The organism is Granulosicoccus sp. 3-233, assembly GCF_052681095.1.
The window spans coordinates 346,028-403,698 of record NZ_JBQYLE010000005.1 but is presented as its reverse complement, the minus strand read 5'-3'; the positions used below and the strand labels follow the sequence as shown (position 1 = coordinate 403,698).

The following is a 57,671-nucleotide window of genomic DNA, read 5'->3' as shown; positions in this document are numbered from 1 at the left end:
AGGTGCTGCGGCAGTTTCGGCATCGCCAGCTGTTTCGCATCCTGTGGAACGATCTCACCGGCGTGGCGGAGCTGTTCCGGACACTGGAAGATCTGTCCATACTGGCCGATGCCTGCGTCATCACCGCTGAGCAGTGGTCGCATGAGGAACTGGTCGAGCGCTTCGGCGAGCCACTTGGTGCCGATGGTCGGCCGCAGCGCCTGATCGTTCTCGGCATGGGCAAGCTGGGCGGTTACGAACTCAATGTCTCGTCCGACATCGATCTGATCTACCTGTTTGCCGATTCCGGTGAAACCACAGGGCGTGAAGGCGGCAAGGGTGTGATCGACAACTCGGAATTCTTCCGCCGACTCGGGCAGAGACTGACCCGTCTGCTCAACAATACGACCGTCGATGGCTTCGTGTACCGCGTCGATACCCGACTCCGGCCGTTTGGCGAGAGCGGGCCGCTGGTGATGAATCTCGATGGGCTGGAGAATTACTACCTGACGCAGGCGCGTGACTGGGAGCGCTACGCCATGATCAAGGCGCGTGCAATCACCGGTCTGCCGAAAGACATCGAGGATTACCAGGCACTGGTCACACCATTCGTGTACCGCCGTTATCTGGACTACAACGCTTTCGACGCCCTGCGAGATCTGAAGCGCAAGATTGCCCTGTCGGTACGGCAGAAAGGACTGAAGGACAATATCAAGCTGGGAGCCGGCGGTATTCGTGAGGTCGAGTTCATCGGTCAGGCCTTCCAGCTGGTACGCGGTGGTCGAGATACGCGACTGCGCAGCCGCTCCATCGTGGCAGTGCTCCAACAACTGGCTCATCAGAAACTGCTGGAACAGGAGGAAGTGGATGGCCTGCTGGCCGCCTATGCCTACCTGCGGCGCGTGGAAAATGCGGTACAGATGATGCGCGACGAACAGGTGCACAGCCTGCCGGACGACGATGAAGACCGACAGCGTCTGATCGCCATCATGGATGCGCCGGACTGGCAGACCTTCCAGCAGACGCTGGCAGTGCATCAGCAATGTGTCTCGGAGAGTTTCACCGGTCTGTTCGAAGTGGAAGAGGCTGTCGGCAGCAGCACGCCAGAACCCGGTGACAGCTCATCGGACGCGGCGGCCTCGGAACAGAACTCGGGACAGGCGTCCTTCGAGGTGCGCCAGGCACGTGTGGAAGAGACCTGGAGATTCATCAGTACGGCGGATGTCGACGATGAGGAACGCGGCACCGCCTTGCGCCAGTGCGGCTTCGAGCCCGATGAGGAAATGCTGAGTGCGGTGTCGGGCATCAGCCGTGGCGGTTTCTATCAGCGTCTGACAGCGGAAAGCAAGGAGCGGGTGGAGCGCGTGGTGCCGATGATCATGCTGCATTCGCTGGATACGGCGGCCCCGTCAGCGACTCTGGTGCGTTGTCTGGCTCTGGTCAGAACCGTCGCCGGTCGAAGTGGTTATCTGCAGGTGCTGGGTGACCAGCCAGCGGCCTTGGCACGACTCGTCAAGCTGTTCTCGGAGAGCCGCTGGCTGGCGAATTTCGTGCTGCGCCAGCCCATGGTCATCGACGAGCTGCTGATCGGCCCCGGCGCCGTGCTGTACCCGGACAGCGAGGCGGTGCGCACGAATGTACTGGAACAGCTGGAACGCCTGCGGGATGCCGATCTGGAGGTGCAGATGGACAGCCTGCGCCACTACAGGCAGAGCCGCGAGATGCGACTTGCCTGTGCCAGGCTCGATGGCACGCTGACCCTCATGCAGGTCAGTGACCAGCTCAGCTGGCTGGCCGAGGCGCTGATAGAGGTGGTGCTGGAGCTGGTCAAGGCACCATTGCTTGCCCGGCACGGCGCACCGCAGTGCTGTCCACACGAAGATGACGGGGCTGGTCGGCGCGATACCAGCCTGGGCATCATCGCCTATGGCAAGCTGGGTGGCCTGGAGCTGGGCTTCGGGTCCGATCTGGATCTGGTGTTCCTGCATGACAGCTGTGGCGGTTCGCAGCAGACGGCGGGTGAGAAGAGCATCGACAACTCGGTGTTCTATGCGCGTCTGGCGCAGAAATTCGTGCACTTCATGAGCACCACAACGCCCGCCGGCGTGTTGTACGACATTGATCTGCGCTTGCGCCCCAATGGCAGTTCAGGGGTGCTGGTCACTGGCGTGGAGGCTTTCGGCAACTACCAGCGCGGCGATGCCTGGACCTGGGAGCATCAGGCCCTGATGCGCGCGCGCGTGGTGCTGGGCAGCCAGTCCCTGCGCCAGCAGTTCGAGCAGATACGTCTGGGAGTCCTGGCGCAGCCCCGCTCCGAATCGGAACTGCGCGAAGCGGTGGCCAGCATGCGCGAACGCATGCGGGTTTCTCTGGGCACCAACCAGAGCGACGTCATGCATCTGAAGCAGGATGCTGGTGGGGTGGCCGATATCGAATTCATCGTGCAGTATCTGGTACTGGCGTATTCCGCCAAGTTCCCGGAACTGCTCAGCTACACTGACAACATTCGCGTACTGGACGTTGTGGAAGGGCTGCAGTTGATGGACGAAGCCGATGTTCGGCTGATGCGAGACAGCTATCTGGAGCTGCGCGATCGCCTGCACCGGCAGGCACTGCAGGAAGCGTCGTCGACAGTGCCACTGGACGATGTGCTGATCCGGCTGCGAGACGATGTCATCGAGTTGAAGACGCGCGTGCTCGGACCGGCGCCAGCGTCTATGCAGTAGACTAGCGCCCTGAATGCTTTTCACAGGTCTACAGGTTCATGCAACAGCCCAACGCCCAGACATTCGTTGAAGTCACCCGAGACGAATTGCCGATTCATTGCCCCACACCTGACAGCTCGCTGTGGAACAGTCATCCGCGCGTGTACATACCCCTGGACGATTCTCCGGAAGCCTCCTGCGCCTACTGTGGCACGGTCTATCGACTGGTTACCGAAAAGTCCGTCACAGCCGCAAGGCTTGCCGGGGATGACGGCAGTGCCGAGCGTGCGGAATCAGCACCTGACGCTTGAGCGATTCCATCGTCACGGAGTACCCTGCACGATTTCCCGGCGTCGTCTGGCGCCATTGTGCGGATTCGCCTCTGCCGTTCGACCCGATCGTCTTCGATGAGGTGCAACTGGCCCAGCGACAGTTGCTGACAGGACAGGCGGGCGCCGGCCGGGGCAATACCTTCTTCTTCACCCTGAATGACGAGCCATTGGTGTTGCGCCACTATCGCCGCGGTGGTCTGGCGCAGAAATTGAGCAGGCAGCACTATCTGTACACCGGGCTGGAGCGGACCCGGGCGATGCGCGAGTTTGCCGTTCTGGTGGAGCTTTGCCAGTTGTCATTAGCGGTGTCTCGACCCCATGCCTGCAGGGTGGTGCGGCGTGGCGCCTTCTATCAGGCGAGTCTCGTGACCCATCGCATAGACGGTCAGACTCTTGCCGAGTCACTGTCCGGCAAGGCTGGACATCGGGAGCCACAAGCACTGACGTGGAAGAATGCGGGCGACGTGATTGCCCGAATGCATGCTGCCGGTGTGCTGCACGCGGACCTCAATGCGCACAACATCCTGTTTGATGATGCGGCTCGGGTATCACTGATCGACTTTGATCGGGCGCGGCATCGCCCGCTGCCTGCCGGTGACCCGGCCAGCGGCTGGTGCCAGGCCAATATCGACCGCCTGCGCCGATCGATCCTGAAGGTGGCGGCTGATGGTGTGGATTCTGCCAGCGGATTTGCCATGCTGGAACAGCAATGGCGAGAGACCCTGCGTCAGTCGATTTCCCCGCGTTCGTAACGCAGCAGATAGTTTTTCATGAAGCGCCGGATTTCACGTGATGCGGATGTGTCCACATCCTTGCAGGCGGCCACGAACTGATCACGCAGTTCCTTGTCCAGTCGAATGACCAGCTGTGCTTCCTTGTTGCTCTTGGCCTTCTTGGTACCGTTTTCTTTGGGCATTCCGGGATCGCCTGGCTGATGTTGGCGTCACGCCAGCGGTGACGTTATCACGACTGTGCCGGTTTATGAAACGAACCTTCCATCCGGCCAGCAGGCCGGATGGCGGAGGATCAGGTCATTGGTCAACCTGATCACGGTTCAAGCAAACCGACGGCTTATTTCGCTTTCTTGGCAACTTTGCGAGCAGCCTTGCGTGCCTTGCCGTTCTTGCCTTTCTTGACGGGCTTCAGAGCAGCCTTGGTGGCTTTCTTGACGACCTTGCTCTTCTTGGACTTCACGCCAACGCTCTTGACTGCCTTGCGAGCCAGCTTCTTGGCGATGGACTTGGCTTTCTTGTTGGATACTTTTGACATGACGATTTCTCTTGTCTGATTGATGGGAGAACGAATCTTAGTGTATATACAAATGATATTCAACGTATATCGTCAGTCGGTACGTTAAATTCAGGTAATACGCCGGAGAAAGTCCGATTCGAGGCCTGCTGCTCAGTTCAGCAGCTGCAGGTAGCGTTGCAGTACCCGCCGGCTGTCTTCGGACAGTGCCAGGGCGCGTTGTCCCATGGCGCGGTAGCTCGATTGTGGATCAGCGGCGTCGAGCAGAAAGCGAATGACCTGATCGGCCGTGTCGACGACGTGAATGGCATCGGACTCACGCATCAATTGCATGACGTCATCGAAATTGCCGGTATGCGGACCGACAACGGTAGGGCAGGCGTGACGCGCAGGTTCGAGCATATTGTGTCCGCCTCGCTCGATCAGCGAGCCGCCGACGAAAGTGGAGTCTGCATGTTGATACCAGGCTTGCATTTCTCCCAGGGTATCTGCCAGATGGATTCTCTCGTCCTGGCGAGGCTGCTCACCGGCAGAACGCAGTGATACCCGAATACCCAGGGTTTGCAGATCGCGCTGAATGGCACGGCCTCTTTCCGGATGGCGTGGCGCGATGACCAGAAGCTGTTCGTCGTCGGCCTGTGCCAGCCAGGCCTCGGCCAGTTGCCGCTCTTCATCATCGTGGGTGGAGGCTGCCAGTACGTAGTCGCGTTGCAGCAGCCGATCGGCACTGTCGGGAATCGGCGAATCGGCGTACTTCAGGTTGCCCGCTACCTGTACCCGAGTGGCCTTCGCGCCCAGAGCCACGAAGCGTTCGGCATCGTTCTGCGAGCGGGCCAGCACCTGCACACCGGACAGAGCCTGTCGATAACTGCTGGCCAGCAGGCCTGTCGATTGTGTACTGGTGCGATCCGACAATCGCCCATTGACAAGGGTGAGCTCGATATTGTCATGCGCACAATGTGCATAGAGCCAGGGCCAGATCTCGGTCTCGACGATCCAGCCACGACGCGCTCGCAACTGGGCCACGAAGCGTCTGCCTGCGCCTGGGAAATCAACGGGTAGGTACTGATGCCGCAGGTCGGGAATGGCCTGTTTCTGCAGCACGGCAGCCCCGGTGGGCGTGCCCGTGGTGACCAGAAAGACCGTGTCGGGACATTGCGTCTTCCAGGCCCTGATCAGAGGCAGCACCGTCATGATCTCGCCCACCGAGGCGGCATGGACCCAGAGAGTCTCTTCAGTGTCGCGGGTGGCAGAAGAGCCGACTTCTTGCCGGTAGACGCCGAGCCGCTGCCACCAGTAACGCCAGCCACCGTCCCTGGCCGCACGCCAGGCGGTATAGGCGAGCAACAGAGGACTCAGTCCGCGTACCAGCAGCCGATAGCGCCACGGCGGTGTCATCGCTTGTAGGGGTTGGGGTGGTCAGGAGTTGGCGGCTTGAATCGCTTGTGGGCCCACAGATACTGTTCCGGTTGCGTGCGAACCTGAGCCTCCAGGTGATCGTTGACCTGCTGGGTGGCTTGGGTCAGGTCGCTGGCGTCGAGCGCCAGTGGCGGCTGGAAGGCGAAGACATAGCCGCTGCCATCCGGCTTGCGTTCGGGGATGAAGGGAATGATGGTGGCATCGGTCATGCGCAGGATGCGCGCAGTGCCACCGGTCGTCAGTACCGGCTGATTGAAGTAGCGGGTCTCGATGCCACCGTGGGAGGCGGCCACACTCTGATCGGGAGAGTACCAGACGATCTCTCCGTGCTTGAGCCGCCTGACCATCTCGCGGATCCCCTTGTTGTCGATCATGCCTTCCAGGTGGCGCGACCGGTGTTTCAGCAGATTGGCGGCGAACAGCGGATTCTTCGGGCTGTCATAGACAGCGCGTATCGGCCAGTGTGAGCCGACAACGGCCGCGCACATTTCCAGCAGGGTGAAGTGCGCCTGCAACAGGATGACTCCCTTGCCTCGGGCCAGTGCGGCATCGACATGATGCTTGCCGGTGATCTCTACCGGACTGATGTGCCGAACGGAGCGATACCAGGTCCAGGCGGTCTCGCCGATAGCCATGCCCAGATGTGCAAAGGCAGCGCGGGCCATGGTCTCACGCTCGCTGTCGGACAATTCCGGGAAGGCCAGCTGCAGATTGATCATGGTGACTCGCCGGCGACTGGCAAAGCCACGGTACATCACTCGGCCGAGACCGCGGCCGATGCGCATCACAGCCGGGTAGGGTAGCCGAGTCAGCAACCAGAAAAGAGCGAATCCCAGCCACGTCGGCCAGTGACGCGGCGCGAGGTAGTCTCGCGCTTTGAATGACAAGCGCCCGGACCCTAGTCGGACTCGGGCTCGGCCAGAAAGCGGTTGACCGACAGTAGATCGCTCTCGGACAGCGTGCCTGATGCCGCCTTCAGGTTGAGAGTGTTGATGATGTAGTCGTAGCGGGCACCGGCATAATCCGACCGAGCGCTGAAGGTGTCACGCAATGCCTGCAGCACCTCCACGGAGGTGCGCGTGCCGGCGCGGAAACCGGCTTCGGTGGCCTCGGCAGACTTGCGGGTCGATTCCAGAGCCTGGCGTAATGCCTTGACACGACTGATCGACGCCTGCACACCGCGGTAGCCATCCCGGGTCTGCTGGGTGGTGGCACGCTCCTGAGCCAGTAGCTGTTCGCCCGCTGACAGCGCCTCGGCGCGCGCCTGGGCAACCTGTGCGTTGATGCGTCCGCCGGTCAGGATGGGAACGCTCAGCTGCAACTTGATTTCTGCCACATCGGAATCGCTGCGCAGTGTCTGATCGGTCGTGTTGGACGCGGCAGTACCAACCAGATCCAGAGTCGGGTAACGACTGGCGCGCTCGATGGCGACCTGAGTGGTGCTGCTCTCCTCGGCGTAACGGGCGATCAGCAGTTCCAGGTTCTGCTCCAGGGCCTGGTCTACCCAGGCATCGATATCGGCAGGTTCCGGTGGCAGCAATGGCAGGTCGTCGGCCAGTTGCGCCAGGGATTCGGTATTCACACCACTGATCAGCACCAGTGCCTCGCGCGCTGTGGACAGCTGGTTGGAGGCAGCGATTTCCTGAGCGACGGCCAGGTCATGCTGTGCCTGGGCCGAGCGAACATCGGTGATCGGCACCAGTCCGACATCGTAGCGTCGTTCAGCCTGCTCCAGCTGACGACTGATGGCTTCCAGTTCGGACTGGCTGAACTCGACGATGGCCTGAGAGCGCAGGACTTCGAAATAGGCCGTGGCCACTCGCAGTATCAACGCCTGCCCCAGTGCAGCGTATTGTGCCTCGGCCTGCAGGACGGTGATCTCCGCCTGGTCCAGCGTCTTGCCGAAAGCGCGGTTGAACAGGGTCTGACTCAGCGACAGTGACAGCGCGGTATCCTCATAAGGGCCTTCTCCGTCATCGGCCAGGGTCGTCAAACCGGCCTCGGCGCCAAAGGCCAGCTGCGGCAGGAAAGAGGATCGGGCCGTCGGTATCAGTTGACGCGCAGCTTCCAGATCGTAACGGGCTGCGGAATACTCGGCGTCGTACTGGCGAGCCTGCTCGTAGACGTCTTCCAGATCAGTCGCACTGGCTGCACTGCTCCACAGCAGGGGCAGTGCCAGCAGGGCGGAACAGGCCAGACAGGCGGCAACTCGGGGGCGTGTCGTGCTCGGATCAATCAGTGTTTTCACAGGAATCATTCAGAAGACAAAGCGGGGAGATTCGGAGGCGAAATTGACCAGCGGGTCTACGCGGGTTTCGAACAGGCTCTCCTGGCTCCATTCCGTGTCGCGCACGCGAGTCAGCAGAATGGCTTCCATGGCCGGACTCGATTGCTCGCCGATGATGGCAAACAGGCGTCCACCGATAGCGAGCTTCCTGCGGTAGAGATCCGGGATGGAAGGGACAGCTCCGCCGAGGACGATGGCGTCATAACTGTCGCGGGCATCCCAGGGCGCCGTGGCATCCTGCTGCAGCACGGCGACATTGCTGATGCCCAGGGCCTGCAGCCGGGCAGTGGCACCCTGTGCCAGTTCCGGGATGATCTCGATGCTGTCTACCTGGCTGGCAAGCCGCGCCAGGCAGGCGGTCAGATAGCCACTACCGGTACCTATCTCCAGAACGGTGTCCGTGACCTGCAGTAGCAAGGATTGCAGCAGACGGCCGTCGACGGTCGGCTTGAACAGGGATTGGCCGTGTCCGATCGGCAGCTGGAAATCGCTGTAGGCAACGCCGGTATGGGACGGGTCGACAAAATTCTCGCGAGGGATCTGTGATAGAACATCGAGAACACGTTGATCGAGTACGTCCCAGGGGCGTACCTGCTGTTCGATCATGTTGCTGCGGGCTTGCTGTAGATCCATTGGAGTGCCAGGTAGTCTGAGATTGAATCCGAAGCGCTCGCGAAATCATCCAGCAAAGCGCCATCCGGGTCGAATTATAGGGCAAGCAGCCGCTCCAGTCGTACCATGCTGTAACAAGCTTGCTCTGTCCGTCATTCGTGAGCGGTATTCATGAATGAGGGGAGGAATACGACCTACTGTGCGATGACGCTCGTCGCCTGGGGGCCCTTGGCGCCGGCTTCGACCTCGAAGGTCACTTTCTGGCCCTCGCTCAGCGTCTTGAAGCCTTCGCCTTCGATGGCTGAAAAATGGACGAAGACATCATCGCCGCCGTCATCCTGTGTCAGAAACCCGAATCCCTTGGACTCGTTGAACCATTTGACTGTACCTGTCGCCATGTCCTTGCCTCTCGTGTTGTCGATGGAGACAGACAGGTACCTGTCTGCACAATTGCCCGTGGCGGTGCAGCTGTGCGGCGGCTGGCAATCCGGATCGATACCGACTGTCCCGGTTCAGTCTACTGCTTTTGGTGACGGGAGCCACCTTTTTTGACGTCTCGCCGATGTTCGTACAGGCGTTCTAATCCTTGTCGCCGGCCTTGCCTGCCGAGTCGGCGGGACTGGTCGTGGAGGATGTTGCGGATTCCGAGGCCGCTGCCGGTTTGCGTCGTCTGCGACGACGGCGAGGCTTGCGATTCTCTGCAGCGCCGGCATCCTGCGCCCCCGCGGCAGAGTCTGTACTCACCGTGGCCGCTGGAGCCTTGTCCTTGCCTGGCGCGGCGGTTTTCTCCGACCGTTCGGAGCGGGTGTCGCTGGAGCCGCTGCGTTTGCGGCTGCTGTTGCTGCGACCGCCCTTGCCACGGCTGTTCTGTCCGGACTTGCCACCCTTGCCGTTTCTGCCGCCCTGCGAACTGCCGACCCGATCCCGCTCGATGCGTTTGGGTGGTCTGGGTTCTATCAGTAGCTCGTCGGTGATCATTTCCAGGGGAATGCTCTGGCCGATGTACTCCTGGATTTCAGGCAGGGAAAAGGAATAGTTCTCACAGGCGAAGCTGACCGCAATTCCCTGGGTGCCTGCTCGCGCCGTGCGACCGATGCGATGCACATAATCTTCCGCCTGTTGTGGCAGGTCGTAGTTGAAGACATGGCTGACATCGTCGATGTGCAGACCGCGTGCGGCAACGTCGGTGGCAATCAGCAGCGGCAGCTGGCCGGAGGTGAAATCGGCCAGGATCTTCTGACGCTTGCTCTGCCGCACGTCGCCGGAGAGCGTGCCACAGGCGATGTCATTGCCCAACAGATAGCTTTCTATCTTCTCGGCAGCACGCTTGGTGTTGACGAACACGATGGCGCGGGCCGGTTTCAGCGTGTCCAGAAGTCCCAGCAGCAGAGGAATCTTTTCATCGGTTGCCGGCTGGTAGAGCGACTGCTTCACACCGTCCGCTGTGACACCGGTGGTCTCTGTCTTGATGGCCTCGGGGTTGTCCATGTGTTCATAGGCCAGCTCCATGACCCGATGCGACAGGGTGGCCGAAAACAACATGCTCAAACGCTCACCGGGAGGCGGCATGCGTCGCAGCAGGAATCGAATGTCGGCGATGAATCCCAGATCGAACATCCTGTCGGCTTCATCGAGCACGATGATTTCCAGTTTCTTCAGATCGAAGATCTTCTGCTTGAAGTAGTCAATCAGGCGACCCGGCGTGCCGATAAGCACATCGACACCGCCAGCCAGTTCCTTTCTCTGCTTGTCGTAATCGATGCCACCATAGACCACTGCGGATTTGAGACCGGTATGTGCGCCGAGCGAATCGGCATCTTTCTTGATCTGCATGGCCAGTTCCCGGGTGGGTGCAATGACCAGCATGCGAGGTTGATCTTTACGTCTCTCGCCTCCATCCTGTGTCAGCAGTCGGGCAAAGCTGCCGAGCAGAAAGGCGGCGGTCTTGCCGGTACCTGTCTGCGCCTGAGCGGCGATGTCCTGACCTGAAGCGATGACCGGTAGTGATAGACCCTGTATTTCGGTACAGGACTCGAAACCGAGCTCGTCGGTTGCCTGCAGCAGTTGCTCGGGCAGGCCGAGTTCGCGGAAGGTGCTGATGCCGGTGTTCTCCGGAGTGTTAGATGGTGAGTCTGCAATTGTGGTTGTCATGCGATGTGTGCGATGCGATCTGATAAAATTGAAACCCGTCGTGGGGCTGATTGTCGACCTTGCACAGACGCGCGGTGGCACGGCTGAGTGTCCTCGTTCAGCAGGGACACCTCGGACAACTCACTATAAACATTCTCGACCCGGGCTTGTAGGTATCCGGAGTCTGTCGAATTTTCCAGGCCAGTCGCGCCACTGTTGCGTGGCTGGCGCCATACATGTTTCAAGCAGAGGTGCAAATGAGCGACCATATTACTCCCATTACTGATGCGACCTTCGAAGAAGAAGTGTTGAAATCCGATACTCCGGTTCTCGTTGATTACTGGGCAGAATGGTGTGGGCCGTGCAAGGCCATTACACCGGTTCTGGAAGACGTGGCTCCTGGCTACGCCGGAAAAGTGAAAATCGTCAAGATGAATATAGACGAGAATCCCAATACACCACCCAAGTATGGCATTCGCAGCATTCCCACGCTGATGCTGTTCAAGAATGGTGCAGTCGAAAACACGAAGATCGGTGGGCTGAACAAGGCTCAGCTGACACAGTTCCTCGACGAAAACGCCTGATATCCCTTGAAGTTTCCCCATTCGAGCCTCTGCAAGGAGTGCTCGAACGGGGTGTCTGGCTTGATTTTCGCTTGTCGATCATTCAACGCCCGGAATAATCGGATCAAGACGGTTCCAGTTATTCCATCGGTTTTATCGGGAAAACGAGAATCCCGCTCCGTATCCTCGGAAAATCCACGCCAGAAGCCGGTTTGCCGGCAATCGCTGGACTCATCGACAGAAATCGTGCTAAGTTACCCACAGGACGTCTTGCTGCCCGCCATCTCCAGGCGCGCGCCACGTAACCAGTATTCTGAAATACGCCTCATCCGAGACTGATCTGCCACCCCCTGTGGCCATCCCCTTATTCGGCCTTTCTAGGCTTTCCCGCGCATTCCGTGTATGAACCTGACCGATCTCAAGAAAAAAAATCCGACCGAGCTCATTGAGCTTGCACAGACCATTGGTGTCGAGAGTGTTGCGCGTCAGCGCAAGCAGGACATGATCTTCTCGATCCTGAAGGCACAGTCGCGCAAGGGTGAGGATATCTTCGCCAACGGTGTTCTGGAAATCCTGCAGGACGGGTTCGGCTTTCTGCGTTCGGCAGACAGCTCCTACCTGGCCGGACCCGATGACATCTACGTCTCACCCAGCCAGATTCGCCGGTTTGCGCTGCGCACAGGGGACACGGTCTTCGGCAAGATCAGACCCCCGAAGGAAGGTGAGCGCTATTTCGCGCTGCTGAAGGTTGATGAAATCAATTTCAGCCCGCCAGAGCAGGCGAAGAACAAGGTCCTGTTCGAGAACCTGACACCGCTGCATGCCAATGAACGTTTCACCATGGAGCGAGGCAATGGCAGCACCGAGGACATCACCGCTCGCATCATCGATTTCGCAGCGCCCATCGGCAAGGGGCAACGTGGTCTGATCGTATCGCCTCCGAAGGCGGGCAAGACCCTCATGTTGCAGAACATCGCGCAGAGTATTGCCGCAAATTCTCCCGACTCCTACCTCATCGTGCTGCTGATCGACGAACGACCGGAAGAGGTCACCGAAATGCAACGCATGGTGCAGGGTGAAGTCATATCCAGTACGTTCGACGAACCGGCAGCACGGCATGTGCAGGTCGCCGAGATGGTCATCGAGAAAGCCAAGCGACTGGTTGAGCACAAGAAGGATGTGGTAATCCTGCTCGATTCCATTACCCGTCTGGCGCGAGCCTACAACACGGTCGTACCGTCATCGGGCAAGGTACTCACCGGTGGTGTCGATGCCAATGCCTTGCACCGTCCCAAGCGATTCTTCGGTGCGGCACGCAACATCGAAGAGGGCGGCAGTCTGACGATCATTGCCACGGCACTGGTCGATACCGGTTCCAAGATGGACGAAGTCATCTACGAGGAATTCAAGGGAACGGGCAACATGGAACTGCACCTCGACAGACGCATTGCCGAAAAGCGTGTTTTCCCGGCCATCAACATCAATCGTTCCGGCACACGTCGTGAAGAACTGATGATGGATCCCGAAGAGCTGCAGAAGACCTGGATTCTGCGCAAGTTCATCCATTCCATGGATGAGATCGAAGCCGTTGAATTCCTGCTCGGTCGCTTGCAACAGACCAAGACCAATAACGAATTCTTCGACTCGATGAAGCGCTGAACCGCGCTGCAGGCTGATCGCCGAGTTGCCGGGCAGGCGACTCGAGGCGATCGGTCAGACTCATCCGACCGGCGTCTGGCCGGATGAGTGCAACCTCACCGGTTCTACAATGCCCGGTGACCAATGTCGCGACGATAGCGACACCCTTCCCAGAAAATACAGGCTGCACCGAGTTCGGCGCGTTGCTTGGCCTGCGCCAGGGAATCACCGGTCGCTGTCACACACAGAACTCGACCACCGGCTGTCACCAGCTGCTGATCTACCAGTCGAGTGCCTGCGTGAAAGACCTTGCATTGTCCGGATTCGGCATCCTCGATGCCACTGATGGGTTTGCCGTGACTGCTGCCGGCAGGGTATTCGCCAGCTGCCATGACGATGCCGATGGCACTGCCTTCACGCCATTCGATGGAGGCTTCGGGCAATGAGCCATCTACCGCGTGGTCCAGCAGTGGCAGGAGATCGCTCTGCAGTCGCATCATCAGCGGTTGTGTTTCCGGATCGCCGAGTCTTACGTTGTATTCGACAACCCTTGCCTGTCCCTGCTTGTCAATCATCAGGCCGACATACAGGAAGCCGGTAAACGGCATGCCTTCATCGGCCAGTGCATTGATGGTCGGTTGAACGATGTCCTTCATGACATGGGTATGCACCGCATCGGTCACGACGGGTGCCGGCGAGTAGGCTCCCATGCCGCCGGTATTGGGGCCCGTGTCACCTTCATCACGTGCCTTGTGGTCCTGGCTGCTGGCCAGTGCCAGGCAGTCGCGACCGGAGACGACGGCAATGAAGCTCGCTTCCTCGCCGGCCAGAAACTCTTCGATGACAAGTTGTGCACTGGCTTCGCCGAACTGGCCGCCCAGCATGGATTCAACCGCTGTCAGGGCTTCCTGCTTGTCCTGCGCCACGACAACACCCTTGCCGGCAGCCAGACCGTCCGCCTTGATGACGATGGGGGCACCGTGCTTTTCGATGAATGCCTGTGCAGCATCGAGCTCCGTGAAGGTGTCGTAGGCTGCCGTCGGGATGTTGTTGCGTGCCATGAAATCCTTGGCGAAGGCCTTGCTGCCTTCCAGCCGGGCCGCTGCCTTGTGCGGGCCGAATATGCGCAGATCGTGAGCGCTGAAATCATCGACAATACCGGCCACCAGCGGGGCCTCCGGGCCGACCACGGTCAGGTGGACATCCTGGGTGAGAGCGAAATTGCGCAGTCCGTCGATGTCCGACACCTCCAGTGGTACCTGGGTGATCTTGGCGTCGTGCAACATGCCGGGGTTGCCTGGCGCCACACTGATACGCGACACCTCATGAGATTGCGCGAGTTTCCATGCCATCGCATGTTCGCGCCCACCACTACCGATCAAAAGAATATGCATGGCCAGTTGAGAACTCAAAAGCGTTATTCTAGCTTGGAAGAAAGATGAAATGCCGAATTGTCATGTCCGGACTGCCGGGCGTGTGCACAGATCAGCTCGTTGCCCCTTGCAGACAGGGCATGGCAGCGCGTCGATCGAGCACTGGCAGTCCAGCGCCTGAACGCAAGAGGCTATCGCAGACGATTCGCCTTTTTCACGATATCCCTGATGACTGAACTCACTTTATCTGCCGGTGGCGAACAACCTGCCGGCAAGCGTCTGGACGATGCGTCCTGGAAAGCCTTTGGCACCGGTGTGCTCGGTTCCATCGTCGGTTATACCTGCTCTTTTGCCATCGTGCTGCAGGGGCTCCGCTCGGCGGGGGCCACGGAAGCGCAGGCCATCTCCGGACTGGTTGCTCTGTCCATCGGTATGGGCATATCCGGCATCGTGCTGGCATTTCGCTTCCGCATGCCGGTAAGTGTGGCCTGGTCGACACCGGGTGCTGCACTGTTGATCGCATCGGGCGATACCCTGGGCAGTGTCAACGAGGCCATAGGCACCTATCTGTTCAGCGCGGTTCTGCTCATGATTGCAGGCTGGGTCAGACCTCTGGGCCGACTGATAGAGGCCATTCCTGCCAGTCTGGCCAATGCCATGCTGGCAGGTGTCCTGTTGCCCATCTGTCTGGCACCGGTTCATGCGCTGGCCTACGATGCCTGGCTGGCCATGCCGCTGTTGCTGACCTGGTGGTTGGTAGGCCGCGTCAATCGATTCTTCGCTGTGCCTGCTGCATTGCTGGTTCTGCTGCCATTGGTGGCCTGGCGTCTGGGCTTGCCGGATGACTTGATCACGCAACTGCGCGCCAGCCTGATACCGCATGTCGAATTCATCAGGCCGGTATTCGACCCTCAGGCACTGATCAGCATCGGTATTCCGTTATTCGTGGTGACCATGGCATCGCAGAACGTTCCGGGTGTGGCGATACTCAGAGCCCATGGCTACAAACCCAAGGCAGGCCCGCTGATTCTCAACACGGGCTTCTTTTCCCTGCTGAGCGCACCTTTCGGTGCTCTGGGTATCAATCTCGCGGCATTGACCGCAGCGATGCTCTGCAGCGAGGATGCGCATGAAAACCCGGAAAGGCGCTACTGGGCCGCCGTGTTTGCAGGCATCTCGTATCTGGGATGGGGAATGATCACCGGTGTCATGGGGCTGTTCATTGTTCTGGTGCCAGCAGTACTGGTAGAGGCCATTGCCGGTCTGGCATTGCTGGGCTCGTTCTCCGCGGCACTGGCAGCGGCTCTGGCGGATACCCGGCAGCGGGAGGCATCGGCCATCACCTTTCTGTTTGCCGGGTCGGGGCTTGCATTCATGGGTGTGGGTGGCGCTTTCTGGGGCTTGTTGGTCGGAGCATTGATGTACCTGTTGGTCGATTATCAGAAGGGGAGAAAAGCATGAGTCAGGTGGATTGCCGATCGGCCTTGTATATGCCGGCATCGGTGGAGAAGGTGCTGGCCAAGGGGCCTGTGTGTGCAGCCGATGCGGTCATACTGGATCTGGAGGATGCGGTCGCGCCGGAATCCAAGGGCAGGGCGCGTGAGCAGGCCGTCACGGCATTGACACAATACGACTATGGATATCGGCTGCGCGGCTTGCGAATCAACGCGGCTGATACCGCCTGGCATCAGGAGGATGTGGCAGCGGTGGCACGCAGTCGACCCGACGCCGTGGTGCTGCCCAAGGTGGAAAGCGTGGACGATATACGTCGTCTGAGTCAGGCACTGGATGCATTGCCTGACACCGCGGATATTGCCGTGTGGGCAATGATGGAGTCGCCACTGGCGATACTCAATGCGCAGACCATAGCGCAGAGTGCCGGGGAGTACCCACGCCTGTCCATGCTGATCGTTGGCAGTAACGATCTGGTGCGTGAGGCCGGCATGCCGATGGGGCAGGACAGGACTCTGCTGGTGCCGTGGTTGATGACTCTGGTGGCCGCAGCCAGGGCATATGGCCTGCAGATACTGGATGGTGTCTTCAATGATTTCTCGGATAATGCAGGCCTGGAGAGAGAGTGTCGGCAGGGTGTGGCCATGGGGATGGATGGCAAGACCCTGATTCATCCATCGCAGATTGTCACCTGCAACAAGCTGTTTGCCCCGTCTGATGAGGCCCTGGACGAGGCGCAAGCCATCGTTGATGCCTTCCGCGATCCACACAATGCCGAGGCGGGTGTCGTGCAGGTTCGAGGAAAGATGGTGGAACGGCTGCACCTGGACATGGCGCTGCAGCTGCTGGCACGGTCCGAACGTCTGGCCGGGCGAGGCTGAGCAAAAAAACCTCATGCAGAAGCTGGGAAAGCCGCTTGTATTCATCCTGATTGCCGTGTCGGCCATCGGTCCCCTGACCCTCAATGGCGTTCTGCCGGCAACCAGTGCCATCATGGCCGATCTGGCGACACGCTATGAAATGGCTCAGCTGGTGCTGACGGTCTTTCTGGCTGCCAATCTGCTGTCTCAACTGGTACTGGGGCCGGCGGCTGATCGTCATGGCAGACGCCCGGTCATGTTGTTCAGTCTGCTGATCTTCATTCTGGGCAGTCTGCTTTGCGCCTCTGCCACGTCCATCGAGATGCTGCTCCTGGGTCGCTTCGTGCAGGGCGTGGGTGGGGCGGTCTGTGTCTTTCTGCCACGTACCATCGTGCGGGACATCTACTCACAGGGCAAGGCGGCCAGCATGATCGGCTACATGACGACTGCCATGATGGTGGCTCCGCTGTTCGGACCTGCCGTGGGTGGCTGGATCACGGACAACACCAGCTGGCGATGGATGTATGCCGGTCTGGCTGGTCTGGCCAGTCTGCTGATACTGGCTTGCTGGCGGTACCAGCCGGAAACGCTGGACAATCATTCGGCCGGTGGTCATGGAACGCCACAGAGCAGCTTCTTATCCTCTTCCCTGACATTGTTGCGGCACAAGGGGTTTGTGGCCTGTACCTGCATGCTGGCAGGTGCCGTGGGTGTCTATTACGGCTTTCTGTCCGGAGCGCCCTATATCGCCATGGAGAGCCGCGGCATGAGTGCCTCTTCCTACGGTGCCTGGTTTGCCATGGTGGCGATCGGTTATCTCAGTGGCAATCTCGTTGCCGGCAGGTTCTCGGAAAGGGTGGGTGTCGAGAAGATGCTGCTGCTGGGCTTCATGCCCTTCATCACCGGGATTGTACTGTTCTGGGCGTTGTTGCCGATTCAGCATCCCGTGGCGCTGTTTCTGCCCATGATGATCATCGCCTTCAGCAATGGCATGTCGCTGCCCAGCATGGTCACGCTGGCCATGAGTTATCGGCCGGAACTGGCGGCATCGGCATCGGGATTGTCGGGTAGCGTGCAGACCGCCTTCGGCGTCATCCTGTCAGTGGCCATCGGCTATCTTCTGCCATCGGCCGACATCTGGTTGTTCGTTCTGCTCAGTCTGTCGTCTGTGGTGTCGGTGACAGGCTTGATCCTGATGCGTCGATATCGCTGATCCGTCATTTCGACGTCGCCGGATGTGACAGGAATCCGACATGGGGCTCGCGGGGTCGACTCGACGAACAGGAATCTGGCGTTGTTTCCGAGCCGGGCGGCAGCAGCTGCCTGAACTTGAGTCTCAAGTAACATGAAGTAACCTGCTGCAAGGGCCATTTACGGGGGCGCGCCGACAAACCGGCCTTGTGACTCGCATAAACTTTGCTTCACTCGGGTTCGGGAAGAACGCACGCTCGTTTACTGCAGGCCAGAATGATTACAACTATCAGAAAAGCTGTCGACGATCTGCACAGCTCAGTGGAATCGGCAACGGCAAACAGTGATGACTTGCATGTCATGCAGGCTCGTTTGCGCGTCCTCGAGAATCAGAACACCGAACTCGAGATGAGAGAGCAGGAACTGCACGATCAGCTTGCCAGTCATCGCGTTGCTCTGGCTGAACTGAAAGGGCGCAGTGCCGAGCTGATGAATCTGATCAACGAGCAGAAAAGCACCGAGAGTCGATACCGTCAGTTGTTCGATCTGGCACCGGTGGCCTATCTGGCCGTTGATGAAAACGGCTATATCGAGCAGGTGAATCTGGCGGCAACCTGTCTGCTGCGACAACCCAGCGTGCAGTTGATCGATACGCCATTTTCCAATTTCCTGGGGGAAGGCGATCACTCGCATCTGAATGAGCATCTGTCGTCGGTTGCCGAAACACATCTTTCCCTGAAATGGCAGGTGAACCTGCGCCTGCGCAACGGTCTGTCGCAACGCGTCATGCTGGTATCCAGCTGTATCCGGGCCAGGCAGGCATCGAGATTGAAGTACCAGATCATGATCGTTGACATCACGCAGCAGTTGAATACCGAAAAGCTGCTGCGTAATGCCAACGACTATCTGGAAAAGCTGGCCCACCACGATCCATTGACCAATCTGCCCAACCGCACCATGTTCACCGATCGTCTGCAGTCTCTGGTGGCGCAGCGTGCCATGGAAAACGGCAAGGTCGGCATCATCTATTTCGACCTGGATGGGTTCAAGCCGATCAATGATACGCTGGGTCACCACATCGGTGATCAGGTACTGTGTCAGGTGGCTGATCGTGTTCGTCAGTACCTTGGCAGCAACGATACGATCGCGAGAATGGGCGGCGATGAGTTCACCATCATTCTGAGTAACCCGGTTAATGAGTCGGCAGCTGTCGCCGTGGCGCAGAGAATTGCTCGTGTCATCAGCATGCCGATGCAACTGGCCGACAGTGAATTGAGTGTGACCAGCAGCATGGGCATCAGTCTGTATCCTGATCATGCCTTGAGAATCGACGATCTGATCAAGGGCGCTGATGCTGCCATGTATCAGGCCAAGCAGGCAGGGCGTGATCAGGTGCGCCTGTTCAGCAGGGAGTCGGTGGACTCGTTCAGCCGTCTGTCGAAACTGGAAACCTGCCTGCCGCGTGCGGTGCTCGATGAGCAACTGGAGTTGCACTATCAACCGATCTACAACACGGTGTCTTTGACCGTCGAATCCATCGAAGCGCTGATACGCTGGGATCATCCGGATCTGGGTATCATTTCACCCAACGAATTCATCCCGCTGGCCGAAAAGTCCGACCGCATTGTCGAGATTGGCAGATGGGTGCTGGAAACGGCCTGCTGGCAGGCGAACGAATGGCGAAAACAGGGATATGCCAAGCCGATTGCCATCAATGTATCGACTCGCCAATTGCTCGAGCCGGATTTCGCATCCCAAGTGCAAAGAGCACTCGATTTCTACCAGCTGCCCAGTCAGGCGCTGGAAATCGAAATCACGGAATCGGCCATCATGATCGATCATCAGCGTTCCCGGGATACGCTCAGGCAATTGCAGAATGCCGGGCATATCGTCACCATCGATGATTTCGGAACGGGTCACTCCTCATTGGCCCGGCTGGTACATCTGCCCGTGTCCAGGCTGAAGATAGACCGCATGTTCATCAAGGATCTGGATCAGTCCGAACAGATGCGCTCGGTGATTTCATCGATCATCACCATGGCTCATCGCCTGGACATGCGTGTCGTGTCAGAAGGTGTCGAGCAGGCCAGTCAGCTGGAATTCCTGTCCGCCAACCAGTGCGATGCGGTGCAGGGTTTCATGATGTCGCGAGCCGAGCTGCCCAGCGACATCTCGCGCCTGCTGAAACTGGACAACGAGAAAATCAGTGAACTTTGTCCAGATCTTCCGAGGCTTGGACTGACTCGGATCTAGTCTTGAGATCCCGGAACATGATCAGCACCCCCTGAGCAAGACCGCTTCCGGCTCGATAGGGGTGGATACCCACCTGCAGCTGATCGACGTTGTTTCTGCTGATCTCCCGGCTGATCGATTTGCCGATGGAAAGCACTCGCCGCATGTCGCTCATCAGCTCCTTGTATTGCAGCTTGTGTGCAAGATCGACAAATGGCCTGCCGATATCGGACGGCAGCAGATTGACCGTCTGTGTTGCCACGTCGGTAAAGCGACGAATGCACAGTTCCGAATCGAGAAAGATCACGCCGAGATTGGTACTGTCGAGCAGATTGTCCAGATCGTGATTGAGATCGGACAGTTCATGAATTTTCGTCTGGTATTCGAAGTTGACGGTGTACAGCTCCTCATTGACCGACTGCAGCTCCTCGTTGGTGCTCTGCAGTTCTTCATTGGCTGCCGAGAGCTGCTCGTTCACCGAGCGCTGTTCGTCATTGGATGATTCGAGATCATTGATGGCTGCCTGCAGTGCCTTCTTGGTCTCTTCCAGTTCGAGCCGCAGCTGATCGACCTCACTGCTGCTGCTTGCCGTACTATCGATGTCCGAGTTGACGATCGTTGGCGAGGCGCTGGTGGCGGGACCGATGACCACCAGCGCATACTGTGCGCTACTTTCACCCAAGGGCATGTGCGGGATGACCTCGATATCGACCATGCGTTCACCCTGACCAACCGGCTTGCACCGCAGTTGCTTGTGGCTTACCGACTTGAACTCCTTGAAGGCGCGGGAAATGGCGAAGGTCATCGACGGGCGCAGGCTCTCCGGAATCATCTTGGTGATGTCCAGTGTGGGTTCGCCGCGATGTACCTGCAGAATGCCGGCGGGGTCCGATATGACCATCATGACGGTTCGGGATCCATCCACCAACAGATTGGTGCTGCCGGTGTACTGGGACAAGGCATCCAGTGACAGTCTCAGCAGGTCGTTGCCTGGTGAATCGTTGTTCTTGACCTGCAGGGCCTGGATTCTGTGGGAAGGTTCACGCGTGACGTCGCGAAAACGTTCCACGGACAGATGCAGGGGCAGTCGCAGATTGCGCAGTTTCTTGTACTGATTCCATTCGCGCTGCACGGGATAGAACTCGCTCTGCAGATTGCCCAGTGTCTCGGACGGACCCAGAAACAGAATGCCGTGTACGTTCAGCGCAAAGTGCAGCATCTTGATGGCAATCTGCTGCAGGTCCGGCTGCATGTAGATCAGTACGTTACGGCACGTGACCAGATGCATGCGGGTGAACGGGGCATTCTTGATGAAGTTGTGCGGCGCGAAGATCACGTTTTCGCGTATCTTGCGCGAAATGAGGTAACCACCAGCCTTGCGGCTGAAGAATCGTGTCCGTCTCTCTTCGCTGACATGCTCCAGCGAGCGCTCGCTGTAGATGCCGGTGCTTGCGTGTTCCAGTGCCCTGCGTTCGATATCGGTTGCGTAGATCTTGAAGTTGATCTGCTTGTCCAGGGTCTCCAGCAGTTCAGTCAGAATGATGCCGATGGTATAGGCCTCTTCGCCGGTGGAGCAGGCAGTCACCCAGACTCGAAAGGTCTCTCCCGGCATGATCTCCGAGTTGATCAGCGGCAGTATGGAATCCTTGAGTTTTTCCCAGGCCTCGGTATCACGGAAAAAGCTCGTCACCGTGATCAGGATGTCTTCACGCAGCTCATCTCGTTCAGCCGGAGAGTTGCGAACGAAATCGATGTATTCTTCGCTGGTGGCCACGCTGGCCAGTACACGTCGGCGTTCGATGCGACGAAACAGCGTCTCGCTCTTGTATTGAGCAAAATCGACGTCGTTGTCTTCCAGCAGGGATACCACTTCGCTGACGTATTCGGCGCGTCTGGCCGGCCAGAGTACCAGCGAGTTGTGTATGTGATCGTTGCTGAGATTGTTGACGAATTCCGCGATATCGGCAGGTGCGAGAATCTGGTGAACCATGCCGGTATCGATGCTCGCAGTCGGCATGCCATTGAACTCGGCCGTGTCGGGACTTTGTGCAAGCACGACCCCACCGGCTTCGTTGAGTACCTTGGCACCTCGCGAGCCATCACTGCCGGTACCGGACAGGATCACGGCTATCGCGCGATCGCCGTATTCTCGAGCAACCGAGCGAAAGCAGATGTCGATCGGGAACTGAGGGCCCCGGCTCAGCCTGTGTTGTCTGCTGAGTACGAAGCAGCCGTTGGCCACTTCCAGGTTTTCACCCGGTGGAATGACATAGATCTTGCGGGCCTCGATACGCATGTTCTCGGCGGCGGTACACACCTTCATCGTGGTGAGTCGCTGCAGGATCATGTCCATCATCGTTTCGGTTTCAGGAGCGAAGTGCTGAATGACGACGAAGGCTGCATTCAGCTCCGGTTTCAGGCTTCGTATGATCGACTGCAGCGGGTGCAGGCCACCTGCCGATGCCCCCATGACCACGACAAAGGGTGGTTTGATGCCGATGTCAGTGTCCTTGGAATCCGGTTGCAGCAGCTCTCTGTTGCCAGTCTTTTGCGACTTGGACATCTGATCGAGCATTTCCAGAATCAGCCGGCGTGATTCCGTTTCGGCAAACGCATTACCAACGGTGGACTTCATCACGTCTTCGATCAGGTCCTGAATCCGTATATCGGGAATTCCCGCGCCAGAGATGTTGAGCATGTCCCAGCGTGAAAAGCGGCGCTGCTCGATAGGTCCGAGTCTCAACGTGCGCAGAATATTCTGTCGCTGATCGTTGTCGATCGATGCGATTGCTTCATCAATGGCATTTTCGGGCCCTTCCAGGTACTGGAAAAAACGATTGTTCTTCCAGCTGAGGTAGCCCGTCAGCCCCAGTTCGCGATTTCTCTTGACGTACTCGTCATAGAGCTCCTTCAGCATGCCCTGATCGAAGGGGGTTTTCGCTTCACTGGCACATAGTATTGCAATCATTGTCGAATGGTCGTATCCCTTTGCCCGGAATTCTTGCAAATCACCTGTACTTTCAGCCACCGCATACTAGGCTATTTTGCAGGTTTAGTTAAGCCGCTTGCTCGAGAAGAACGCTTGGGAATTTCCGCATGAACGACACTGCCAGTGCCGATTTCGGACTCGATCCAGATCTTGCCACCGTGTGCTTCGATGATCTTCTTGCTGGTCGCCAATCCGACGCCGGATCCATCGTGCGTGTCCCTGGAATGCAAGTGATTGAAAGGAATGAAGATATTCGAGAGGTTGGCCTCCGATATGCCCACCCCGTTGTCCGCGATGCGGATATGACATGACCGAGGCCCGGTTTCACAGCTGATGTGGACCTCCGGTTTTTGCTCGTTGTGGATGATGGCGTTACCAATGATGTGCTGAAAAAATGTAACCATCTGCTGTACGTTACAGTCGATTGCAGGCAGCTTTTCGCGAGTCAGTTGCAGTCCGGTCCGAAAGATCTCATCAGCCAGATTGTCCAGTGCGTCATCCAGAACATCATCCAGGCTGATGTTGCTGGCAATGCGCTTGACGCGATCCACGCGGCTGTAATGCAGCAAGTCTTCCAGAAGGCGCTGCATGCGTGTCGTGGTCTGGCGTATCAGCTGGATATCTTCCATGGCATCGGCGTTGAGTTCGGCCGCATGGTCATCCAGCAACCAGCCCGTCAGCAGATACAGATTGCGCAGAGGGGAGCGCACGTCGTGTGAAACGATGGAGGCAAACTGTTCCAGATCACGGGTGGAGCGTTGCAGTTCACCCAGCAGGACACTTCGTTCGGATATATCCCTCAGCGTTGCGAGATAGGCAGGCTGCTCATCCCACTCGATGTCGACGATACGCATCTCGGCAAGGAGGGGCTTCTGATCCGCTTTCAGGATTTCTATTTCCGTCTTTTCACCGATGAGGATGGGGTAACCGAAGGATTCCCCGGTCAGACGCTCGGCGGCATGTCCGAACAGCGACACCGCCGCCGGATTCACATACTGGATGATGCCTTCGTGATCGATGACGACGATGCCATCCGGTGAGCTGCGAACCACGTTGTCGAAACGGGCTTCGGATGCTGCCAGTCTTTTCTGCAGCGCAGTTGTATCGATGTCGTCTTCCATGCGCATGATGCCCTGCGAGTTGTCCAACCGAAGGGTCGGTCTGGTCCGATGATACAGCCTGCGGATGACTTGCCGGATCAGACGTCTTCGAACATTTCCTGCAGGCGTTCCGATTCCGGCGTCTGATGGAACTGCGGATTGCCTGTCAGAATGCCGGTGATATTGCGGAATGGCTTGCCGACGTGCATGCCCGACTCGTCGATACTGAATTCCCGGATTTCCTTTTCATGACGAGAGCCGCGCATCTTCAGGACGGCAATGCCGCGGCTGATCTCGCCGAACAGTTCGACATAGCGTAACAGGATGATGGTGTCGGTTACCGTCGAGATATGCGCTTCGGTGATCGAGGTGCCGCCCATGAGGGTAGGCGTCACGGATGTGAATACCCCGACGATTTCCTGCTGTTTGATGAAGGACGTCAGGCCGATGACGAATTCCCGGAAGCTCTTGGGAGTTGCACCGCGTTCCAGTGCCGAGAGGCTGTCGACGGCAATGCGTGTGGGCTTGAATTCCAGGATCGCTTTCTTCATCTCGATCAGATGTTCTTCAAGTCCGGTCGTCTCGGGATAGGTGCAGATGACCTGGAGTCGCTCTTCATTTTCCATCTGCTGGAAGTCGACTCCCCAGCCTTCGGCATTGCGGAACAATTGATCGCGGCTCTCTTCAAAGGCAAAGAACAGGCTGCGCTCGTCCTTGCCTGCACCTCCGATGAAGCTGGTGGCCATCAGGGTCTTGCCGGTGCCGGTGGCGCCCGAGATAAGTACGATGGAGTCGCGGAAGAATCCGCCACCGCACATGGTATCGAGCTTGTCGGTCCCCGAACTGATACGAACATGCGACGAGCGGTGATTCAGTTTGACGGTGGAAAGCGGGACACCCACGATGCCGCCATCGGCAACGATGCTGAAAGGATGCTCTCCCTTGCGATGGTCGGTGCCACGAAACTTCAGTATTTCCATGGTACGGCGCCGACTCTCGGCCTCGAGAACGTTGCGCAGGATGATGACATTGTCAGCCACGAATTCTTCGATGCCATGACGGGCAATGTTGCCGTATTCCTGATTTCTTTCCACGGTCATCAGCGAGGTGACCTCCATCTTTTTCATCGCAACCGCGATGCGCAGCAATTCGCTGCGTACCACATGGTGGTCGTCGAACTTGCTGAAAATGGCGCCCAGTGAATCGATGGAGATCCGTGACGCGCCGGTTCGGTTCACGGCGTGTTCTATGCGAGCCAGCAGGGCGGCAAGATCATAGTCGCCGCTGAGCAGCACCGGATCTTCAGGCTTCGGTGATGCATCGACAAACGCCCATTTACCGGCAGCTTCCCAGGCAGCGATGTCCCAACCGAAGCTGAGCATGTTCTGCCGAATATCATCGGGCGTTTCCTCGAAGGTCACGAATACACAGCTTTCGTCGTTCAGACGGATTCCACAGGCCAGAAACTGCACCGCAAACACCGTCTTCGAACTGCCGGCCGTGCCGGCCAGCAGGGTCGTTCTGCCTTTGGGGATACCGCCATTGGATATCGCGTCAAAACCGGTAATGCCCGTTTTCAGTTTGAGTATGGGACTCTGGGAATGAACCGTCATGTTGTCTTGGGGTCTCCAGGCAGCGATGACTCTCGAATATCAAGCCCTCGGAGCAGGGACTTTCTGTCCGACAGGTCTCCGATGATTCGACGGCTCGGCGCCGGTGCTACCTTGATCAGTGTGGGGGTGGCCAGAACGAAGTCGTCCTCTGCCAGTTGCGGATCGGCCAGTACATCGATCACCGTCAGCTCGAAATCGACATTATCGGCCAGCATCTGTTGCAGATTTTCGACAGCCGAGTCCGAGCGCGGCGAACGTCCGGCAATGAACAGCTTCATGATCAGTTTGCTCACTGCGCAGTTACTGATCGTGACCGGAAGCGGGCGTGGTCTCGTCCGCTGCAGCCAAGGGCGGGGTTGCCGGTATCTGCTTGCATTGCGACAGATAGAATGAGCACAAATGCCCGAGCATCCCGGTCAGCAGATAACGGGCTTCCTCGTTGTGCAGCCGCTGCTTTTCAGTGTTCATGACCCTGGACCTGATGTCTACCGCCAGGGTGTGGATGTTCACGATATCCCGTGGTGTGGCCTGGTAGCCACCCAGAGTGATGGCCAGTTCCCGGATCTGCTGTGAAGCATTGAATGTCGTCTTGTAGCCGAGTCTTTCCATCGCCTTGTCCAGCATTCTGGAATATTCCTCTACTGCATACCGGTGTACCGCAGGATGTTTGTCAATCAGTGGCTTGTTCGAGTGAGCGTCCGTGGACAAGGCAGAAGGCAGTTGTGCAGCGTCAGATTTCAGGCGTCGGATTTCACGTTCACGCTGAATGACTTCACGAGTCTGCTCGAGTTCTTCCAGCAGCCGATAGCGCTCGACAGCGTAGCGCAGCGTCTTGCAGATCAGGGCAGTGCTGTATTGCCCCTTCACCAGATAGTCCTGCGCGCCATGCTGGACAGCCTTCAGTGCGGTCTCTTCATCGTCCAGGCCCGAGACAACCACCACGGGAAGTCTGGTCTGTTCGGTGAACGCCTCGACAGTGGACAGCCCCTGACTGTCGGGCAGGGTCAGGTCGAGCAGGATGACGTCGAAATCGTGCCGTGCAAGTTCGCTCAGACCCTTGCGCATCGATTGCGCCCACACCAGCTTGAACATGTCCAGGCCACGCAGCTGACGTTCCAGAATGGTGAAGTCGAGCGAGTCATCTTCAATGGCCAGTACCAGCAACTCGTCAGCGAGAGGCGGTTGTTCGACCTGTGCTCGGGCAGAATGCATTGAATTCAGTGACATTACCTCTTTGGTACCTGCTGCGGAAACTCACGTCGACGGCTCAGTTCACGTCAACTCGCCAGTGATAAGGTAGAGATTGTACCTATCGACTACACTGTATGCACCTGTTGCTTGCCACGATCTTGTTGATCACGGTCAAGCGGGGCTGGGGATCAGCGCTGTCCGCCGTTGATCTCCAGCACCTGTCCCGTGATGTAACCTGATAGTTCCTCGGCGGCGAAGAACAGGAAGGCCGGTGCGCAATCCTCACTGGTGCCCAGGCGCTGCAACGGTATCTGTTGACGGGTTGTTTCCAGCTTTTCCTTGCTGGAATAGCGTCCATGGAAGTCGGTGTCGATGACACCGGGCGAAACCGCATTGACCCGAATGCCGAACGGGGCGAGTTCCCGGGCAAGCCCACGCGAGTAGGTGCTGACGAAGGCCTTGCTGGCCGAGTAGATCGACGAACCCGGGCTGCCGCCAGTGGAGGCGGAAATGGATACGGTATTGATGATCGATGCCTTGTCGGCCGCCTTGAGCAGCGGCAACATGGCGCGAGTGATGCGAACCACGGCATTCTGGTTCAGCTCGATGATCATCTGGTATTGCTCATCGGTGAGCGTGTCCGCGGGGAAACGCCCGAACATGGTGCCGGCGTTGTTGATCAGAACATCGACACGCCGGGAATTCTGCTGCACATGATCGATGAAGGCCTGCTGTCCCTCGGGCGTGGTGAAATCGCTGCAGAACCAGTCGATGTCCTCCGGAAGGCCTGCGGCGTGCTCTGCCTGGCGGCCAAGATGGGCGATGATGCTGGCACCGGCGGCGTGAAAGTCCAGTAGCACCGCTCGACCTATGCCGCGACCGGCACCGGTGATCACGACGGTTCGACCGTCGAAGAGAGAACCGAACAAGGGGTGGGTCATGGTGTCTAGTTGGCCGGCAGAGGGTAGAGAAGCTCCTGATCGACATAGATCAGGGAACCGTCGATAGCGTTGATGCTGCGCAGGGTTTCCACACTGGTCCCGTGCAGGTTGGCGATGTAGGTCAGATTGTCACCCGGCTGTACGATGTAGGTACCGTACAGCTCAGCGTTGCGCTCGGCAGCATCTGCGCCTGTTGTGACATCACTGGCCACAGCATCCGGTACCGGTTGCTGCGGTTCCGACGGTGCGCTGACGCTGGTGTCTGCTGTGGGGGCCGTGGTCGCGGTATCGGTCTGACGGCTGACGGAATCGGCGGCCGTGGTGGCGGACGAGCTGCTTGTTGACGGCGAGCTGCTGGTGACCGGTGGATTGCTGTTGCTCTGCCGGACCGGGACCGGGGCCGTGACAGCGACTGGCGATCGTGTTGCCGGTTGCAAGGTGCCTTGCCAGCGATAGATACTGGTGGCCAGCAATGTGCCAGAAATGGCCAGAATGACCAGGTCGGATTTTGCTATCACCGATTCTCGCTCCCAATGTAGTCCTGCAACATCACATGATAACGACTTGAATCCTGTGAAGGTTGTCATGCTTCGCGTTAGACACGCATTTACACAGACTATCCGCTGTTGGCAAGCAGGAAACAGGTACAGGAGAGCGAAAACCCGGTCAGATATGCGTGATAATGCAGTCTGTCGGCAGGTTTCGCATGTTGGTTATGGCGTCGCAAGGCGGACCGGACTCTGGCACGCGTTGTCGATCACAGTCGATCAAGCCAGGAATAGGCGCTCATGGCCAGCGCCAGCAGGGCAGGACGACTGGCGGTACCACCAGGAAAGGCGGCGGCTGGAAGTGCCGACAATTGCCGGAATCGCTCCGCTTCCCCATTGATATGCTCCGCGATGGCTGTGCCATACATGGGGGCCAGGGCCAGGCCATGCCCCGAATACCCGCCAGCGGCATAGGTATTGGGGTCCAGCTGCCGCAGAAACGGCAGACGATTGCGGGTGATGGCCAGGGTTCCTCCCCAGGCATGGTCGATGGCCGCTGTTTCGAGTTGGGGAAAGACCTTCAGCATGGCACGCCGGACGGAACGTGCGATGTCATCGGGAAAGCGATAGGAATAGTTTTCCCCACCGCCAAACAGAAGACGGTCATCGTCGACCCGGCGGTAGTAGTTGACCACGAAGCGCGAGTCCGCCACGGCATGATCGAGTGGCAGCAGCTGTCGACCGGCATCGCCGAGTTTTTCCGTGACCACAATGAAATTGTTGATGGGCATGGACCACTTGTTCAGCGATGGCTGCAGCTCATCCAGATAGCCGTTGGCCGCCAGCACCACTTTCTCGCAAAGCACGCTGCCTGTTGCCGTGACCACGTGTCGGGCCGATCCGGCACGCGCCGGGGTGATCCGCAAAACCTCACTCGATTCGTGAATGACAGCGCCATGTTCTTCCGCGGCGCTGGCCAGTCCGTGCGCCAGTTTCAGAGGGTGGACATGCGCGGCGCCATGATCCAGTACCCCACCGTGATAGTTGTCACTGGCGACAAGCTCGCGCACGCGTTCACGCGACAGCGGCTCCATTCGATCGTATCCGTACTCGCGTGCCAGCAACTTGCAGTAATCGTGGGCAGCACTGACCTGCCGCTGTCGGTGCTGTGCATAGACAATACCGGGCGTGTAATCGATGTCGATGGAATGCTGCCTGCACAGCTGCCGAATATGCTGCTTGGCGTCTTCGGCTATCTGCCACAGTGCCCGGGCGGCCGACTGGCCGACCAGTTGCTGCAGTGCCAGCTGATCCTTGTTGAAGCCGCTGCCCAGCTGCCCGCCGTTGCGACCGGACGCACCCCAGCCGATGCGATGTGCATCGAGCACCACGGTTCGATGTCCGCTGGCCGCCAGTTCCAGCGCGGCCGCCAGGCCGGTATACCCGGCGCCGACAACACAGACATCGGCAATCACATTCTGTTCGAGAGCGGGTCTTCTGCGGGTGCTGCAGCTCGCCTGATACCAGGAGGGCGCATGCTCGCCGCGACGATCGTTCGCATGCAGGAGCTTCATGGCAAGCGATGATCTAGACGTTCAGTAGCAGGTGTTCGCGTTCCCAGGGGCTGATGACCTGCAGAAAGGCCTCCGACTCCTGATGCTTGATGGCCCGGTACAGCATGCAGAAGTCCTTGCCGAGCAGTGCTTCCACCTCCGGATTGGCGCTGAACAGTTCCAGCGCACGCAGCAGATCGCGCGGGATGTCGTGTGGCAGTGAATAGGCATCGCCCTTGACGGCATCGCGTGGCTGCAGGTTGCGGGTCATGCCGATGAGCCCGCAGGCGAGGCTGGCGGCAATGGCCAGGTAGGGGTTGCAGTCCATGCCCACCACCCGATTCTCGACACGTCGACTGCCGGGGCTGGATACCGGTACACGAATACCGGTGGTGCGGTTGTCGGTGCCCCATTCAAGATTGATGGGTGCCGAATCATCACGCCGGAAGCGACGGTAGGAATTCACATAGGGGGCAAACATGCACAGCACATCCGGTATCAGAGCCTGCTGGCCACCCAGAAATCCGTAGAAATGACTCGATGGCTGGTCATGTTCATCGTTGAACAGATTGCTGCCATCGCGCGTGTCGATGACACTTTGATGGATGTGCATGGCGCTGCCCGGTTGCTCTTCCATGGGTTTGGCCATGAAGGTGGCAAAGCAGTTGTTGCGCAGAGCCGCCTCGCGTATCAGGCGCTTGTAGAAGAACACCTGATCGGCCAGTTGCACCGGATCACCGTGTTGCAGATTGATCTCGATCTGTCCGGCACCGCCTTCCTGGATGATGGTGTCGATCTCGAAGCCCTGGGCTTCGGCAAAATCGTAGATATCATCGATGACCGGTCCGTACTCTTCCACCGCACTCATGGAATAGGCCTGGCGGGCTATGCCCTGGCGACCGGTTCTGCCGATGGGAGGTTCGATCGGCAGATCCGGGTCGATGTTCGGTTTGGTCAGGTAGAACTCCAGCTCTGGAGCCACCACCGGCTGCCAGCCTTTTTCCGCATAGGCATTCACCACGCGCTTGAGAACATTGCGTGGGGACATGCCTACCGGCGTGCCATCCTGATAGGAGACGTCGTGTACCACCTGCAGGGTCACGTCGGCCGACCAGGGAACGGCCGTGGCAGCCGAAAAATCAGGTGTCAGAACCAGATCCGATTCCGTCCACTGATCAGGCATGTCCGTCAGGTCGACATACTCCCCGGTGATGGTCTGATAGAAAATGGATGTTGGCAGGTACATGGCATCGGCACGCGCAAACTTCCGGGCGGGCATGGCCTTGCCGCGAGAGGTACCGGCAATATCGGCAATCACGCACTCCACATCGTCGACATTACGCCCATCGAGCCAGCGATGAAAGGCATCGGGCAGTTGATCCATCCACGAATCATTCGTGTTCATAAGGGTGGGGTATGCGGTGTCGAGTAGTCGGAGGGTGTGGTTGTTTCGAAGTGAATGGTCAAGCGTGGTTGCGGGACAGGAAGCGACGCAGGATCAAGGCAACGGGTTCGCGATCGATCGGTTCGTCCAGAGATTGCTCGGCGCGTGTCCTGATCGCCTCGGGCAGGATTGCTCCTCGTGTCTGCAACAGGCCTTCGATGAAGTCACGGTCGAACTCCGGATGAGGTTGCAGAGTCAGAATCCGGTTGTCGTAAATCAGGGCGGCGTGTTTGCAGAAACTGCTGCTGCCCACGTTTCTGGCGTCACTGGGTAGCTCTACCACCTGGTCCTGATGGAAGGCCAGCAGGGCGGGGGAGCTGGCGTCGGCAACGTTGCCAGTGCCGAACACGTCCTCGTCGAGCTTATACTCGACCCGACCGACCGACCAGCCTCCGGAATATTTCTCGACCTTGCCGCCCAGTGCCTGGGCGATGATCTGGTGTCCGAAGCAGATACCGACCATGGGTTTGCCGGACGCGTAGATGCCCCTGATCAGTTCTTCCAACGGCGGGATCCAGGCGTGATCCTCATAGGCACCGAAGCGCGAACCGGTGATCAGCCAGGCATCGGCGTCATCAACGCTGTCCGGGAATCTGCCGTCCAGTACCGGCCAGTGCCGATAGTCGAAAGCATCCTTTCCCAGCAGGTCCTCGAACATGAGGTTGTAGTCCTGATGATGTTCCAGCAGTTCCTCGGGGGAGCGTCCTGCCTGCAGAATGCCCAGTCTGATACCGGGTCCGGTGGGGTGCGAAGGTGTCATGGTGGTTGTTGCGTTCATGAAGCGTCTTATACTCCTGATCAAGGGCTTGCGCCATATGTCTGATGTACACAGGGTCTGGAGGGGATGCACTGATGCAGGGCAGCGTATCGTCCGCCTGCTGGCTGCGCTGTAATTTTTTCCTGCCGGTGTCCACAGGGGCTTTGCAGCCATAATGTTATGGTGCTGAGAGTCCGTCGGGCCCTGCGTTGACAACGATAGTGCACACGCCGGTCAATCACGCGTCGGCGGCAGGCAACAAGAGGGTGTTTCCATCGCACCAATCGCATCGGTTACAGGTACGGAAAAAAAGGGCTGAATGAAAACACATAAAGGATTGCATATCTGCCTGATCAGTGTGCACGGGCTGATTCGGGCGGATGAACTGGAACTGGGGCGCGATGCGGACACCGGCGGTCAGGTGTTGTACGTGGTGGAGCTGGCCCGGGCGCTGGCCGAGGCCGAGGGCGTCGCTCGGGTAGATCTGGTCACGCGCCTCATTCGCGATGACCATCTGGCCGATGACTATGGACAGGAAAGGGAGGCGTTGGCAGAGAATGCCAATATATTGCGCATCGAGGCCGGTGGCCTGAATTATCTCGCCAAGGAGCAACTCTGGGATCATCTGGATTCCTTCGTCGACAATCTGATCGATCATTACCGCGAAGAGGGTGTCACGCCGGATCTGATACACAGCCACTATGCCGATGCCGGCTATATCGGCAGTCGTGTGTCGTACCTCATGGGCTTGCCCCTGATCCACACGGGGCATTCGCTGGGCCGGGTTAAACGGCACCGGCTGCTGGCCAGTGGTCTGGACAGCCAGACCATTGATGAGCGCTACAACATGGCCCGGCGGATCACGGCCGAGGAGACCACCCTGGCATCGGCCGAGCGGGTCATCACCAGTACGCATCAGGAAATTGAAGAACAGTATGAGCTGTATGACTTCTACCGCCCGGAGGCCATGCACGTCATTCCACCGGGCACCAATCTGTCGCGTTTCCAGCCACCACAGGGCAAGGAGCACGAGTCGGAAATCGCACAGGAGGTTCATCGTTTCCTGAAAGAGCCCGACAAGCCGATGATCCTGGCGGTCTCGCGCGCGGATGCCCGCAAGAACATCGCGGCTCTGTTGCATGCCTATGGCAACGATGAGGCCTTGCAGGAACGCGCCAATCTGGTGGTGGTCATGGGCAACCGGGAAGATCTCAATGATCTGGAAGTCGGTGCACGGGATGTGCTGACCGAATTGTTGCAGCTGATCGACCGTTATGACCTCTACGGACGAGTGGCGTATCCCAAGCAGCATCGCTCGGATGATGTGCCGATCCTGTATCGACTCGCTACCTTGTCAGGTGGTGTCTTCGTCAACCCGGCTCTGACCGAGCCCTTCGGTCTGACCCTGATCGAAGCCGCAGCCAGTGGTCTGCCGATTGTCGCTACCGAGGACGGAGGGCCGCGAGACATCGTCGGCAATTGCGAGAATGGACTGCTGATCGACCCTCTGGAGCAGGAAGGCATCGCGCAGGCCATCAAGGATGTCATCGGTGACTGGGAGATGTGGCAGACGCGTTCGGTGTCCGGTCTGCAGGGGGTTCGGCATCACTACAGCTGGCCGGCCCATGCCGAGGAATACCTGAAGATGGTGTCCTCCATAACCGGCAAGGAATCCAGCGTCGAAGCGATCGATAACAGCCAATCCTATAGTGCGAGCTACACCGACAGGGCCCTGTTCACCGATCTCAATCGCAGTCTGCTGGGCGATGAAGAGTCCCTGCAGACACTGATCCGGCTGGTGCGGCAGAATCGCAAGCGCATGAAGTTCGGCATCAATACCGGTCTGCGACTGGATGCGGCCTTGCGTCTGCTGAAGAAGCACGGTATCCCCGAGCCGGATGTGCTGATCACCAGTGCCGGTACGGAAATCACCTTTGCTCCGAAGCTGACCGAGGACACCGGCTGGACACGTCATATCGAAAAGCAGTGGACGCCACAGCAGGTTCGACGGGTACTGAGTGATGTGCCCGGCATCGGCTTGCGCGACGCCGATCAGCAAAGCGATTTCAAGATCAGCTATCTGTACGATGCCGAGAAGGCGCCTTCCGTTGACGACATCAGTGCCCGTCTGTTTCAGGAAGATCAGGCCGTCAACATCATCTTCTCGCACGGTAACTTTCTGAACATCGTGCCCATTCGTGCCTCGAAAGGGCTGGCGCTGCGGCATGTCGTGGCGAAGTTCAACATACCGCTGGAGCGCGTCCTCGCCATCGGCGGATCCGGGGCCGATGAGGACATGATGCGGGGCAATACCCTGGCGGCCATTGTCGGCAATCGCGCGCACGAGGAGTTGTCGCAGCTGACCGAAGGCGCCAGCATTCACTTTACGGACAAGCCCTACGCCGCCGGCATTCTGGAAGCCATCGAGTTCTACGATTTTCTGGGGGAGTGCAAGGCACCTGAGCGCGCTGCGGAGCCTGCCTGATGAAACTGCTGTGTACGGATCTGGATCGCACCCTGGTACCCAATGGCGAGCAGCCCGAGTCGGCGCTGGCGCGGCCGGTGCTGTGGCATCTGTTGCGCAGCCACGACATGATACTGGCCTATGTGTCCGGTCGTGATCTTGATCGTGTGCTGCAGGCCATCGAAGAGCACGATCTGCAGATTCCCGATGTCATCGTTGCCGATGTCGGAACCAGCATTTACGTATCAGGGGAAAGGGGCTGGCAGTTGCATGACGGCTGGCATGACCTGATCGGCCGGGACTGGAATGGCTATGACAGCCCCGGCATTGGCGAATCACTCGGCAGCTTCACGCAGATGGAAGCACAGGAGGCCGATCGGCAGACACGCTACAAGCGCAGCTACTATCTGCCGCGAGACCTGGATGCGTCAGCGCTGGGTCAACAGCTGGAATCGCATCTGCAGGGGCTGGGGGTACGGGCTTCACTGGTGTTCAGCGACGACCCGGAGAAGAACGTGCAACTGCTGGATATCCTGCCTGTGCATGCCACCAAGCGAGAAGCCATCGAACATGTCCGGCAGATGCAGGGCCTTGCCAATGAAGCCTGCCTCTTCAGTGGTGACAGCGGCAATGACGTGACGGCCCTGGCCAGCCAGCTGCCGTCGGTCACGGTAAAGAATGCCGACCAGCCCACGCGCGAAGCCGTGCGCAAGCTGGCTGAGACCAACGGTACCCTGGATAACAGTTATCAGGCCGAGGGCGGTCTGGCTCTGGCTGATGGGCAGGCACTCAATGGCAACTACGCCGCTGGTATTGTCGAAGGGCTGGTGTACTTCAATCCTGCCTGGCGTGAACTGCTGTTGTCCACAGACTGGCTGAATGAGGCGCAGGTTCATGGTTCGCCAAGCGCAGTGAACGCAAGCCGGCGTGCCTGACAAGGTATACTTCGGGCTGCCCTGCCAGATGTCATATACCGAGTCATGTCTGCCCGAAACTATCCTGCTGTTGCCCTGCACGAACTGGACTCCCTGTCCCGCGATGATCGCGACCGACTGCTGAGTCGCGCCGAAGACGATCTGGATCGTTTCATCGAGGGCGTCGGACCCATCATCGAAGCCGTCAGGGTCGAAGGGGATGAAGCCCTGGCACGGTTCGGACGTGAATTCGACGGTGCCGAGTCGCTGGCAGTCGATGCCATTGCTGCCACCACGGCCGATATCGACCGGGCCTTCGACGAGGTCGACCGGGCCATGATCGAGACGCTGGAATACTCGGCAGACAACATTCGGCGTTTCCACGAAGCGCAGCGTCCCCCGGAAATGTGGATGAAGGAGATTCGTCCCGGTGTGCTGGTGGGTGAGCGCGCCACACCCATCGATTCCGTGGCCTGTTACTCCCCGCGTGGCAAGGGCTCCTTTCCGTCAGTAACGCTGATGACGGCGGTGCCGGCGGCGGTGGCCGGTGTACCGAACCCCATCATTCTGACGCCGCCCGGTGCGGATGGCCGTGTGGATCCAGCCACGCTGGTTGCTGCACGTCTGGCAGGGGTGGAACAGGTGTACAAGGCTGGTGGTGCGCAAGCGGTTGCTGCTGCGGCATTCGGCACGGCCACCATTCCGCGTTGCTTCAAGATCGTCGGACCCGGCAGTCCCTGGCTGGTTGCCGCCAAACGTGTGCTGGCCGGCCGTATCGATCCCGGCCTGCCGGCCGGCCCCAGCGAGACCATTCTGCTGGCTGATGAGACGGCCAATCCGCTGATTGCCGCACTGGACATGACCATCGAATCCGAGCACGGACCCGACAGCAGCGCCTTTCTCGTCACCTGGGATGCAGAGCTGGCACAGGCCATTCGCGCTGCCGTGCCCGGCTACTGGGATAGTCAGAATGACACCCTGGCTGCTTATTCGTCCACGGTTCTCAGTGGTGAACGCGGCGGCATCGTGTTGGCCAGCTCCCGGGAGCAAGCCTACGAATTCATCAACGACTACGCCCCCGAGCACTGTCAGGTGCTGTCGAAGAACCCCTACGAGCATCTGGCGCATATCCGCAATGCCAGTGAAATCCTGCTCGGTGAACACGCCGCCGGCTCCATTGCCAACTACATGATGGGGCCCAACTGCGTGCTGCCCACATCGGGTGCTGCGCGGACGCATTCCCCATTGGGCGTCCATGATTTCATCAAGACCTGTTCGGTGGGCCATATGACAGCCGGTGGTTATGCGGAAATGGCACCCCATACGCACCGTTTTGCCAGCTATGAAGGGTTTGATGGTCACGCCAATGCCGTTTCTGCATTGCGTGACGAGGCTCGGCAGAAAGGGTGACGACCGAATGGTGCCCGTTTACGTATCAAGGACGATCCGCACTGTCGAGCTGGTACCGAGCGTTTGCCCGGTAGTTGCGACGGATCGGTTTTCATTCAAGAGATACAAGGGGCGAGAGTCATGAAAGCATTACTTCTGGTGGCCCACGGCAGCCGCCGAGCCGAGTCCAATGAGGAAATCGCACAGCTGGCAATGCGTGTGGCTGCCAGAGCCGGAGACGACTTCGGGCTGGTACAGCATGCCTTTCTGGAACTGGCCGATCCGCTGATTCCGGACGGTATCGAGTTGTGTATTGCCAGTGGCGCCACCAGTGTCCAGGTAGTACCGTATTTTCTGGCCCGAGGCACCCATGTCGTCGATGACATTCCCGAGCAGGTGGCGATCAAGCAGGCGCAGTACCCGGACATGGACATTCGCATCACCAATTATCTGGGAACATCGGACGAGCTGGTGGACGTGCTGCTGAAGCTGGCCAGTTGACCCCGTGGCACGCTTGCGCCTCTTGCGCAACACTTGCCGGGCCCGACTAGCGAATACCCTTGACCATTAGACACATGAGCGCACTGATAGACACTCTGGAGACCGATCACGAAGGTTATCTGCGACGCCGCAGCGACTGGACGCCGGAGCTGGCGAACGAGCTGGCTGCCGCTGATGATATCCAGTTGACCGAGGCTCACTGGGAAGTCCTCCACTTTCTGCAGGAATACTACGAGAACTACGACATTGCGCCGGCTATCCGGATTCTGACCAAGCAGATCGGCAAGCGCTATGGACGTGAAAAGGGGAACAGCAAGTATCTGTACGAGCTGTTTCCACGGGGTCCGGCCAAGCAGGCTTGCCGGTATGCGGGTCTGCCCAAGCCCACCGGTTGTGTCTGACGTCCTGCCATCCTGGTTGTTCAGCGCCGCATTCCTGTGGTTGCTGCTGGCGACAAGCTGGCGCCTGCTGCAGTGGGCCCGGACGCCATCCCCTTTGCCCATTCCTCTGGCTCCTGCGCCACGTACGCGTCTGGCGGTGGCGGGGCGCCTGCTTCTCGAATTCCTGCTGTTCAGATCACTGGCTCGAGCCAACCCGACTACCTGGCTGGCCAGCATGGCCTTTCACTACGGCTTGTTGCTGGTGCTGATGGTGCACCTGCGATTGCTGTTCGAGCAATTGCCACTGTGGCTGCTGCCCTTCATTCGCATCAGTGGCTGGGCGACTCTGGCCATGGTGATCGGATTGAGCGTTCTGCTGCTGCGCCGTTTCCGGGTCGACCGGTTGCGCTACATTTCGGCACCCAGTGACTATCTGCACCTCGTGCTGCTGTTGTGCATCGCCTTGTCGGGCGCTGCACTGAAACGGCTCTGGCCCAGCGATCTGCATGCCGTTGGTGTGTTCCTGCGCGGTGCTCTGACCTTCAACACGGAAGGCTTGCCCGTTCAGGCCGGTCTGTGGCTGCACCTGGGACTGGCACTGCTGTTGATCCTGATCTTTCCGATCAGCAAATTGCTGCATGGCGCTGGTGTGCTGTTCAGCCCCAGCTTCAATCAGCGCGATCCGCGGGCATGAATACGGCAGAGACGCGCAACGCAAGTACGGAACCTCCGGTGGTCGGACGCTATCGGGTCATCCCCCTGATTCAGGAAGGGGCGATGGCGGAGCAGCGTGGCACCGTGGCACGGCCGGACGTGCAGGAGGCGCTTGATCTGCCCGGTACTCTGGTGCCTGACTGGCAGAACCGTGCCATCGAACGGCTCGGAGAGCTGGTGGCGTCGCGCCGTGGCCTGCGGGTGTTTCTGGACAGCTGTACTCGGTGCGGTGCCTGTACGGACAAATGCCAGTATTTTCTGGGTTCCCATGACCCGAAAAACATGCCGGTGGCAAGACAGGATCTGCTGCGTTCGGTGTATCGGCGCTACTTCACGTTCGCCGGCCGCCATTTTCCCTGGTTGGTGGGCGCCCGTGACCTTGACAAGTCCATGCTCGATGACTGGTATACCTACTTTCATCAGTGCTCGGAATGTCGCCGCTGCACGGTGTTCTGCCCCAAGGGCATCGATACCAGTGAAGTGACCATGGCCGGACGCGAGATTCTGGCAAGTATCGGCCTGGGTCAGCAGTATTCGCAGGAGATCATCGGCAAGGTCAAGCGCGTCGGCAACAATCTGGGCATGAAGGCGCCGGCGCTGGCCGATGTGCTGGAAAGTCTGGAAGAGGATATTCTCGATGATACCGGGGTTGCAATACGATTGCCGCTCGATGATGCCAGTGCCGATATGCTGGTCGTCACGCCATCGGCCGACTTCTTTGCCGAGCCTCATGTCGACGGTCTGATCGGTTATGCCAAGGTGCTGCATCAGGCCGGCATTCGCTGGACGTTCAGCTCCGAGGCGTCGGAGGCTGCGAACTTCGGCCTGTTTACCGGACACCACGAGCACATGCGCGATATCGCGATACGTGTTCGGCGGGCAGCCATTGATCTGGGAGTCTCGCGCATCGTCATCGGGGAATGCGGTCACGCCTGGCGAGTTGCCTACAGCTTTCTGGATACCCTGGTGGGACCAATGGACTTTCTCGACCCGCAGCACGCGCGCGTCGAACATGTCTGCGAGCTTACTCATCAGCTCTGGCGCAGTGGTGTCATCCAGCTGGACCCGCAGCGCAATGCGGGCAAGGTCGTGACCTTTCACGATTCGTGCAATGTGGCGCGTGGGGCAGGTATGGGAGATAAGCCGGACGGGCAGTTCACCATTCCCCGGGAGTTGCTGGCGGCCAGTGTGCCGAGCCTGGTGGAAATGAGTCGTGACACCGTTCGCCAGAAGACCTTCTGTTGCGGCGGAGGCGGTGGCCTGCTCACCGATGAAATGATGGACGTACGAATCGCCGGCTCCTTGCCCAGGGCGCAGGCGCTCAGGGCGGTGGTCGACAAGGACAAGGTGACCCATCTGGCGGCCATCTGTGCCATCTGCAAGACGCAATTGACCAGCGTATTGCCCCTGCATGATCTGAGTGAGGTAGAGGTGACCAGTCTTCACCATCTGGTAGGCGATGCCCTGGTGCTGTCTTGAGTCCTCCATTGGCAAGGCCTGTTCCGGTCGAACACGAGCTGCACGGTGTACGCTGGACCGATGACTTCCACTGGCTGCGCGCGCAAGACTGGCAGGCCTGCGTGAATGACCCCGAGCTGCTGCCGGAGGAAATCAGACAGTATCTGCTCAGCGAAAACGCCTGGTGTGAAACGCGCATGGCAGAGACAACTCAGCTGCAGGCCACTCTGCAGGCCGAGATGCGTGGGCGCATTCAGGCCGATGATGACTCACTACCGGATGCCGAAGGGCCATGGTCCTATTTCGAGCGCTATCAGGGCGATGACGAACATGCGAGCTACTGGCGGCAGAAGCGACTGGCGGATGAGCAGCCGCATCTTCTGCTTGACTTCAATGTGGAGGCGCGGGGGCATGCCTACTATTCGCCTGGTGAGGTGGAATACAGTCCGGATCATGCCTGGCTGGCCTGGACGGTGGACACAAGCGGTGCCGAGCGCCACGTCGCAAGGGTTCGCGATCTGAACAACGGTGAGGATCGCGATACCATTGCGGATGTCGACTCCCTCTGCTGGGGTGATGCGCAGCATCTGTTCTATACGAGAATGGATGAGGATCTGCGTGCCAACCGGGTATACAGGCATGTTCTGGGCAGCGACTCATCGGACGATGCACTGGTATACGAAGAACCGGACCCGCGCTTTGCCTGTTCCGTCTGGACCAGCCTGTCGGGAGACTATGTCTTCATCTCTTCCGATACGGATGACCAGAGTGAGGTCTGGTATGTCCCCTGTACCGATATCACTGCAAGCCCGGTACTCATTGAGGCACGCAGTGCATCCCTGGAATACAGTGTCGAACATCAGGCGGATCGTTTTCTGATACTCACCAACGCCGATGGAGCCAGTGATTTCAAGGTCATGCAGGCTCCCTGCGCAACCCCCTCCCGGCAGTATTGGCGGGAGTGGCTGCCAGCCAGGGATGGTTGCATGGTGCTGGATGTCTACGCCTATCGGGACTGGATCATGTGGATCGAGCGCGAAGATGCTCTGCCACGTATCTGCTACACCCGCAGTCCGGGGGCGAGTGCGTCAGGTGAGGATGTCACGCAACTCGACTCGAGTGCCTGCCGGATCGCCAGCATCGCTTTCGAGGAAGAGGCCTATTCGATGAGCCTGGAGCCGCTGCTGGAGTTCGATGAACAGCGTTTTCGCTTCGGCTACGAGTCTCCATCGACACCCGAGCAGACCTGGTTGTTCGATATGGCGTCGGGCGAACGTTGCCTGCTGAAGGAACAGAAAATACCCGGCGGTCATGATGCGTCGGCGTATGTGGTCAGGCGTCTGAATGCACCTTCGCTGGATGGTGAGCTGATTCCCGTGACGGTGCTGTACCACCGTGATACCCGCATTGATGGATCTGCACCGTGCTGGCTGAGCGGCTATGGCGCCTATGGTTCGTCCATACCTGCCTCGTTTGCCGGCAACATGCTGTCGCTGGTGGACCGCGGTTTTGTCCATGCGACGGCGCACGTACGCGGCGGTCAGGAAAAAGGCAGAGCCTGGTATGAGGCAGCGCGCTTCGGCGGCAAGCAGCACAGTATCGACGATCTGATTTGCGTCGGCCGGTATCTGGTGTCGCAGCATTACACCGCAGTCGGGAAAATCGTGTTGTCCGGAGCTTCAGCCGGCGGCTTGCTGGTGGGTGCTGCGCTCAATCAGGAAAGCGAACTGTGGGGCGCGGCGGTGGCGGATGTGCCCTTCGTCGATGTACTGCACACTCTGCTGGACGACACGCTGCCGCTGACTCCCGGTGAATGGTCGCAGTGGGGCAATCCATTGCTCGATGAGAATGCCTTCGAGGACATCCGCCGGTATTGTCCTTATCTCAATGTACAGGCCCGGGCGTATCCACCGATGCTGGTCACTGCGGGTATCAGTGACTCACGCGTGACATACTGGGAGCCGGCCAAATGGGTAGCCAGGCATCGGCAGCTGCGTTCCGATTCGACGGAACTGATGCTGAAGACCCAGATGCAGGGCGGTCATTTCGGGGAAGCGGGGCGGTATGCGTCGCTGGCCGATACGGCTCTGGAGCAGGCCTTCGCACTGAAAGTCATGGGCCTGCTACCGGACTGACACAGAGGGAATCACGGCATGAGCGAACAGAACCCAGGCATCCTGTCTCACGTATCTCTTGGAACCAACGATCCGGACAGGGCACTGCGTTTTTATGACGCGACTCTGGCGACGCTGGGCATCGTCCGTCTGGAAACGCTCGACGGTATTGCGGCCGGCTACGGCAGACAGTTCCCGGAATTCTGGATCGCGTTGCCGGGCGATGAGAAGCCGGCCAGTGCTGGCAATGGCGTGCACATTGCCTTCATTGCCGCGTCTCGAGAAGAGGTGCAGTTGTTTCATGCAGAGGCATTGGCTGCTGGAGGAACCGAAGAGGGTGCACCGGGACCCAGGCCGGAATATGGTGCGGCCTTCTATGGCTGTTTCGTGAGAGATCCCGACGGCAACAAGATCGAGGCGACATTCCGGGATGAGAATCTGCCCGGCAGCTGAGTCCTCCGTTGGCATCATGGCGGTTCGCAGGCAGTGAATTGTCAGAAGTGAGACGAGCGTAAAAGACAGCTCCGGGCCGATGTGGCTACCATGACTGGCCGCCGGGGCCATTCGCTCAGGCGGTGACTCACTCTCGTTCTCGTGAATTCCCGGAGACCGGCAGGGTGGTCGACAGATCTCATCGACACTGCCTGCAAGGCGGAATCTTTACTGGTACACGGAAGGTGACCAGGTTGCACAGTACAGGGATGGTCAATGCCATACGACAGATCTCCAGCCACAACTGGCGACGAGCGGATAGCGACAGGTGCTGTTCGATGTTTGCTGACACGTCTCTGTCTGCGTGTCCTGTTGACGGTGGCCTTGTGCGCACCCGTGCACACGATTGCCGGACCCGGTGACGAGCCGGCAGGTGCCGCACCACCGGCAAGCTGTCTGTTGCCGGATGCTGGTGCGCCTTCCTGCGGCGTCGAATCTGCTCCGGGCAGTTCCCGCCACGAACCGGATGTCCCGCACCAGGTCGGCAACCCCATCGATGTGGTCAGTGGCAACAAGTACCAATACGAGCTTGATTATCAGTCACCGAACTCGGGGCTGGCGCTGGCCCGTCACTACAACAGTTCGCTGAGCGATTACGATCTCGGTATCGGAGCGGGCTGGCGGCACAGTTATCAGGTTGTATTGTCGCGTGTCGGTGCGCAGCGGATGGATATCGTGCAGAGTGATGGTCGTCTGATCCGTTTTCACCGGGCACCCGGCACGCAAACCGACCTGTTCGTGGCCGAGCAGGCCAGCGATGGTTTTCTGCAGGTGGGAGAGCGCAGTGTCTGGTCTCTCACCGATGGACGACGTCTGATCTTTCAGGGATCGTATCTGGTGCGAATGGAGCTTGGCGAGCGCACAGGGGCGCTGACTCTCCGGTATCGGAACGGCAAGCTTGACACGGTCACGGATCGACAGGGAGAGAGTCTGAGCTTCCGTTATGTGCCCGGTGTGCCAGCATTGCCCGAGTACGGCAATGGCCAGATTGCACAGCCAGCCGGTTCTCTTGCCGCGGTGCAGCTGCCAGGTGGCGACATCATTCAGTACAACCACGGGGAGAACGGCAATCTGATTGGTGTTCGCTATCCCGATGGGGACAGCATCGGCTATGTCTACGCCGATGTGGATTGGCCCAGCCACATGACGCGACGCCAGTCCACGGCCGATGATCGCATCAGTGAGTGGCAATACGATGATCAGGGGCGAGGTATTGCGTGGGTGGAAGGTGGTGGAATCAACGGGCTGGAGATAGAACGTCACCCGGTGCCAGCTGCAGAAGTACCTGAGGACCCACTGCCTGAAGAGTCTGCGGTAGCTACCAGGCAGGCATCTGTCACTTACGCTGACGGGCGCAAGACCGAGTATCGCTGGAAGCCGGATGAGACTGCGCCTGGTAACGGGACGGCGTTCATCAGTTGCGACAACTGCTTGCCTGACGCCTCGTCACCCTGGTGGATTGATGGTTCCGGTGACAAGCCTGCGAAAGAGGATGAATCGGTATCCCTTGTCGAGTCGGCTGCAGCCGAGCAGGGTAGTCACGATTCATCGCAGGATATCCCGGACCCGGGCCTGACGCCGATGGACGACGCCGTCGTATCGCTGTTGCGCGGCATGACACTGTCGAGCGATCAACCAGAGTCAGAACCGGGGCGCACCCGCTATACGGGAATCTATCCGCATCCCAGAGGTGATGTACCAATCTCGATGAGTACGGACAGGCTGGGTGAGGTCCGCGATCTGAAGATCGGCAAGACTACTCTGGCCGACATCATCGAGCGTCAGTTTGCCGGTCAGCTGCAGCCATGTTTCGCGGGTGATTATCCGGATAATACAGACAGCTTCTCACACGACCGGATAGCTGCCTTGGGTCATGGTGATTCACCCTGCGACCTCGACCCCGCCGTCGTTGTTCAGTTCGAACACAGCGTCAAGCAGTCTCTGAAAACGGAGCGGCACGGTATTCGTTCGAAGTCATCGGATGGAGAACAACAAGGGGCGACTCTGCCTTTCTGGCATGACATGAGACGCTATTGCGGTTTGCCTGCCGGGTTGACGTGCGAACAGTTGGAAGATGATCTGGACATGGCTCTACTGTCCCGTTGCGCCTATGGTGGTCTGAGTTGTGAACCGGCGTTCCGATTGGTGTCGCCGGCCGAAGTCGGCATGAGTAATGACCGATTTGACGATGAGGGATTCAATGCGGAACTCTATCAAGACCCGGCTGATCCTGACCGGTATATTCTGGTTTTTCGTGGAACGGATAACGTGGGTGATGACTGGCCTAACAGTTTCGCTCAAGCCGCGTCGGAGAAAACCAGGCAATATGATCTGGCATTGAATTTGGGCCGGGATGTGGTCAAAGAGCTACCTGGCCGCCAAATTGAATTTTCAGGCCATTCCCTTGGTGGCGGATTGGCGTCGATTGCTGCTTTGGGAACTCAAAGACAGGCAACCATTTTCAATACCGCTGCTCTGCAGCCGGGAACTGCCGCAGCTTATGGCTTGGAGGATGAGTACAGGGAAGCGGACGCCTACATCAGACACCTGCATACCGATTATGACCCTGTAACGGTCTTGCAGGAGCGGGCAGATGAGCTGGGTGTATTTCATGATCTTCAGACAGCACCCGGAAGATTTACAGAAATTCCCAATCCTGATATTCCATGGGTCAATAATGTCCATGCACAAGCTGAGAGTTTCGGCGAGGGTTTTTTTCCACTCATCTGGCACTCAATGAACGCAGTGATTCATGTGTTGGAGTCTCTGAAAGAGTTCAATTGCTCGCCATGAAATTGAATTTACGAATCAAATAAGAGGTAAGAATGTCTGTATCGCAACTGTGCTGCGCTTTGCTGATGATCATGCTGTCCAGCGTAGGATGTGCCACAACTACAAGCAATGACCAATCCAATGATCGAATATTGCTGGAAAGTCTGAGAGCAAAGGATCTGTCAGCTGCGAAACAAGCTTTGGAGAATGGAGCTGACCCGGAAGCCATTCTGGGCCGTGATCTTGGCGATCATGCGGTATGCACCGCTATCGATGATCGCAGTAGTCGTTTTCTCGAACTGTTGATTGAATATGGTGCGTCGACGAATGCATTCTGGGACGTAGGTCACTCTGATCGCAGGACGCCACTTGCATGCGCTGTATATCTGTGGAATTTCGAGGCTTTCGAGTATCTGCTGAATCATGGAGCTGATCCGTCAGTGGACCTTGTGCCGGAAGCGAGTGAGAGATTCAGAAATCATCAAACGGCTTTCACGATGGCATTGAGAGGAAGTAAATATCCAATGGCATTGAGGCTGTTGGGGTTGTACGAGTTGCATCCAGCCGAACTTGAAGCGCTGAAGTACTACCTTGAAAACAGCCCGTACAGTGAAGCCCACCCTTGGAACTACGCCCGAGAAGCCTTGATTGATTGGACACGTGCTCGTGTGCCGGATTTCAATCCAAAGCCAGCCCATCCGTCTCCGGATGGCGTGACGCAGGAATGCCTGTTCACCTTCCGTGACCACGAAGAAGGTCTGAAGAAGGGTACCCTATGCCCACGTCCCGAAGATTTGCGCCAACATGACTGACTCCCCCACGCTATATCAAAGACTCGGCGAAGAGCGCGGCATTCAGGCCATTGTCACAAGCATGTACGAGTGGATGGAGAAACTGTCGGAAGCGGCGCATATCCACTCGCTGCATCAGATGGAAATTGACGACGTTCGCAGTCGTCTGGTCGCATTCCTCATCCGATTCTTCGATGGGCCGGACAGGTATCGAGAGCTGTACGGCGAGCCCATGATGCGGCGGCGGCACCTGCACATTCCGATCGGTCCGGCCGAGCGCGACGCCTGGATGTTGTGCATGCACAAGTCTTTGCAGGAGCATGTGGCTGACGAGGAACTACGTACAGAAGTCGAGGCAAGGCTTGCCGCCTTTGCGGATCACATGCGCAACCGCAATCCGTTGTGAGGGGGCGCACGATCACTCATTTGTCACAGACACACCCAGCCGTCCACTACCTGAACCTCGTAGACCGGCAGGTCAATCTCCGCCGGCTCATCCAGCACCTTGCCGGTACGGATGTCGAATTCACTGCCATGCAGGGGGCAGCGCAGGCGGTGTTCGCACAGCACGCCCAGTGACAGGGAAATGTCTTCGTGTGTGCAGGTGTCGTGCACGGCGTGTACGACATTGTCCACCAGGCAAAGCAACACGCCCTTGCCCTGGTGCTCCACGCGGCAGGGGATGCCGGCTTTCAGTTCGGCCAGCGGTATCAGGCGGTGTTCGCCAGCAGGCATTATCGTTGGATCGTCAGTGGCCATGAGTCTGCAGAGTTGGGTAGATGATCGGTATGGCTCAGGTACGGGTTTCGAACCAGGCAAGCTTCTCACGCAAGGAAACCACATTGCCGATGATGATCAGCGTGGGTGCCTTGACGGATTCACTGGCTGCCACCAGATCCGGCAGGGAATCCAGCGTCCCGGTGATCACCTGCTGATTGCTCAGTGTGCCCTGTGAGACGATGGCAATGGGATGAGTCGCGGGCAGCCCGTGTCTGATCAGTTGCTGGCAGATGACCGGCAAGCCTTCCAGACCCATGTAGATCACCACCGTTTGTTGTGCACGGGTCAGTGCCGGCCAGTCGAGATTCACCGAGCCGTCCTTCAGGTGGCCGGTGACGAACAGGCAGGACTGCGCATGATCACGGTGAGTCAGCGGTATGCCAGCATAGCTGGCGCAACCGGCCGCCGCCGTCACACCGGGCACCACCTGAAAGGGAATACCTTCTGCCGCCAGTGTTTCGATTTCTTCGCCGCCGCGACCGAAAATGAACGGGTCGCCTCCCTTGAGACGCAGAACACGTTTGCCGGCCCGGGCATGAGTGACCAGCAGCGAATTGATGGACTCCTGAGGTACCGCATGGTTGCTTCTCTGTTTGCCGACATACACCTTCTCGGCCGCGCTGTTGACCAGGGCCATGATCGGTTCTGATACCAGTCGGTCGTACAGAACGACATCGCACTGCTGCATCAGTCGCAGGGCGCGAAAGCTCAGCAGGTCGGGGTCGCCGGGGCCTGCGCCCACCAGGTAGACTTCGCCATCAAGCTGCTCGCCATCGTGTTCGCGTATGGCCTGTTCCAGCGCTTCGTCGATATTTGTCAGGCGCCCCTGCAGGATCAGTTCACCCAGTCGACCGTTGAGCAGGCGTTCCCAGAAACGTCTGCGCTGACGCCAGTTGCCGATCGATTCGCGGATCCGTTCCCGGTAGCGATCGGCAAGCTTGCCCAGCTCACTGTAGGTATGTGGCAGGAAGGCATCGATGCGAGCGGTCAGCAATCTTGCCAGTACCGGCGATGTGCCACTGCTGGACACCGCTATCAGCAGGGGCGAACGGTCCACCAGTGAGGGAATCAGGAAATTGCTGATCTCGGGCTGATTGGCCGCATTGACCCAGCAACCGGCCGTTCTGGCAGCTTCTGCTATGGCAACATTGCTCTGTCGGTCATCGCTGGCCGCGACCACCAGACAGGCTCCTTCGAAGTCGCTGGCCTGCCAGGTCCGTTCGACATGATTGAGCTGATGTTCCTTGACAGAAGCCATGAGGCTCTCGGACAGTTGCGGTGCAATCACATCGATGTGCGCTCCATGACCGATCAGCCGAACGGCTTTTCGCTCGGCATTGGGGCCACCGCCGACCAGCACGATACGACGTCCGCCCATGTCGAGAAAGGCGGGGAAATTCTGAGAACCCTGTTGCTCGATTTGATTCACTGTCTTTGACTCTTATGTTGCTTCGGCTCGGTTAACATGGTTTCAAGGTGTACTTTTCCGCTGCATCATTGCGGACCTTTGGTAATCCGAGAGACTTGATCACTATCATGCCAGCCTTAGAAACCGATTCCATGACCGACGCCGACATCATGCGTGAGGTATTGCAGCGCATAGCCACCGGTCCCACGCTGAGCAAGGATCTGTCAGCCGACGAGGCCAGACGCGCCATGCGACTGCTGCTGGAGAACCGGGCAGACGAGGTGCAGGCCGGCATCTTTCTGATTGCCTTGCGCATGAAGCGGGAAACCGATGAGGAGCTTACCGGAATTCTCGAGGCAATCCACGACGGAATCACCCCTATGACGGTCAAGGTGGATCAGTTGCTGACCATCGTCGATCCCTATGACGGTTACCTGCGTGGCGTGCCGGTAGCGCCGTTTCTGCCTGCGCTGCTGGCTGCCTGCTCGCTGCCGACACTGACGCACGGGGTGGATGCCATGGGGCCCAAGTTCGGCGCCTCGCACGCCATGATTCTCCGCCAGGCGGGGATGGATACGAGCATTGATCGGCAGGCCGCCGCTGTCAGGCTGGAAGATCCGGGTTGTGGCTGGGCCTATCTGTCCCAGCAGGAACTGGCGCCTGAACTGGCAGCGCTGACCGACCTGCGAACGCGCATTGTCAAACGTCCCTGCTTGACCACCATCGAGGTGGCGGTCAGAAGTCTGGTTCCCCTGTCAGCCAGCCATCTGGTGACTGGGTTCGTGCACAAGCCCTATCCCCCTATCTATGCCATGCTGGCGAAGGCTGGCGGTTTTGTCAGCTCCATTCTGGTCAGAGGCGTGGAAGGCGGTGTGGTGCCGTCGCTATCGCAGTCAGCACGATATTTCACGAGCGTGGATGGTGTGGCGCTTGAACAGGTGGACATCGAGCCGGGCGATCTGGGCATCAACCAGAAGGAGAGAGCCATTGCCCTGCCGGAACATCTGACGGACGATTCCATTCGCTCGGTCAAGGCGCCGGGTAATGAATTCGCCCGTGAAATTGCCAGTGAGGCTGCCCGCCTTGGTCTGGCGGCATTGGCGGGGGAAACCGGACCTGCCAGAGATTCCCTGATCTACGCCGGCGCGGTAATCGCGCAGGCCCGCGGACTCGCCGGCACTCTGTCGGAGGCGGGTGAACTCATGCGCGAGGCGCTGGATAGTGGTGAGGCAGAGCGTCGTTTTCGGGCTGGCCTTGGGCAGTCCTGACAACCGGCGCCTGTCTGTCAGCAGCGATGCTCATGGCTCGGCAGGCAAAGGCCGAAGGTTGCCTGCCGCTTGTCGAATCAGCGCTGGCTCAGAGCCACCGCCAGTTCGGCTGCCAGTCTGGCATTGTTGATGATCAGAGCCTGATTGGTCACCAGACTTCGGCCTTCGGTGATCTCGACGATGCGGCCCAACAGCCACGGCGTGACCGCCTTGCCACTGATGCCGGCAGCCTGTGACTCTTCGATTGCCTGCGCAATAAAGGTCTGCATCTCGGCTTGCGGAATCTCGGCCTCGGCCGGGACGGGGTTGGTGACCAGAACGCCGCCACTGATCTGCAAGGAGTCTCGAGCCTGCAGGAAGTCCACGATTTCAGACACCTTGTCGGCACGCAGAGGTGCCGCCAGGCCGCTGCTGCGTGACCAGAATGCCGGCACCTCATCCTGCCCATAAGCCAAGACGGGGACGCCGAGCGTCTCCAGAACTTCCAGTGTCTTGGGAATATCGAGAATGGCCTTGGCACCGGCACAGATGACGCTGACTGGCGTTCGACTCAGTTCCTGCAGATCGGCGGACACATCAAAACTCAGCTCGGCGCCCTGGTGAACACCACCGATGCCGCCAGTGGCAAACACCTTGATTCCTGCCAGATGTGCGATGATCATGGTCGCGGCCACGGTGGTGGAACCCATGGCCTTGCGGGCGAGAGCCATGGCAAGGTCGGCGCGGGACAGTTTCATGGCATTGCTGGACCTGGCCAGGGTTTCCAGTTGTTCTTCATCCAGGCCGACCATGATCTGACCATCAAGGATGGCAATGGTCGCCGGTATGGCACCACTGTCTCTGACCGCTTGCTCCACACCCATGGCCGTATCCCTGTTCTGAGGGTAGGGCATGCCATGGGTAATGATGGTGCTCTCCAGTGCGACAATACCCTGGTTGCTGCTCAGGGCTGTCTGTACTTCAGGACTGATGGTCAATACGGGTAGAGACATGGCGGATATGCGGATAGTCGAAGCTGAGCCTGCGAGTATAAGTTGATAAGACGATTGCAACAGTATTTCCGTGCCGGTCATGTGAGCATGACGCCGACACTGTCTTGTTCTGATCTGTACAGAGTGAAGCAGAGCGATGAACCCTTCCTGCTTCATTGGCCTGATTCGCGCAGACGCTACACGTACAACGGCAGTGCTGCCATTCATGCAGCCCTGCTCGATCGGCAACTGGAACGCGGGGCCTGTGTGCTATTGCCCGCCTATTGCTGCGGTGCCGAACTCGGGCCTTTCGAGCAGCTGGCCTGTGAATTCCGCTTTTATGACATCGGTACGGATTTCAGTATCAGTCATGACGAGATCGAACGCATTCTGAATGCGCAACCGGACATCCGTGTGATGCTGCTGACGCATTACCTGGGGTTTGCACAGCCGGAGGTCGAGGCGATCGCAGCCCTGTGTCAGGCTCGGGGTGTCACGCTGATCGAGGATTGTGCCCATGCACTGTTCACCGAGCAGGCGGGCAGGGCGGTGGGGCAGGCGGGGGATTATGCCATCTTCAGCATGCGCAAGAGTCTGCCACTGACCGAGGGCGGTGCCTTGCTGAGCAAGCACCCGTTACGCTCGGAGAGCCGCCAGCCGGCCAATGGTTTGTCGCTCCTGGCCTGGGTGAGCCGCCTGGCCTGGTCTTTCCAGCAGGGAGCTCGCGCCAGTCGGCGAGTGGGTATCCGGTCGGTGGCCAGATACCTGAGCATTGCCGGCTGGAGCATTCCGGCAGTCTTGGTCAAGCTGATGCGCCGCACAGGCATCGTACCGGCAGAGCGGTGGTTGACCCCGGATGTGGAAGGTGCCGCGGCGGTGCCGGTGTACGGGTATGGTATCTCGACCTTCAGCCAACGATTGCTGAAAACGGCGGACGGCAAGGATATTCGCCAGCGACGACGCGCCAATCACGCCCACTGGCTTCGGCTGGTGGATCAGATGGACGGCTTGAGGCCGGTGCATCGGGTACTGCCGGAAGGGGCCTGCCCCCTGTATTTTCTGGTGAGCGTGGCGAATCCCGGTGAGTGGGTGAAGCGGCTTGCCGCCGATGACATCGAGGCATTCAACTGGTGGCAGCATCTGTCATCTCGGATAGACTGGGCCGAATTTCCGGTAGCCCGGCAGTACAAGCAATCACTGTTGGCCCTGCCTTTGCATCAGCAGCTCGATGAAGTCGACATCATCCGCATGGCAAACAGCCTGTCCGCGCGCAAGCAATGAATAGCTTCCTGACGGATTTTGACAAGCAGTGTCAGCTTCGACCGGCGGCCGTTGCGCTGGTGCACGAGGAGCGGGCGATGAGTTATGCGCAGCTTGATCAGCTGAGCCGACGCATGGCAGGCCGGCTGGCTGATCGTGGCCTGCTCGCCGGGCAATCGGTGGCGTTGATGTGCCCACGCTCCATTGAAACCATTGCCGCCATGCTGGCGACGCTGCGGGCCGGTTGCGTGTTCGTTCCCATCGACACGGCCTTTCCCAACGATCGTATCGAATACATGCTGCAGGACGCCGCCGTGCGCTGCATCGTGACAGACGATGCCACCGCTGGCCGTCTGCATCATCTGGCGGCATGCCGTGATGTCATCGTGCTCACGACGGCCGATCTGGCGCGCGTGCGCTGTCCTGAGACCGAGCCCACCGCAGCGGCAGGGCCGGTAGTGCTGCATGCCGAGGAACTGCTGCAGAATGCCGAAGCCCGTCGGGAGGATCGCGACTGGCCACCGTTGGCCGAGACGGATCGGGCCTACATCATGTACACCTCGGGCTCCACCGGGCAACCCAAGGGGGTGCCGATCTCGCACGGCGCACTGCGGTGCTATTGCAGCGCCGATGTGCAGGTCTACAAGTTGCAGCCGGAAGATCGCACGCTGCAGTTTGCCACCCTGAGTTTCGACATCAGCATCGAGGAGATCTTCCCGCCCTTGAGTATCGGGAGCACCGTGGTACTGCGTCCTGCGTCGCTCAGTGACGCCCAGATCGAACTGAGTGACATCATCGAACGCTACCGAGTCAGCGCGGTGCACCTGGCCACCGGCTACTGGCATGAATGGGTGGATCTGATGGTGGCAAGCGGTGTGTCTTCGCCGGCCAGTCTGCGCCTGATGGTCGTCACCGGCGAGAAGGTGTCGCCGGAACACTACCAGCGCTGACAAGGGCTGACACGGCAGGACGTGCTCTGGGCCAATGCCTACGGACCTACCGAAACCACCGTGACGGCTACCGTGTTCGTGCCGCCAGCCGGTTGGCAGGGCGATGCCCTGCCCATTGGCAAGCCGCTGCCGGGCTACAGTGCCCATATCCTCGACCCCCAGGGCAGGGAACTTGCCCCCGGCGAAACCGGTGAATTGCACATCGGCGGGAGTGCGCTGGCCGAAGGTTATCTCAATCGTCCCGAGCAGACCGCCAGAGCCTTTGTTCCCGATACTCTTTCCGGTCAGACGGGTGCCAGACTCTATCGAACCGGGGACCTGGCACGCTGGCTGGAAGATGGCAATATCGCCTATGCCGGTCGAATCGACCATCAGATCAAGGTGGGCAGCTATCGTATCGAGCCAGGCGAGATCGAGAACGCCATCAATGCCTGCCCGGGAGTCAGTGAATCGCTGGTCTGCGTGGTCGAGCAGGAGGAACAGCGGCAGCTGTTCGCCTATGTCTCAAGCGCCGATGGCGCGCTGCAGGCCGTGGATGTTGCCATTCATCTGCAGGCCTTGTTGCCTGTCTGGATGATGCCCTCACGCTACTGCTTCATGCCACAGTTTCCGAAGACCATCAATGGCAAGATCGATCGTCAGGCATTACCTGATCCGTCCTGTGGGGAAGCCGTCAGAAGTGCCGGTCATGTGCCCCCGGGCAATGATGTGGAACGGGCCCTGTGTCAGATCTGGAGCAAGGTGCTGGGTCTGCCGGAAATCGGTGTGGATGACAGTTTCATCTCGCTGGGTGGTGATTCACTGCTGGCAGTGCGTGCCATCGCCGAGATTCAGCAACAGCTGAAGTTCAGGGTGTCCACCCGCGACTTCTTCTTTCTGGATACCGTGTCCTTGCTGGCCGGGCTTGTTCAGGGAGAAGGGGTGACTCGCCGCGTGCCACCCCCTGCGCCTGCCTTCATCAATCGTGGTGGACGGCAGTTGTATACCTTGCTGCAGAAGCCACCCCCCGACAAGGACAATGGGCGAGGCCTGTTGCTGATTCCGCCTTTGGGCAATGAACAGCGACGCACGCAGCGCCCGATGCGCAGCCTGATGCAGAATTTCTCTCGCCTGGGCTATACCCTGCTGAGATTCGACTGGACGGGTACCGGCAATTCCAGTGCTGATGCCGAGTCGCTAGACGATCTGCAAGCCTGGCTTGATGATATTCACGATGCTGCCGGTTTGCTGACGACCCAGGCGACATCGATCGATATCGTGGCCTTCCGCACCGGAGCCCTGCTGGCCGCCGGAACCAATCTGGATGAATGGCCGATCAATGTCCGCTATTACTGGGACCCGGTGTTGTCCGGTGAGCAATGGCTGGCGCAGATGCAGACTCTGCAGCAGGGCATCTGCAAGGATACCTTCCGATTCCTGTTTCCACGGAGACCCGGCAAGCAGGGTAACGGAATTCACGAATTTGCGGGTCTGCGCATGAACGAGAAGCTGCATGAGGCCCTGGCTTCGCAGAGTCTTGCAGCCAGCCTGCTCGGCGGCACTGACACCGAGCATACCCAGTTGCTGGTAGCATCCGACTGCGCGCAAGATGAACGCTTGCAGCCATTACGCACAGCGGGTGTCGATATGCAGGTGCTGGATGAGACCAACGACTGGCTGGACCCTCGAGCGACCACCCTGGACATGATCGTCACTCGCGGTGCCCGTGTGCTGGGTGACCGACTGATCCGCCGGGTGCCGGCGTCCCCTGAAGCGGATAGGCGGGTAGGGTAGAGCCATGGCAAACACGACTGTTCATGCTCGGGAAACGGCCTGCACCTTCGGTACGGATTGCCAGTTGACCGGTGTATTCACTGAAGCCTCCGGCGAGCACCATGAGCAAGCTTGTGCGCTGTTTCTGACGGCAGGCCTGCTGCACCACATCGGGCCGACACGGCTGCATGTGGAGCTTGCCCGAAGTCTGGCTGCACAGGGTGTCGCGGGGCTGCGATTCGATCTTTCGGGGGCCGGTGACAGCGAACCCAGCAGCCTGGGTGGGGACTACCGGCAACGTCCCGTTCGTGAAGTCACGCAGGCCATGGATTATCTGCAGGCACATCACGGCAAGCAGCGATTTGTACTGCTGGGGCTGTGTTCCGGAGCCGACGATGCTTTGGCCACGGCACAGCAGGATCCTCGCGTCGTCGGCGTTGTATTGCTCAACGGTTACGCCTATCCGGCCGGTCGTTTCCGGTTCTACCGGATTCTGAGATTCTATATGCCGCGGCTGTTTGTCTGGCAGAAACTGCGAAACGGTGCTGGCCGATTGTTGCGACGCCTGCTGCCGCGACAACCCGCGGCTACCGCGGTGAGCACCTCGTCGGCGTCAGTCGATGTGGAAACGCTGACAGACCAGGAGCGCCTGGAACTACTGCAGCTTGACAACGATTATCGCCACATACCCCCTCAGGCAGAAACGGCAGCGATTCTGCAGAGCCTGTGCCAGGCTGACACCGATCTGCTGTTCATCTATACCGGCAGCGAACACGACACCTACACCTACGAAGGGCAGCTGGGTGCCATGTTCCCGGACTTGCGGGACGATCCGCACCTGCAGGAGCGCTACATTCAGGAGGCAGACCATACGCTGATCCTGAAAGAGGATCGCGACAAGGTCATTGCCTGGATCAGCGAGTGGTTCCGGCAGGCGATGTTCACTCGCCATCGCCTCTAGAGACTGGAAGCTTTACGAGGATGCTGTCAGCCGTTGACCGTCGGCGGCCGACGTTCACCGCTGACCACACTGACAGATTGCTTCAATCCCACCGTGCGCACGGCATCAGCCAGTGTCAGGCCGTCGCACCAGGCAGCAAAGCAGGCACCTGCCAACGCATCACCGGCACCATTGACCGACACCCGATCTTCCGTGGCAGGGACGGGGATGCATTGTCGTGTGCTCCCGTCTTGCACCAGCACGGGATCGGTGGCATCGGTCAGGATGAACTGCCGGAAGCCGAGTTCAGACAAACCGTCAGCCAATTGCTCGATCGGCAGGTCCAGCGACACATTGCGGTCGATCAGGGCAATGGCCTCGCGGCGATTGACGAACAGCAGATCGATGTGTGATGCCAGAGGCAGCAGTCGTCGGGACTTGACTGGTGAGACGCTCATGGCCGCCACGGCGATTCCCATGCCAGCGGCCCGCCGGGCGAGCCTGGCGAGGCAGTCTGCGGACAGATTGGCATCCATCAGCAGCGCCTGGCAGGGATCCGCTTCACTACCCAGTGGAACGCAGTCGGCTTCGAGGCGCTCCGCCAGGGCAACATCGGACAGGCCGATGTGCAGTTCTCCGTCATGGTTCATGATGGCCGTGTAGCGACCCGTAGGGTAGTCCGGCAGCCGCTGCAGACAGGCGTCCAGTCCGGCGGTAATCAGGGCCTGTTCCAGTTGATTGGCCACCGCATCGTTGCCGGTGGCTGCGCAGAAACCGATCTGCCTGGCAGAGTGGGCGATTTCTCTGGCGGAAAATGCCGCATTGGCTGCCACACCCCCTATATGGTGCGCCCAGGTCACAGGGTTGGAAGCCTGGGCTATCAGTGGGCTGCAAGTTGTGGCAATGTCGTCTACATGAAGTGCTCCGACAATCATCAGGCGGTTCGGTGATGCTGAAGGCAGGTGCATGCGGTACTAAACTGCTGTTTGATGATCGGGGTGGAATGAGTGTAACCGACAAGAGTATTCTGAAGTGCTGTCGTAAACGGATGAGGCCCTCATGCTAGATCAATTCGACCGTGTGATCATTTCCATCTTGCAGACGGAGGGCCGAATAACGCTGACGGAGCTGGCGTCGCGTGTCGGCCTGACCAAGACCCCATGTGCGGCGAGAGTCAAGCGACTGGAGGCTGAAGGCTACATCCTGGGCTTCAAGGCCATCGTGGACAGCGAAAAGCTGGGGTTGGGGCATGTGGCCTTCGTGGAGGTCAAGCTCAATGACACCAAACTGTCAGCCCTGGATGCCTTCAACGAGGCGGCTCGCAAGATACCGGAAATCGAGCAGCTGCACCTGATCGCCGGACCCTTCGACTACCTGGTGAAGATTCGAACTGCCGATATCAACGCCTTCCGGCTGGTTCTGGGAGAGAAGCTGTCGGCTCTGCCACATGTCGCCCACACCTCGTCCTTCGTGGCCATGGCCACCGTGGTCGATTAGTCTGCCGCCGCAGTCACTGCCGGTCGAGGTCGAGACCCTGTAGCGTTTACCGGTTTTCGCAAACCGGGTGGCGGCCTACTACAATCCACCCGGACTCGCGACAACGACAGGCTGTAATTGATGGATTGGGTGAATTACGTTGAGGCAGTGCCGACACTGGCGCGCGAATATGGGTTGAATCTGATCGCCGCACTGCTGATCTTCTTCGTCGGCAAGTGGATGGCTCGCCGTCTGGTCAACCTGGGGAGCCGCCTCATGAGCCAGCGGGGCATCGACCCCACGGTAGGCGGCTTCGTGAGCAATATCCTGTACATGGTGTTGCTGATGCTGGTCATCATCGCTGCGCTGTCGCAGCTGGGCATTCCCACCGCGCAGTTCATTGCCGTCATCGGTGCGGCGGGTCTGGCCATCGGTCTGGCGCTGCAGGGCTCCTTGTCGAATTTTGCCTCCGGCGTGCTGCTGGTGTCGTTTCGTCCTTGCAAGGTCGGAGACTATATCGAAGCCGGCGGCGTGTCCGGCACCGTCAGGGAGATCACCGTCTTCAGTACGACCCTGGTGACACCTGACCAGCGCACCATCACCGTGCCGAACTCGAGCATCATGGGCGGGCCCATCACCAACTATTCCACATCTTCGTCGCGGCGCCTGGATCTGGTCATCGGCGTCAGCTATGACAGTGATCTGCAGCAGGTCAAGCGGCTGCTGCGCGAGATCGTCGAGAGTGACGAACGGGTACTCGAGGCCCACAAACCGGTACAG

Annotated in this window: 49 protein-coding genes and 2 pseudogenes (2 of these 51 running past the window's edge); 28 read left to right on the top strand and 23 right to left on the bottom strand. The window is 59.0% G+C overall.

Going from position 1 to position 57,671, the window contains the following annotated elements; genetic code table 11:
* The 3 genes in view from glnE to ACUNV4_RS15860 are tightly spaced (at most 38 nt apart) and all read left to right on the top strand, a layout consistent with a single transcriptional unit that may run on beyond the window.
* On the top strand, positions 1-2,705 hold the 3' portion of the coding sequence (gene glnE, locus ACUNV4_RS15870; protein WP_430879559.1) for a bifunctional [glutamate--ammonia ligase]-adenylyl-L-tyrosine phosphorylase/[glutamate--ammonia-ligase] adenylyltransferase. 331 nt of this gene lie to the left of the window's left edge; only the last 2,705 of its 3,036 coding nucleotides appear in the window; the start codon falls outside the window, past its left edge; it ends in the stop codon at positions 2,703-2,705.
* Positions 2,706-2,743: 38 nt separating this feature from the next.
* The gene (locus ACUNV4_RS15865) at positions 2,744-2,995 is read left to right on the top strand and encodes a zinc-finger domain-containing protein (RefSeq protein ID WP_430879558.1); all 252 of its coding nucleotides are present in this window, start codon (positions 2,744-2,746) and stop codon (positions 2,993-2,995) included.
* Positions 2,992-3,768 (top strand): 3-deoxy-D-manno-octulosonic acid kinase, encoded by a 777-nt coding sequence (locus ACUNV4_RS15860; protein ID WP_430879557.1) that lies wholly within the window; start codon positions 2,992-2,994, stop codon positions 3,766-3,768. Before ACUNV4_RS15865 ends, ACUNV4_RS15860 begins: the two co-directional genes overlap by 4 nt.
* On the opposite strand, the gene ACUNV4_RS15855 is transcribed toward ACUNV4_RS15860, so the two are convergent.
* The 8 genes and pseudogenes from ACUNV4_RS15855 to ACUNV4_RS15820 all read right to left on the bottom strand — a co-directional run.
* Positions 3,744-3,932, bottom strand: a complete 189-nt coding sequence (locus tag ACUNV4_RS15855; protein WP_430879556.1) for a hypothetical protein — start codon at positions 3,930-3,932, stop codon at positions 3,744-3,746. The two genes, ACUNV4_RS15860 and ACUNV4_RS15855, sit on opposite strands and share 25 nt — an antisense overlap.
* Positions 3,933-4,087: 155 nt before the next feature.
* A complete protein-coding gene (locus tag ACUNV4_RS15850) occupies positions 4,088-4,285 on the bottom strand; it encodes a hypothetical protein (RefSeq protein WP_430879555.1) in 198 nt (65 codons plus the stop codon).
* A 132-nt stretch (positions 4,286-4,417) separates the two neighbouring features.
* Positions 4,418-5,662: a 3-deoxy-D-manno-octulosonic acid transferase gene (locus ACUNV4_RS15845; RefSeq protein WP_430879554.1), complete on the bottom strand. Its 1,245-nt coding sequence runs from the start codon at positions 5,660-5,662 to the stop codon at positions 4,418-4,420.
* Positions 5,659-6,570, bottom strand: coding sequence for a lysophospholipid acyltransferase family protein (locus tag ACUNV4_RS15840; protein WP_430879553.1), 912 nt, complete (start codon positions 6,568-6,570; stop codon positions 5,659-5,661). The genes ACUNV4_RS15845 and ACUNV4_RS15840 overlap by 4 nt, the downstream gene beginning before the upstream one ends.
* 11 nt (positions 6,571-6,581) lie before the next feature.
* Entirely contained in the window at positions 6,582-7,931 is a 1,350-nt protein-coding gene (locus tag ACUNV4_RS15835) for a TolC family outer membrane protein (RefSeq protein WP_430879552.1), read from the bottom strand.
* A gap of 9 nt (positions 7,932-7,940) precedes the next feature.
* Positions 7,941-8,603: a protein-L-isoaspartate O-methyltransferase family protein gene (locus ACUNV4_RS15830; RefSeq protein WP_430879551.1), complete on the bottom strand. Its 663-nt coding sequence runs from the start codon at positions 8,601-8,603 to the stop codon at positions 7,941-7,943.
* Between the two features lie 173 nt (positions 8,604-8,776).
* On the bottom strand, positions 8,777-8,980 hold the full coding sequence (locus tag ACUNV4_RS15825) for a cold-shock protein (protein WP_430879550.1): 204 nt from the start codon (positions 8,978-8,980) through the stop codon (positions 8,777-8,779).
* Positions 8,981-9,440: 460 nt separating this feature from the next.
* Positions 9,441-10,733 (bottom strand): annotated as a pseudogene (locus ACUNV4_RS15820) (DEAD/DEAH box helicase); the annotation flags it as partial.
* A gap of 236 nt (positions 10,734-10,969) precedes the next feature.
* Between ACUNV4_RS15820 and trxA the strand changes: the two are divergent.
* Both trxA and rho read left to right on the top strand, forming a co-directional pair.
* Positions 10,970-11,296, top strand: coding sequence for a thioredoxin TrxA (gene trxA, locus ACUNV4_RS15815; RefSeq protein ID WP_430879609.1), 327 nt, complete (start codon positions 10,970-10,972; stop codon positions 11,294-11,296).
* Between the two features lie 381 nt (positions 11,297-11,677).
* Positions 11,678-12,934: a transcription termination factor Rho gene (gene rho / locus ACUNV4_RS15810; protein ID WP_430879549.1), complete on the top strand. Its 1,257-nt coding sequence runs from the start codon at positions 11,678-11,680 to the stop codon at positions 12,932-12,934.
* 104 nt (positions 12,935-13,038) lie between these two features.
* Here rho and purD read toward each other — a convergent pair whose 3' ends face one another.
* Positions 13,039-14,307: a phosphoribosylamine--glycine ligase gene (gene purD, locus ACUNV4_RS15805; protein ID WP_430879548.1), complete on the bottom strand. Its 1,269-nt coding sequence runs from the start codon at positions 14,305-14,307 to the stop codon at positions 13,039-13,041.
* A 207-nt stretch (positions 14,308-14,514) separates the two neighbouring features.
* On the opposite strand from purD, the gene ACUNV4_RS15800 reads away from it, so the two are divergent.
* The 4 genes from ACUNV4_RS15800 (at position 14,515) to ACUNV4_RS15785 (ending at position 20,042) form a co-directional block, all read left to right on the top strand.
* Positions 14,515-15,747, top strand: a complete 1,233-nt coding sequence (locus tag ACUNV4_RS15800; RefSeq protein ID WP_430879547.1) for a benzoate/H(+) symporter BenE family transporter — start codon at positions 14,515-14,517, stop codon at positions 15,745-15,747.
* A complete protein-coding gene (locus ACUNV4_RS15795; RefSeq protein ID WP_430879546.1) occupies positions 15,744-16,619 on the top strand; it encodes an HpcH/HpaI aldolase/citrate lyase family protein in 876 nt (291 codons plus the stop codon). The genes ACUNV4_RS15800 and ACUNV4_RS15795 overlap by 4 nt, the downstream gene beginning before the upstream one ends.
* Positions 16,620-16,632: 13 nt before the next feature.
* Positions 16,633-17,811, top strand: coding sequence for a multidrug effflux MFS transporter (locus ACUNV4_RS15790; RefSeq protein WP_430879545.1), 1,179 nt, complete (start codon positions 16,633-16,635; stop codon positions 17,809-17,811).
* Positions 17,812-18,065: 254 nt separating this feature from the next.
* Positions 18,066-20,042, top strand: a complete 1,977-nt coding sequence (locus ACUNV4_RS15785; protein WP_430879544.1) for a putative bifunctional diguanylate cyclase/phosphodiesterase — start codon at positions 18,066-18,068, stop codon at positions 20,040-20,042.
* Here ACUNV4_RS15785 and ACUNV4_RS15780 read toward each other — a convergent pair.
* From ACUNV4_RS15780 to ACUNV4_RS15735, 10 genes are all read right to left on the bottom strand, one after another.
* On the bottom strand, positions 19,993-22,989 hold the full coding sequence (locus tag ACUNV4_RS15780) for a chemotaxis protein CheB (protein ID WP_430879543.1): 2,997 nt from the start codon (positions 22,987-22,989) through the stop codon (positions 19,993-19,995). The genes ACUNV4_RS15785 and ACUNV4_RS15780 overlap by 50 nt on opposite strands.
* Before the next feature lie 71 nt (positions 22,990-23,060).
* The gene (locus tag ACUNV4_RS15775; RefSeq protein WP_430879542.1) at positions 23,061-24,158 is read right to left on the bottom strand and encodes a sensor histidine kinase; all 1,098 of its coding nucleotides are present in this window, start codon (positions 24,156-24,158) and stop codon (positions 23,061-23,063) included.
* Positions 24,159-24,208: 50 nt separating this feature from the next.
* Positions 24,209-25,723: a circadian clock protein KaiC gene (kaiC, locus tag ACUNV4_RS15770; RefSeq protein WP_430879541.1), complete on the bottom strand. Its 1,515-nt coding sequence runs from the start codon at positions 25,721-25,723 to the stop codon at positions 24,209-24,211.
* Complete coding sequence (locus tag ACUNV4_RS15765) at positions 25,720-26,016, bottom strand: circadian clock KaiB family protein (protein WP_430879540.1); 297 nt, start codon at positions 26,014-26,016, stop codon at positions 25,720-25,722. Before ACUNV4_RS15765 ends, kaiC begins: the two co-directional genes overlap by 4 nt.
* A gap of 7 nt (positions 26,017-26,023) precedes the next feature.
* Positions 26,024-26,950: a response regulator gene (locus ACUNV4_RS15760; protein WP_430879539.1), complete on the bottom strand. Its 927-nt coding sequence runs from the start codon at positions 26,948-26,950 to the stop codon at positions 26,024-26,026.
* A gap of 152 nt (positions 26,951-27,102) precedes the next feature.
* Complete coding sequence (locus tag ACUNV4_RS15755; RefSeq protein WP_430879538.1) at positions 27,103-27,855, bottom strand: SDR family NAD(P)-dependent oxidoreductase; 753 nt, start codon at positions 27,853-27,855, stop codon at positions 27,103-27,105.
* A 5-nt stretch (positions 27,856-27,860) separates the two neighbouring features.
* The gene (locus ACUNV4_RS15750; protein ID WP_430879537.1) at positions 27,861-28,373 is read right to left on the bottom strand and encodes a LysM peptidoglycan-binding domain-containing protein; all 513 of its coding nucleotides are present in this window, start codon (positions 28,371-28,373) and stop codon (positions 27,861-27,863) included.
* A 239-nt stretch (positions 28,374-28,612) separates the two neighbouring features.
* Positions 28,613-29,917 carry an NAD(P)/FAD-dependent oxidoreductase gene (locus tag ACUNV4_RS15745; protein ID WP_430879536.1) on the bottom strand — a complete coding sequence of 435 codons (1,305 nt, stop codon included), beginning with the start codon at positions 29,915-29,917 and terminating at the stop codon, positions 28,613-28,615.
* Positions 29,918-29,930: 13 nt separating this feature from the next.
* Positions 29,931-31,301, bottom strand: coding sequence for a glutamine synthetase family protein (locus ACUNV4_RS15740; RefSeq protein ID WP_430879535.1), 1,371 nt, complete (start codon positions 31,299-31,301; stop codon positions 29,931-29,933).
* Positions 31,302-31,359: 58 nt separating this feature from the next.
* Positions 31,360-32,118, bottom strand: a complete 759-nt coding sequence (locus tag ACUNV4_RS15735; RefSeq protein WP_430879534.1) for a type 1 glutamine amidotransferase — start codon at positions 32,116-32,118, stop codon at positions 31,360-31,362.
* Between the two features lie 298 nt (positions 32,119-32,416).
* Here ACUNV4_RS15735 and ACUNV4_RS15730 point away from each other — a divergent pair, with 298 nt between their 5' ends.
* The 12 genes from ACUNV4_RS15730 to ACUNV4_RS15675 all read left to right on the top strand — a co-directional run bounded on the left by ACUNV4_RS15730 (position 32,417) and on the right by ACUNV4_RS15675 (position 46,492).
* The gene (locus tag ACUNV4_RS15730; protein ID WP_430879533.1) at positions 32,417-34,582 is read left to right on the top strand and encodes an HAD family hydrolase; all 2,166 of its coding nucleotides are present in this window, start codon (positions 32,417-32,419) and stop codon (positions 34,580-34,582) included.
* Positions 34,582-35,496 carry an HAD-IIB family hydrolase gene (locus ACUNV4_RS15725; protein WP_430879532.1) on the top strand — a complete coding sequence of 305 codons (915 nt, stop codon included), beginning with the start codon at positions 34,582-34,584 and terminating at the stop codon, positions 35,494-35,496. The genes ACUNV4_RS15730 and ACUNV4_RS15725 overlap by 1 nt, the downstream gene beginning before the upstream one ends.
* A gap of 45 nt (positions 35,497-35,541) precedes the next feature.
* Positions 35,542-36,885, top strand: coding sequence for a histidinol dehydrogenase (gene hisD / locus ACUNV4_RS15720; RefSeq protein WP_430879531.1), 1,344 nt, complete (start codon positions 35,542-35,544; stop codon positions 36,883-36,885).
* A gap of 120 nt (positions 36,886-37,005) precedes the next feature.
* Positions 37,006-37,365, top strand: a complete 360-nt coding sequence (locus ACUNV4_RS15715; protein WP_430879530.1) for a sirohydrochlorin chelatase — start codon at positions 37,006-37,008, stop codon at positions 37,363-37,365.
* Positions 37,366-37,439: 74 nt separating this feature from the next.
* A complete protein-coding gene (locus tag ACUNV4_RS15710; RefSeq protein ID WP_430879529.1) occupies positions 37,440-37,766 on the top strand; it encodes a TusE/DsrC/DsvC family sulfur relay protein in 327 nt (108 codons plus the stop codon).
* A complete protein-coding gene (locus tag ACUNV4_RS15705; protein ID WP_430879528.1) occupies positions 37,759-38,439 on the top strand; it encodes a respiratory nitrate reductase subunit gamma in 681 nt (226 codons plus the stop codon). Before ACUNV4_RS15710 ends, ACUNV4_RS15705 begins: the two co-directional genes overlap by 8 nt.
* Positions 38,436-39,938: a sulfate reduction electron transfer complex DsrMKJOP subunit DsrK gene (dsrK, locus tag ACUNV4_RS15700; RefSeq protein ID WP_430879527.1), complete on the top strand. Its 1,503-nt coding sequence runs from the start codon at positions 38,436-38,438 to the stop codon at positions 39,936-39,938. Before ACUNV4_RS15705 ends, dsrK begins: the two co-directional genes overlap by 4 nt.
* An 8-nt stretch (positions 39,939-39,946) precedes the next feature.
* Positions 39,947-42,052 carry a S9 family peptidase gene (locus tag ACUNV4_RS15695; RefSeq protein WP_430879526.1) on the top strand — a complete coding sequence of 702 codons (2,106 nt, stop codon included), beginning with the start codon at positions 39,947-39,949 and terminating at the stop codon, positions 42,050-42,052.
* A gap of 18 nt (positions 42,053-42,070) precedes the next feature.
* Positions 42,071-42,484, top strand: a complete 414-nt coding sequence (locus tag ACUNV4_RS15690; RefSeq protein ID WP_430879525.1) for a VOC family protein — start codon at positions 42,071-42,073, stop codon at positions 42,482-42,484.
* 321 nt (positions 42,485-42,805) lie between these two features.
* The gene (locus ACUNV4_RS15685; RefSeq protein WP_430879524.1) at positions 42,806-45,316 is read left to right on the top strand and encodes a DUF6531 domain-containing protein; all 2,511 of its coding nucleotides are present in this window, start codon (positions 42,806-42,808) and stop codon (positions 45,314-45,316) included.
* A 32-nt stretch (positions 45,317-45,348) separates the two neighbouring features.
* Positions 45,349-46,107: an ankyrin repeat domain-containing protein gene (locus tag ACUNV4_RS15680; protein ID WP_430879523.1), complete on the top strand. Its 759-nt coding sequence runs from the start codon at positions 45,349-45,351 to the stop codon at positions 46,105-46,107.
* Complete coding sequence (locus ACUNV4_RS15675; RefSeq protein WP_430879522.1) at positions 46,100-46,492, top strand: globin domain-containing protein; 393 nt, start codon at positions 46,100-46,102, stop codon at positions 46,490-46,492. Before ACUNV4_RS15680 ends, ACUNV4_RS15675 begins: the two co-directional genes overlap by 8 nt.
* Positions 46,493-46,515: 23 nt before the next feature.
* On the opposite strand, the gene ACUNV4_RS15670 is transcribed toward ACUNV4_RS15675, so the two are convergent.
* Both ACUNV4_RS15670 and cysG read right to left on the bottom strand, forming a co-directional pair.
* A complete protein-coding gene (locus ACUNV4_RS15670) occupies positions 46,516-46,845 on the bottom strand; it encodes a Rieske (2Fe-2S) protein (RefSeq protein WP_430879521.1) in 330 nt (109 codons plus the stop codon).
* A 34-nt stretch (positions 46,846-46,879) separates the two neighbouring features.
* Entirely contained in the window at positions 46,880-48,286 is a 1,407-nt protein-coding gene (gene cysG / locus ACUNV4_RS15665; protein WP_430879608.1) for a siroheme synthase CysG, read from the bottom strand.
* 116 nt (positions 48,287-48,402) lie between these two features.
* Here cysG and ACUNV4_RS15660 point away from each other — a divergent pair, with 116 nt between their 5' ends.
* Positions 48,403-49,542 (top strand): anthranilate phosphoribosyltransferase, encoded by a 1,140-nt coding sequence (locus ACUNV4_RS15660; protein ID WP_430879520.1) that lies wholly within the window; start codon positions 48,403-48,405, stop codon positions 49,540-49,542.
* Positions 49,543-49,619: 77 nt separating this feature from the next.
* Here the strand turns inward: ACUNV4_RS15660 and ACUNV4_RS15655 are convergent, their stop codons facing one another.
* Entirely contained in the window at positions 49,620-50,534 is a 915-nt protein-coding gene (locus ACUNV4_RS15655) for a pseudouridine-5'-phosphate glycosidase (RefSeq protein WP_430879519.1), read from the bottom strand.
* Positions 50,535-50,657: 123 nt separating this feature from the next.
* Between ACUNV4_RS15655 and ACUNV4_RS15650 the strand changes: the two genes are divergently transcribed.
* The 4 genes and pseudogenes from ACUNV4_RS15650 to ACUNV4_RS15635 all read left to right on the top strand — a co-directional run bounded on the left by ACUNV4_RS15650 (position 50,658) and on the right by ACUNV4_RS15635 (position 55,436).
* On the top strand, positions 50,658-51,794 hold the full coding sequence (locus ACUNV4_RS15650; protein ID WP_430879518.1) for a DegT/DnrJ/EryC1/StrS family aminotransferase: 1,137 nt from the start codon (positions 50,658-50,660) through the stop codon (positions 51,792-51,794).
* A pseudogene (locus tag ACUNV4_RS15645) lies at positions 51,791-53,341 on the top strand (amino acid adenylation domain-containing protein); the annotation flags it as partial. The gene ACUNV4_RS15650 and the pseudogene ACUNV4_RS15645, both read left to right, overlap by 4 nt.
* Positions 53,321-54,496 (top strand): phosphopantetheine-binding protein, encoded by a 1,176-nt coding sequence (locus ACUNV4_RS15640; protein ID WP_430879607.1) that lies wholly within the window; start codon positions 53,321-53,323, stop codon positions 54,494-54,496. The pseudogene ACUNV4_RS15645 and the gene ACUNV4_RS15640, both read left to right, overlap by 21 nt.
* A 4-nt stretch (positions 54,497-54,500) precedes the next feature.
* Positions 54,501-55,436: an alpha/beta fold hydrolase gene (locus ACUNV4_RS15635; RefSeq protein ID WP_430879517.1), complete on the top strand. Its 936-nt coding sequence runs from the start codon at positions 54,501-54,503 to the stop codon at positions 55,434-55,436.
* 26 nt (positions 55,437-55,462) lie between these two features.
* Here ACUNV4_RS15635 and ACUNV4_RS15630 read toward each other — a convergent pair whose 3' ends face one another.
* Positions 55,463-56,383: a PfkB family carbohydrate kinase gene (locus ACUNV4_RS15630; protein WP_430879516.1), complete on the bottom strand. Its 921-nt coding sequence runs from the start codon at positions 56,381-56,383 to the stop codon at positions 55,463-55,465.
* A gap of 91 nt (positions 56,384-56,474) precedes the next feature.
* Between ACUNV4_RS15630 and ACUNV4_RS15625 the strand changes: the two genes are divergently transcribed.
* Positions 56,475-56,912, top strand: a complete 438-nt coding sequence (locus tag ACUNV4_RS15625) for an Lrp/AsnC family transcriptional regulator (protein ID WP_430879515.1) — start codon at positions 56,475-56,477, stop codon at positions 56,910-56,912.
* A gap of 120 nt (positions 56,913-57,032) precedes the next feature.
* Positions 57,033-57,671, top strand: partial view of a mechanosensitive ion channel family protein gene (locus ACUNV4_RS15620; protein ID WP_430879514.1) — the 5' portion only. Its footprint extends 204 nt past the window's final position; only the first 639 of its 843 coding nucleotides appear in the window; the start codon lies at positions 57,033-57,035; the stop codon falls past the right edge of the window.

Coding starts and splice junctions, on each gene's coding strand:
- ACUNV4_RS15865 (WP_430879558.1), top strand. CDS start 2,744: ATGCAACAGCCCAACGCCCAGACATTCGTTGAAGTCACCCGAGACGAA.
- ACUNV4_RS15855 (WP_430879556.1), bottom strand. CDS start 3,932: ATGCCCAAAGAAAACGGTACCAAGAAGGCCAAGAGCAACAAGGAAGCA.
- ACUNV4_RS15850 (WP_430879555.1), bottom strand. CDS start 4,285: ATGTCAAAAGTATCCAACAAGAAAGCCAAGTCCATCGCCAAGAAGCTG.
- ACUNV4_RS15845 (WP_430879554.1), bottom strand. CDS start 5,662: ATGACACCGCCGTGGCGCTATCGGCTGCTGGTACGCGGACTGAGTCCT.
- ACUNV4_RS15830 (WP_430879551.1), bottom strand. CDS start 8,603: ATGGATCTACAGCAAGCCCGCAGCAACATGATCGAACAGCAGGTACGC.
- ACUNV4_RS15825 (WP_430879550.1), bottom strand. CDS start 8,980: ATGGCGACAGGTACAGTCAAATGGTTCAACGAGTCCAAGGGATTCGGG.
- trxA (WP_430879609.1), top strand. CDS start 10,970: ATGAGCGACCATATTACTCCCATTACTGATGCGACCTTCGAAGAAGAA.
- rho (WP_430879549.1), top strand. CDS start 11,678: ATGAACCTGACCGATCTCAAGAAAAAAAATCCGACCGAGCTCATTGAG.
- purD (WP_430879548.1), bottom strand. CDS start 14,307: ATGCATATTCTTTTGATCGGTAGTGGTGGGCGCGAACATGCGATGGCA.
- ACUNV4_RS15800 (WP_430879547.1), top strand. CDS start 14,515: ATGACTGAACTCACTTTATCTGCCGGTGGCGAACAACCTGCCGGCAAG.
- ACUNV4_RS15795 (WP_430879546.1), top strand. CDS start 15,744: ATGAGTCAGGTGGATTGCCGATCGGCCTTGTATATGCCGGCATCGGTG.
- ACUNV4_RS15790 (WP_430879545.1), top strand. CDS start 16,633: ATGCAGAAGCTGGGAAAGCCGCTTGTATTCATCCTGATTGCCGTGTCG.
- ACUNV4_RS15785 (WP_430879544.1), top strand. CDS start 18,066: ATGATTACAACTATCAGAAAAGCTGTCGACGATCTGCACAGCTCAGTG.
- ACUNV4_RS15780 (WP_430879543.1), bottom strand. CDS start 22,989: ATGATTGCAATACTATGTGCCAGTGAAGCGAAAACCCCCTTCGATCAG.
- kaiC (WP_430879541.1), bottom strand. CDS start 25,723: ATGACGGTTCATTCCCAGAGTCCCATACTCAAACTGAAAACGGGCATT.
- ACUNV4_RS15760 (WP_430879539.1), bottom strand. CDS start 26,950: ATGTCACTGAATTCAATGCATTCTGCCCGAGCACAGGTCGAACAACCG.
- ACUNV4_RS15755 (WP_430879538.1), bottom strand. CDS start 27,855: ATGACCCACCCCTTGTTCGGTTCTCTCTTCGACGGTCGAACCGTCGTG.
- ACUNV4_RS15745 (WP_430879536.1), bottom strand. CDS start 29,917: ATGAAGCTCCTGCATGCGAACGATCGTCGCGGCGAGCATGCGCCCTCC.
- ACUNV4_RS15740 (WP_430879535.1), bottom strand. CDS start 31,301: ATGAACACGAATGATTCGTGGATGGATCAACTGCCCGATGCCTTTCAT.
- ACUNV4_RS15735 (WP_430879534.1), bottom strand. CDS start 32,118: ATGAACGCAACAACCACCATGACACCTTCGCACCCCACCGGACCCGGT.
- ACUNV4_RS15730 (WP_430879533.1), top strand. CDS start 32,417: ATGAAAACACATAAAGGATTGCATATCTGCCTGATCAGTGTGCACGGG.
- ACUNV4_RS15725 (WP_430879532.1), top strand. CDS start 34,582: ATGAAACTGCTGTGTACGGATCTGGATCGCACCCTGGTACCCAATGGC.
- hisD (WP_430879531.1), top strand. CDS start 35,542: ATGTCTGCCCGAAACTATCCTGCTGTTGCCCTGCACGAACTGGACTCC.
- ACUNV4_RS15715 (WP_430879530.1), top strand. CDS start 37,006: ATGAAAGCATTACTTCTGGTGGCCCACGGCAGCCGCCGAGCCGAGTCC.
- ACUNV4_RS15710 (WP_430879529.1), top strand. CDS start 37,440: ATGAGCGCACTGATAGACACTCTGGAGACCGATCACGAAGGTTATCTG.
- dsrK (WP_430879527.1), top strand. CDS start 38,436: ATGAATACGGCAGAGACGCGCAACGCAAGTACGGAACCTCCGGTGGTC.
- ACUNV4_RS15690 (WP_430879525.1), top strand. CDS start 42,071: ATGAGCGAACAGAACCCAGGCATCCTGTCTCACGTATCTCTTGGAACC.
- ACUNV4_RS15680 (WP_430879523.1), top strand. CDS start 45,349: ATGTCTGTATCGCAACTGTGCTGCGCTTTGCTGATGATCATGCTGTCC.
- ACUNV4_RS15675 (WP_430879522.1), top strand. CDS start 46,100: ATGACTGACTCCCCCACGCTATATCAAAGACTCGGCGAAGAGCGCGGC.
- ACUNV4_RS15670 (WP_430879521.1), bottom strand. CDS start 46,845: ATGGCCACTGACGATCCAACGATAATGCCTGCTGGCGAACACCGCCTG.
- ACUNV4_RS15660 (WP_430879520.1), top strand. CDS start 48,403: ATGCCAGCCTTAGAAACCGATTCCATGACCGACGCCGACATCATGCGT.
- ACUNV4_RS15655 (WP_430879519.1), bottom strand. CDS start 50,534: ATGTCTCTACCCGTATTGACCATCAGTCCTGAAGTACAGACAGCCCTG.
- ACUNV4_RS15640 (WP_430879607.1), top strand. CDS start 53,321: ATGCCACAGTTTCCGAAGACCATCAATGGCAAGATCGATCGTCAGGCA.
- ACUNV4_RS15635 (WP_430879517.1), top strand. CDS start 54,501: ATGGCAAACACGACTGTTCATGCTCGGGAAACGGCCTGCACCTTCGGT.
- ACUNV4_RS15630 (WP_430879516.1), bottom strand. CDS start 56,383: ATGCACCTGCCTTCAGCATCACCGAACCGCCTGATGATTGTCGGAGCA.
- ACUNV4_RS15625 (WP_430879515.1), top strand. CDS start 56,475: ATGCTAGATCAATTCGACCGTGTGATCATTTCCATCTTGCAGACGGAG.